General features: G+C 63.1%; 43 protein-coding genes (2 of these 43 running past the window's edge). 22 read left to right on the top strand and 21 right to left on the bottom strand.

What is annotated here, in order from left to right; genetic code table 11:
- The 5 genes in view from PQQ86_RS32010 to PQQ86_RS31990 are tightly spaced (at most 16 nt apart) and all read left to right on the top strand, a layout consistent with a single transcriptional unit that may run on beyond the window.
- Nucleotides 1-1,223 carry the 3' portion of an efflux transporter outer membrane subunit gene (locus PQQ86_RS32010; RefSeq protein ID WP_408276275.1) on the top strand. The gene continues 346 nt to the left of window position 1, outside the view, so only the last 1,223 of its 1,569 coding nucleotides appear in the window; its start codon lies off the left edge, out of view; its stop codon occupies nt 1,221-1,223.
- A 4-nt stretch (nt 1,224-1,227) separates the two neighbouring features.
- The gene (locus tag PQQ86_RS32005) at nt 1,228-2,367 is read left to right on the top strand and encodes an efflux RND transporter periplasmic adaptor subunit (RefSeq protein WP_408276272.1); all 1,140 of its coding nucleotides are present in this window, start codon (nt 1,228-1,230) and stop codon (nt 2,365-2,367) included.
- Nucleotides 2,364-5,495 carry an efflux RND transporter permease subunit gene (locus tag PQQ86_RS32000; RefSeq protein WP_408276270.1) on the top strand — a complete coding sequence of 1,044 codons (3,132 nt, stop codon included), beginning with the start codon at nt 2,364-2,366 and terminating at the stop codon, nt 5,493-5,495. Before PQQ86_RS32005 ends, PQQ86_RS32000 begins: the two co-directional genes overlap by 4 nt.
- Nucleotides 5,496-5,511: 16 nt before the next feature.
- A complete protein-coding gene (locus PQQ86_RS31995; RefSeq protein WP_408276267.1) occupies nt 5,512-6,225 on the top strand; it encodes a response regulator in 714 nt (237 codons plus the stop codon).
- Nucleotides 6,222-7,613 carry an ATP-binding protein gene (locus tag PQQ86_RS31990; protein ID WP_408276264.1) on the top strand — a complete coding sequence of 464 codons (1,392 nt, stop codon included), beginning with the start codon at nt 6,222-6,224 and terminating at the stop codon, nt 7,611-7,613. Before PQQ86_RS31995 ends, PQQ86_RS31990 begins: the two co-directional genes overlap by 4 nt.
- Here PQQ86_RS31990 and PQQ86_RS31985 read toward each other — a convergent pair.
- From PQQ86_RS31985 to bcsD, 12 genes are all read right to left on the bottom strand, one after another.
- The gene (locus PQQ86_RS31985) at nt 7,558-7,824 is read right to left on the bottom strand and encodes a hypothetical protein (protein ID WP_408276261.1); all 267 of its coding nucleotides are present in this window, start codon (nt 7,822-7,824) and stop codon (nt 7,558-7,560) included. The genes PQQ86_RS31990 and PQQ86_RS31985 overlap by 56 nt on opposite strands.
- Nucleotides 7,825-8,096: 272 nt before the next feature.
- Nucleotides 8,097-9,122 (bottom strand): SGNH/GDSL hydrolase family protein, encoded by a 1,026-nt coding sequence (locus tag PQQ86_RS31980; protein WP_408276258.1) that lies wholly within the window; start codon nt 9,120-9,122, stop codon nt 8,097-8,099.
- 364 nt (nt 9,123-9,486) lie between these two features.
- Nucleotides 9,487-9,798 (bottom strand): hypothetical protein, encoded by a 312-nt coding sequence (locus PQQ86_RS31975; RefSeq protein ID WP_408276253.1) that lies wholly within the window; start codon nt 9,796-9,798, stop codon nt 9,487-9,489.
- Between the two features lie 233 nt (nt 9,799-10,031).
- The gene (locus PQQ86_RS31970) at nt 10,032-10,961 is read right to left on the bottom strand and encodes a DUF72 domain-containing protein (protein ID WP_408276251.1); all 930 of its coding nucleotides are present in this window, start codon (nt 10,959-10,961) and stop codon (nt 10,032-10,034) included.
- Between the two features lie 27 nt (nt 10,962-10,988).
- The gene (locus PQQ86_RS31965; RefSeq protein WP_408276249.1) at nt 10,989-13,700 is read right to left on the bottom strand and encodes a hybrid sensor histidine kinase/response regulator; all 2,712 of its coding nucleotides are present in this window, start codon (nt 13,698-13,700) and stop codon (nt 10,989-10,991) included.
- A gap of 1,132 nt (nt 13,701-14,832) precedes the next feature.
- Nucleotides 14,833-19,596, bottom strand: a complete 4,764-nt coding sequence (locus PQQ86_RS31960; protein WP_408276246.1) for a cellulose synthase subunit BcsC-related outer membrane protein — start codon at nt 19,594-19,596, stop codon at nt 14,833-14,835.
- A complete protein-coding gene (gene bcsZ, locus PQQ86_RS31955; RefSeq protein ID WP_408276243.1) occupies nt 19,587-20,795 on the bottom strand; it encodes a cellulose synthase complex periplasmic endoglucanase BcsZ in 1,209 nt (402 codons plus the stop codon). The genes PQQ86_RS31960 and bcsZ overlap by 10 nt, the downstream gene beginning before the upstream one ends.
- Before the next feature lie 10 nt (nt 20,796-20,805).
- Complete coding sequence (gene bcsB, locus PQQ86_RS31950; RefSeq protein ID WP_408276240.1) at nt 20,806-23,367, bottom strand: cellulose biosynthesis cyclic di-GMP-binding regulatory protein BcsB; 2,562 nt, start codon at nt 23,365-23,367, stop codon at nt 20,806-20,808.
- Nucleotides 23,368-23,370: 3 nt separating this feature from the next.
- Entirely contained in the window at nt 23,371-25,575 is a 2,205-nt protein-coding gene (bcsA, locus tag PQQ86_RS31945; protein ID WP_408276238.1) for a UDP-forming cellulose synthase catalytic subunit, read from the bottom strand.
- On the bottom strand, nt 25,572-26,360 hold the full coding sequence (gene bcsQ / locus PQQ86_RS31940; protein ID WP_408276235.1) for a cellulose biosynthesis protein BcsQ: 789 nt from the start codon (nt 26,358-26,360) through the stop codon (nt 25,572-25,574). The genes bcsA and bcsQ overlap by 4 nt, the downstream gene beginning before the upstream one ends.
- On the bottom strand, nt 26,357-27,253 hold the full coding sequence (bcsP, locus tag PQQ86_RS31935) for a cellulose biosynthesis protein BcsP (RefSeq protein WP_408276232.1): 897 nt from the start codon (nt 27,251-27,253) through the stop codon (nt 26,357-26,359). The genes bcsQ and bcsP overlap by 4 nt, the downstream gene beginning before the upstream one ends.
- Nucleotides 27,254-27,326: 73 nt before the next feature.
- Nucleotides 27,327-27,782 (bottom strand): cellulose biosynthesis protein BcsD, encoded by a 456-nt coding sequence (bcsD, locus tag PQQ86_RS31930; RefSeq protein WP_408276230.1) that lies wholly within the window; start codon nt 27,780-27,782, stop codon nt 27,327-27,329.
- Nucleotides 27,783-28,378: 596 nt separating this feature from the next.
- On the opposite strand from bcsD, the gene PQQ86_RS31925 reads away from it, so the two are divergent.
- Nucleotides 28,379-29,524 carry a GGDEF domain-containing protein gene (locus PQQ86_RS31925; RefSeq protein ID WP_408276227.1) on the top strand — a complete coding sequence of 382 codons (1,146 nt, stop codon included), beginning with the start codon at nt 28,379-28,381 and terminating at the stop codon, nt 29,522-29,524.
- Nucleotides 29,525-29,634: 110 nt separating this feature from the next.
- Nucleotides 29,635-31,968, top strand: coding sequence for an EAL domain-containing protein (locus PQQ86_RS31920; protein WP_408276224.1), 2,334 nt, complete (start codon nt 29,635-29,637; stop codon nt 31,966-31,968).
- Nucleotides 31,969-32,282: 314 nt separating this feature from the next.
- On the opposite strand, the gene hpaI is transcribed toward PQQ86_RS31920, so the two are convergent.
- The 7 genes from hpaI to PQQ86_RS31885 form a co-directional block, all read right to left on the bottom strand.
- Nucleotides 32,283-33,086 (bottom strand): 4-hydroxy-2-oxoheptanedioate aldolase, encoded by an 804-nt coding sequence (gene hpaI / locus PQQ86_RS31915; RefSeq protein ID WP_408276221.1) that lies wholly within the window; start codon nt 33,084-33,086, stop codon nt 32,283-32,285.
- Nucleotides 33,087-33,096: 10 nt separating this feature from the next.
- Nucleotides 33,097-33,900 (bottom strand): 2-oxo-hept-4-ene-1,7-dioate hydratase, encoded by an 804-nt coding sequence (gene hpaH / locus PQQ86_RS31910; RefSeq protein WP_408276218.1) that lies wholly within the window; start codon nt 33,898-33,900, stop codon nt 33,097-33,099.
- 87 nt (nt 33,901-33,987) lie between these two features.
- Nucleotides 33,988-34,386 (bottom strand): 5-carboxymethyl-2-hydroxymuconate Delta-isomerase, encoded by a 399-nt coding sequence (locus PQQ86_RS31905; protein ID WP_408276215.1) that lies wholly within the window; start codon nt 34,384-34,386, stop codon nt 33,988-33,990.
- Between the two features lie 21 nt (nt 34,387-34,407).
- Nucleotides 34,408-35,271, bottom strand: coding sequence for a 3,4-dihydroxyphenylacetate 2,3-dioxygenase (hpaD, locus tag PQQ86_RS31900; protein ID WP_408276213.1), 864 nt, complete (start codon nt 35,269-35,271; stop codon nt 34,408-34,410).
- Between the two features lie 60 nt (nt 35,272-35,331).
- Nucleotides 35,332-36,789, bottom strand: coding sequence for a 5-carboxymethyl-2-hydroxymuconate semialdehyde dehydrogenase (gene hpaE / locus PQQ86_RS31895; RefSeq protein WP_408276210.1), 1,458 nt, complete (start codon nt 36,787-36,789; stop codon nt 35,332-35,334).
- 78 nt (nt 36,790-36,867) lie between these two features.
- The gene (locus tag PQQ86_RS31890) at nt 36,868-37,626 is read right to left on the bottom strand and encodes a fumarylacetoacetate hydrolase family protein (RefSeq protein ID WP_408276207.1); all 759 of its coding nucleotides are present in this window, start codon (nt 37,624-37,626) and stop codon (nt 36,868-36,870) included.
- A complete protein-coding gene (locus PQQ86_RS31885) occupies nt 37,623-38,396 on the bottom strand; it encodes a fumarylacetoacetate hydrolase family protein (RefSeq protein ID WP_408276204.1) in 774 nt (257 codons plus the stop codon). The genes PQQ86_RS31890 and PQQ86_RS31885 overlap by 4 nt, the downstream gene beginning before the upstream one ends.
- A gap of 177 nt (nt 38,397-38,573) precedes the next feature.
- Between PQQ86_RS31885 and hpaR the strand changes: the two genes are divergently transcribed.
- The gene (hpaR, locus tag PQQ86_RS31880) at nt 38,574-38,981 is read left to right on the top strand and encodes a homoprotocatechuate degradation operon regulator HpaR (RefSeq protein ID WP_408276200.1); all 408 of its coding nucleotides are present in this window, start codon (nt 38,574-38,576) and stop codon (nt 38,979-38,981) included.
- A 9-nt stretch (nt 38,982-38,990) separates the two neighbouring features.
- Here the strand turns inward: hpaR and PQQ86_RS31875 are convergent, their stop codons facing one another.
- A complete protein-coding gene (locus PQQ86_RS31875) occupies nt 38,991-40,130 on the bottom strand; it encodes a response regulator transcription factor (protein WP_408276197.1) in 1,140 nt (379 codons plus the stop codon).
- Nucleotides 40,131-40,484: 354 nt separating this feature from the next.
- Here PQQ86_RS31875 and PQQ86_RS31870 point away from each other — a divergent pair, with 354 nt between their 5' ends.
- From PQQ86_RS31870 to PQQ86_RS31850, 5 genes are all read left to right on the top strand, one after another.
- Complete coding sequence (locus PQQ86_RS31870) at nt 40,485-41,546, top strand: porin (protein ID WP_408276194.1); 1,062 nt, start codon at nt 40,485-40,487, stop codon at nt 41,544-41,546.
- Nucleotides 41,547-41,658: 112 nt separating this feature from the next.
- Nucleotides 41,659-42,912: an MFS transporter gene (locus PQQ86_RS31865; protein WP_408276191.1), complete on the top strand. Its 1,254-nt coding sequence runs from the start codon at nt 41,659-41,661 to the stop codon at nt 42,910-42,912.
- Between the two features lie 58 nt (nt 42,913-42,970).
- Nucleotides 42,971-44,080, top strand: a complete 1,110-nt coding sequence (locus tag PQQ86_RS31860) for a histone deacetylase-like amidohydrolase (RefSeq protein WP_408276188.1) — start codon at nt 42,971-42,973, stop codon at nt 44,078-44,080.
- Nucleotides 44,081-44,286: 206 nt separating this feature from the next.
- Complete coding sequence (locus tag PQQ86_RS31855; RefSeq protein ID WP_408276185.1) at nt 44,287-45,102, top strand: MoaF C-terminal domain-containing protein; 816 nt, start codon at nt 44,287-44,289, stop codon at nt 45,100-45,102.
- Entirely contained in the window at nt 45,099-45,902 is an 804-nt protein-coding gene (locus tag PQQ86_RS31850) for an SDR family oxidoreductase (RefSeq protein WP_408276182.1), read from the top strand. Before PQQ86_RS31855 ends, PQQ86_RS31850 begins: the two co-directional genes overlap by 4 nt.
- A gap of 8 nt (nt 45,903-45,910) precedes the next feature.
- Here PQQ86_RS31850 and PQQ86_RS31845 read toward each other — a convergent pair whose 3' ends face one another.
- Nucleotides 45,911-46,696, bottom strand: coding sequence for an SDR family NAD(P)-dependent oxidoreductase (locus PQQ86_RS31845; protein WP_408276180.1), 786 nt, complete (start codon nt 46,694-46,696; stop codon nt 45,911-45,913).
- 239 nt (nt 46,697-46,935) lie between these two features.
- On the opposite strand from PQQ86_RS31845, the gene PQQ86_RS31840 reads away from it, so the two are divergent.
- The 9 genes from PQQ86_RS31840 to PQQ86_RS31800 all read left to right on the top strand — a co-directional run.
- A complete protein-coding gene (locus PQQ86_RS31840; protein ID WP_408276177.1) occupies nt 46,936-47,667 on the top strand; it encodes a response regulator transcription factor in 732 nt (243 codons plus the stop codon).
- A gap of 12 nt (nt 47,668-47,679) precedes the next feature.
- On the top strand, nt 47,680-48,120 hold the full coding sequence (locus PQQ86_RS31835) for a hypothetical protein (protein WP_408276174.1): 441 nt from the start codon (nt 47,680-47,682) through the stop codon (nt 48,118-48,120).
- Nucleotides 48,121-48,315: 195 nt separating this feature from the next.
- Nucleotides 48,316-49,815 carry an aldehyde dehydrogenase family protein gene (locus PQQ86_RS31830; RefSeq protein ID WP_408276171.1) on the top strand — a complete coding sequence of 500 codons (1,500 nt, stop codon included), beginning with the start codon at nt 48,316-48,318 and terminating at the stop codon, nt 49,813-49,815.
- A 66-nt stretch (nt 49,816-49,881) separates the two neighbouring features.
- Entirely contained in the window at nt 49,882-51,222 is a 1,341-nt protein-coding gene (locus tag PQQ86_RS31825; RefSeq protein WP_408276168.1) for an aspartate aminotransferase family protein, read from the top strand.
- Between the two features lie 264 nt (nt 51,223-51,486).
- Nucleotides 51,487-52,428: a helix-turn-helix domain-containing protein gene (locus PQQ86_RS31820; RefSeq protein WP_408276166.1), complete on the top strand. Its 942-nt coding sequence runs from the start codon at nt 51,487-51,489 to the stop codon at nt 52,426-52,428.
- A 341-nt stretch (nt 52,429-52,769) separates the two neighbouring features.
- Entirely contained in the window at nt 52,770-54,218 is a 1,449-nt protein-coding gene (locus PQQ86_RS31815) for an APC family permease (protein WP_408276163.1), read from the top strand.
- A 73-nt stretch (nt 54,219-54,291) separates the two neighbouring features.
- Nucleotides 54,292-56,016 carry an arylsulfatase gene (locus tag PQQ86_RS31810; RefSeq protein WP_408276160.1) on the top strand — a complete coding sequence of 575 codons (1,725 nt, stop codon included), beginning with the start codon at nt 54,292-54,294 and terminating at the stop codon, nt 56,014-56,016.
- 11 nt (nt 56,017-56,027) lie between these two features.
- A complete protein-coding gene (locus tag PQQ86_RS31805) occupies nt 56,028-57,104 on the top strand; it encodes a formylglycine-generating enzyme family protein (protein ID WP_408276158.1) in 1,077 nt (358 codons plus the stop codon).
- 57 nt (nt 57,105-57,161) lie between these two features.
- Nucleotides 57,162-57,671 carry the start of a porin gene (locus tag PQQ86_RS31800; RefSeq protein ID WP_408276155.1) on the top strand. The gene runs 660 nt beyond the window's last position, so 510 of the gene's 1,170 nt are visible here — the first part of the coding sequence; its start codon is at nt 57,162-57,164; its stop codon lies beyond the right edge, outside the window.

Raw genomic sequence — 57,671 nt, 5'->3', positions numbered from 1 at the left:
GCGCGGACCATATCAACACGAGCGGCGTCGGTCCGATTCCGCCAACGCATCTGTGGGCCGAGCATCTGCGTGTGAACGTGGGCTGGGAGATCGATTTTTGGGGCAAGTATCGCCGGCAGATCGAATCGGATCGCGCGCAATTACGCGTGTCCGAAGCCGCGTACGACAATGCGCTCGTGTCGCTGTTCGCCGATGTCGCCAATGCGTACATCGATCTGCGCGCGCTCGAGCAGCGTATCGCGGTCGCGCAGCAAAACCTGAAAGCGGTGCAGCAGAGTCTCACGCTCACTCAGGCGCGCTACAAACGCGGCGCGTCGAGCCAGCTCGACGTCGAACAGGCCGCCACGCTGGTGGCCGAAACCGAGGCGCAGATTCCGCCGCTCATCAAGGCGCACGCGCAAGACCGCGACACGCTCGCCGTGCTGCTCGCCGCCCCCCCTGACGCAGTCGACGCGCAACTCAAAGGCAGCAGCGCGATTCCGGTGCCGCCGACGCAGATCGATGTCGGTATTCCCGCCGATCTGCTGCGCCGCCGTCCCGACGTGCGCCAGGCCGCGCTCAACGCGGCGGCGCAATCGGCGCTGATCGGCGCAGCCAAGGCGAAGCTGTATCCGTCGCTATCGTTGACGGGACTGTTCGGGCTTTCGTCGGGCGAGCAGCATGGCATCGGACTATCGCAGTGGGGCAGCAAGACCATCGGTCTCTTCTCCGCGGGCATCACGCTGCCGATCCTCGATCGAGGCCAGTTGAAGAACGCCGTGCGGATTCAGGACGCGGTCTTCCAGGAGGCTGTGCTCGACTATCAGAACACGGTGCTGCAAGCGCAGAAAGAAGTGGAGGACGCGATTGCGGCATTGCGTACCTCACTTGATGCGCTGGCGGCGTCGTCGCGTGCGTCCGATGCGTCGCAGCGCGCCTTGAAGCTCGCCAATATCCAGTACCGCGCCGGATCGGTCACGTACGACACGGTGCTCGACGCATCGCGTTCGATGTTGCGCGATGGTGATTCGCTTGCGCAGAACCAGGGGATCGCCGCGCTTGCGGCGGTGTCGTTGTATCGCGCGTTGGGTGGTGGCTGGGAAGTGGCGCAGGGGCAGCAGGTGGTGAGCGAACAGATCGCCGAACAGATGGCACAGCGCACGGACTGGGGCCTCTTGCTGAACCCGCCGGCGAATTCCGCCCTGGCGCGCGCCAGTGGAGGCGCGCTCGAGAATGGGAAATAAGAACATGACAAACAGGAGCGGGGCGCAGCGTAGCGTGGCAAACACGCACCTGGGAGCGAAGCTTTGCATCGTGCTGGCGGCCGCAATTGCGCTGGCAGCGTGCCGCGACGGCAGCGCGCCCGCCGCACAATCGGCGCAATCGGCACAAGCCGTGTCTCTGCCGCAAGTCAGCGTGACGCGGCCGGTGCCGCGCGAGGTGCGCGAGCAACTCGATCTGAGCGGCACCGTCGCGCCTTCGGCGACTGTCACGCTAATCGCGCGCGTGCAGGGTGTGCTAAAGGAAATCGGTTTTGCCGATGGTGCTTACGTCAAGCAAGGGCAGGTACTGTTTCGCATCGAGCCGGATACGTATCGCGCGCAACTGACCTACGACCAGGCCGCGCTCGACAATGCCAACCAGGAGTTGCTCCGGCAAAAGCAACTCACCTCCGATAACGCGACCTCCGAGTCGACGCTGCAAAAGGCCCAGACCACACGCGACCAGGCGCTGGCCAAACGCGACATGTCGCGTATCAATCTCGCTTACACGGAAATACGTGCGCCGTTTGCGGGCCGCATCGGTGCACGCGCATTCGACGTCGGCAATCTGGTGGGCGCTTCCGACTCCACCAAGCTCGCCACGTTGGACCGCATCCAGCCGGTGTACGTGAATTTCACGCTCAACGAGCGCGACGCGAACCGCATCGGACTCTTCACGCAGCCACCCCGCACGGTGCGCGTCAATGTGCTCGGCGCGGCCGCCGGGCAGGGGCAAGGTGAGGACGCCGCGCTTGAATTTGTCGACACACGTGTCGATCCGAGCAGCGGGGCGCTCAAGCTGCGCGCCGATATCGCCAATCGGGATGCGCATCTGATTCCCGGCATGTCGGTCGAAGTGCACATTCCGGCCGGCGCGCCGCAAAACGTGCTGCTGGTGCCGGACACCGCATTGCTGCGTGATCAGGCGGGTGCATCGGTATTGCTCGTGAACAGTGCGGGCATGATCGAAAAACGCGCGGTGCTCACAGGTGGCTTGTACGGTTCGCAGCGGGCGGTCACCTCGGGTCTCACTGCGAACGATCAGGTCGTGACTGGCGGTGCGCTGGCTGTCGCGCCCGGCGCCAAGGTGCAGGTGGTCGCCGCTGCGGCGCAGGGTCAGTCATGATCCGCTTCTTCGTTGAGCGCCCGGTCCTCGCCAATGTGATCGCGTTGATCGTGATGCTGCTCGGCGCTGTTGCGTTGATCAACCTGCCGATTGCGCAATATCCGCCAATCACGCCACCGACCGTGCAGGTTGTCGCACGCTTTCCGGGTGCGAGCGCCGCGACGGTGATCGACCGTGTAGCGCTGCCGATCGAAACGCAGGTCAATGGCGTGGAAAACGCGCTGTACATGCAATCGACCAGCACCAATGACGGCACCTACACGCTCACCGTCACCTTCGCCGTCGGCACGGATGTCGATAAAGCGCAGGTGCTGGTGCAAAACCGCGTGTCGGCCGCCACCGCGCAATTGCCGCAAGCGGTGCAGCAGCAGGGCGTGACCGTGCGTAAACGCTCCACGGCGATCCTGCAGTTGTACACGCTGCAGTCGCCTGATCCGAAATACGATTCGCTGTTTCTGAGCAACTACGCGGTGATCTATCTGCGCGACACGCTGGCGCGTTTGCCGGGTGTCGGCGACGTCACCGTGTTCGGGACCGGCCAGTACAGCATGCGCGTGTGGCTCGATCCGCAAAAGCTGAGCGAGCGCGGTCTGACCGCCGCCGATGTGATGCAGGCGATCCAGAGCCAAAGCAAGGACGTGAGCGCCGGCCAGCTCGGTTCGGAGCCGAATGCGGGCGGCCAGGCGTTCCAGCTCACGGTGACGATGCAGGGCGCGCTGTCCGATCCGCACGAGTTCGACGACATCATCGTCAAAGCCGATCCGAACGACGGTGGCCACTTCGTGCGTATTCGCGATGTGGGTCACACTGAACTCGGTTCGTCGAGCTATGGGCAGTTCTTCAATCTCGACGGCAAACCGGCTGCGGGCATTGCCATCTATCAACTGCCGGAAGCCAACGCACTGGAGGTCGGCAATGCCGTGAAAGCGACCATGGCGCGGCTCGCCAAAGACATGCCGAAGGGCGTCAGCTATCAATTGCCGTTCGACACGACGACCTTCGTGCGGCAATCCGTGATCGACGTCTACAAGACGCTGTTCGAGGCCGCGTTGCTGGTGCTCGCGGTGATCCTGCTGTTTCTGCAGAACTGGCGCGCGATGCTCGTGCCCGCCACGACGATTCCGGTGACGATCATCGGCACGTTCGGCGCGATCTACATGCTCGGCTTCTCGATCAATCTGCTGACGCTGTTCGCGATCGTGCTGGCAATCGGCATCGTGGTGGACGACGCAATCGTGGTGGTCGAAGGGATCACGCAGCATATCGAGCAGGGCAAGACGCCGAAGCAGGCTGCCATCGACGCGATGCACGAGTTGCTCGGGCCGATCGTCGGCATTACGCTGGTGCTGATCTCAGTGTTCCTGCCATCGGCGTTTCTCGGCGGCGTCACGGGCCAGATGTACCGGCAGTTCGCGCTGGTTGTCGTCGCAACGACCATCATCAGCGCGATCAACGCGGTGACGCTCAAGCCGGTGCAAAGCGTGCGCTGGCTGCGGCACGCGCGGCCCGGCAAGCCGAACATCGTGTATCGCGTGTTCGACAAGGGGTACGCCCGTGTCGAAAAGGGCTATGTGCGCATCGTTTCGTGGTTCGTACAGCGCTGTGGCCTGGCGCTTGTCATTGCGCTGGTGCTCGGCGCAGCATCTGCGTTTCTGCTGACGCGTGTGCCCACCAGCTTCATTCCGCTCGAAGATCAGGGCTATATCCTGATCGCCGCGCAACTGGCGGACGCTGCTTCGCTCGGACGCACGCGCGAGGCGAGCACGCAGATAGAAAAGCGCATCGGCGCGATTCCTGGCGTGAGCCACGTGGTGTCGATCGGCGGCATCTCACCGCTCGATAACAACGCGTCGCTGCCGAATTCCGCGCTGATCTACGTCACGCTCGATGACTGGAGCAAGCGCGGCAAAGGCGAGGACCTGCGCTCGCTGTACTTGCGCATGAATAGCGAACTCGCGAAACTGCCCGACGTGCGCTCCGTGGTGATCGTGCCGCCGCCGATCCAGGGTCTCGGCAATAGCGGCGGCGTGCAGATGCAGGTGATGCTCACGGACGGTTCGCAAAACTATCAGCGCTTACAGGATGCGACCGATGCGCTGATCGCCAGCGTCTCGAAGCGGCCCGAACTGCAGCGCGTGTTCAGCCCGTTTCGCGCGTCGGTGCCGACCGTCGAACTCACGCTCGATCGCGCCAAGGCCGAGTCGCTGCAGGTGCCGGTCGGCAATGTGTTCGACCTGCTGCAGGATTACGTCGGCTCGAGCTATGTGAACCAGTTCACGACGTTCAATCATACGTTCCCCGTGTTCGTGCAGGCCGACGGCGCGTTTCGCCGCGAAACCGACGACATCCGCCGTTTGCAGATTCGCAGCAATAGCGGCCATATGGTCGAACTGGGCACCTTCATCGATGCGCATACGAGCGTCGGCCCCGCCGTGGCGACGCTGTATAACCTCGCGCCGGCCGCCGCCATCAACGGCAATCCGGCGAACGGCTATAGCACCGGGCAGGCGATCTCCGCGTTCGAGCAGGAAGCCGCGCGCGTGCTGCCCGCGGGGATCGGTTACGAATGGACGGCGATGTCGTATCAGGAGAAACTGGTCGGCAATTCGGCCTATTGGGTGTTTGCCGTGGGCGTGTTGCTGGTGTTCTGCGTGCTGGCCGCGCAATACGAAAGCTGGTTGCTGCCGGTAGCGGTGGTGCTCGCCGTGCCGCTGGCGTTGCTTGGTACAGCTGGTACGCTTGCCATACTGGGGGCAGCCAACAACCTCTACACGCAGATCGGCCTTGTACTGCTGATCGCGCTGTCGGCGAAGAACGCGATTCTGATCGTCGAGTTCGCACGGCATCTGCGCGCGCAGGGCGTGGGCATTGCCGAGGCCGCGGTGGAAGCGGCGCGCTTGCGGTTCCGGCCGATCATGATGACCTCGTTCGCGTTCATTCTCGGCGTGGTGCCGCTCGTGATCGCCACCGGCGCGAGCGCGAGCGCGCGCCGTTCGCTTGGGATTGCGGTATTTTCGGGGATGCTCGCTTCAACGTGCATTGCCGTGTTGTTCATTCCGTCGTTCTACGTGCTGTTGCAGCGCCAGGGCGAACGGCACGCGGCGCGGCATGCGCCGCCCGACGGCTGAACTGAGGAGCTTTCGTATGGAACGCCCCGCCAAAATCATCGTGCTCGACGACGAAGCCGAACTGCGCAACATGCTGCAGCGTTTTCTGCGCGGCCACGGCTTCGACGTCCGGATCGCGGAGGACGGCAAGCGGCTCGACCGCTATCTGGAACGTGAGCCGTTCGATCTGCTGGTGCTCGATCTGATGATCGGCGAAGAGGACGGTCTCGCCATCTGCGCCCGTTTGCGCGCGCAGGGGCAAACGCTGCCGATCCTGATGCTGACCGCGAAGGGCGATCCACTCGACAGGGTGCTCGGCCTCGAAACCGGCGCCGACGATTACCTCGCCAAACCCTTCCTGCCGCGTGAACTGGTGGCGCGGATCAATGCACTGCTGCGCCGCCAGAAGATCGCCTCGGGCGAGGTCACCGTGACCTCGCAGAGCGTGCGTTTCGGCGATTTCAGTCTCGATGTCGGCAAGCAACAACTGTCACGTGCAGGCGAACTGCTCGAGCTTCATTCGGCGCAGATGCTGCTGCTGGTCGCGTTGGCCTCGTCGCCGAACCGGCCCGTGAGCCGTGACAATCTGCTGGCACGTGCCCGTGGGCGTGATCATGATGCGCTCGATCGCAGCATCGACGTGCAGGTGCTGCGGCTCAGGCAGATTATCGAGGACGACCCGTCGAAGCCGCGCTTCATCAAGACCGTGTGGGGCGTCGGCTATATGCTGGTCGCGGACGTCGACTCATGACGCGCGCGTGGCTGCAGAGGGCGCTGCCGAAAACGCTGCTGGCGCGCAATATCGTCTTGCTGATCGTGCTGGTGATGCTGAGCCAGCTTTGCGCGCTTGCGGTGTTGCTGCACTATGTGCAGCGGCCCCGCGTTGAACGGGCGGCCACGGTGTTCGCCACTTACGTGACGACGCTCGATAGCCTGCTTCAAGCCACGCCGCCGGGCGCGCGCGCCGAATTGACGGCACGTCTCGACGCTCGCACGCAACTACCCGCCGAGGCCGCCGTTGAACCGCCGCCCAGTCTGATGCGCGCTTACCGCACGTATCAGCGCAACGTGTTTCTCGACAGCTTGCGCGAGCATCTGCCCGCCGACATGCCCGCGCTCTGGCAGTCGGAAGGCGGTCAACGGTTGTGGATTCGCATGCATGCGCCGGCCGATGCGCCGCACCTGCCGTACTGGATCGCGCTGTCGATTCCCGAGGACGCGCAAGGTAAGGAACTCGATGCGGCGATCCTGTTATCGCTCGGTTTGGGCGCACTGGCGGCGCTGACCGGCTACGTGATCCAGCGCCACCTCAACCAGCCGCTCCAGGCATTGACGCGGGCGGCGCGCCGCGTGAGTGCCGGCGAAACGCCCGCGCCGTTGTCGACCGACGGTCCTATCGAGATCGCTACGGTGAGCAGCGCATTCAATCAGATGACGCACGCGTTGCAGCAGGCCGAGGCGACGCGCGCGCTGATGCTGGCGGGCATCTCGCACGACATTCGCACGCCGCTCACCAAACTGCGGCTCGCGATGGCCATGGCGATGCCGGACGGCAGCGACAGCAGCTTCGTGGTCGCGGCCGAGGGATATCTGGACCAGATCGAGACGATCTTGCAGCAGTTCATGGATTACGCCGGCAGCGGCGAGCGTGAAACGGCGGAGCCCGGCGATCTCAACGCGTTGGTCGAGCGGCTTGCCGGCGATTTCGCCGGGCTGGGCCATGAGTTCGAGCTGTCGCTCGCGGTTCTGCCTGCGATTCTCTACCGGCCGATCAGCATGATGCGGCTCCTGATGAACCTGATGCAGAACGCGATCGTCTATGGTGGCAGTGGACTCGCCGTGCGCAGTTGGGCCACCGGTGAAGCCGTGTATGTCGCGGTTGGCGATCGCGGTAAAGGTCTTTCGGCAGAAGAGTTGGAGCAACTGAAAGCGCCGTTTCAGCGTGGCCGCAATGCTCGCGCGCATAGCGGCGGCACCGGGCTGGGGCTGGCGATTGTCGAGCGGATTGCACGGCTGCACGGCGGCAGCCTGCAATTTCATTCGCGCGAGGGAGGGGGACTGGAGGTGTGGGTGGTGTTGCCGCTCATTCCCGGTCCAGCCACGCATCCAGTCCCACCCGGAAGGCCACGCCCGCGATGACCGGCACGGTCAGCATGAGGATGATGCCGAAGTTGGGAATCTCGTCGCCGTAAGTGATCGGACCGTAGAGCACGACGGTTGCAACGACCGCGAAGACGATGACGCCGATCGCAACCATCATAAGATTGCGCGCCACGATGGACAGATCCTTGCGCTTTGCCTTGCCCGGCGTGGTGCTGGTAGTGGGGACTTCGTCGTGTTGGGCGGGCATGATGGTTCTCGTGGCTGGAAATGCAATGGCAGACGCTGCGACACAACGTGGCGATGAATCGAACGCCGACCTGGGCGCGATTGGCATCATACCAGGGGTCGTTCGTGCCGCGCACATATACAAACACCCCTAACACTAACGTACCACACGCCAGACGAAGCGCAAGTCGCCGGAATTGATCGGGAAAGCAGGACATCGGCGCGTCGTCGCCCGCGCGCCTCGTTTCAGCGAACCTGACGATTCTGTCGGCGAGTCGTCATCGTTCTGAAGGATCAGTGACCAAGACCGCTGCTGGCGATCTGCTGCTCGACGAATTGGGCGAACAGCGCATGCAGATGCGTCGTCGGATGAAGGTCGTCGGCGAACATGTACGTCTGATCGGCATTGGCCGTCACATAGGTCGCCGGCGAGCACAGCAATGCCGTGTCATCCGGCGTTTTCTTGGGGTCGCAGGCCTGGCCGGTGTTTGCCACGACGAAACCATTAGCCTGAAAGTTCGCGATGATCTGGTCTATCCATGTATAGGAATCGATCTGAATGACCTTGCCTTGCAGGCCATCGGCCTGCAAGGCAGCGTTAAGGTCCTGGTTGAAGAGTTGCGATAGCTGGGTCAGATTGGCGCCGCCGTCGGTCGAGGCGAGGCCTTTGGGCGACAGACCGACATTCGGAACGTTGATGACCACCACATGCGTGGCGCCGTTCTGAACGATCTGCCCGACAACCTGAGCGAGGGTGGTTGCCGCCGTTTGCACCGTCGGCGCCGCGGCCGGCAGCGAACCGGCGCGAAGCACGTCGTTCGCGCCGGCCCAAACCAGAACCAGTTGACTGGAATTGAAACTCCCGTGCGTGGCCAGATAGCTCGAAACCTGCTGATTGACCGGCATTTCGACATTGCCGATCACGTCGGTAAGAAAGTCGTTCTGGTTTGCCGGCGTCGCTACCGTGGCGCCGCCCTCGGCATAGCCGAGACCGCTTTGCGCGCTCAACTTATGCGTGATGTCGATCGTAAACGCGGCGCTTAGCGAGCCACCGTAGTATTGCGCGACGTTCTGAGTCCAAACCTGGCCCGGATTGGTCGTGAAGCGCCCCCCACCCACCGCGCTCGCGAGCGGCGCATAGGTCCCGACGTCGGACAGGCTGTCGCCGAATGAGACAACTTGCAGATTGACGCCGCCCGGCGTCGTGGCTGCGCCACTGCCGTTGCTCGAGCCGCCTCCACCCCCGCCGCCGCATGCTGCCAACAGCGATATCACCGTGGCAAGAATTACAGCACGCACCTTGTCATTGCTTCCTTGCATAGCGCCTCCCCACAGATTGAACGGGCGGTTGCCCCATGTGGCGGACGTATCGCCAGCCTGCATATCGTTCTATCGACAGTGTTTCTTGGGGAGCAAAAAGGATGCCTCATCGGCCTGATCTTCGAAGCGGCTGGTCCAATTGGGCCAATTGGGCCATATACCGCGGGCCGTTACCAGGAAGAGGTCTGGGAGAAACAAAAGACCGTTGTCCGTGAGGGCAGCGGTCTTTCTTAAGATGCGTGGCGAATGACGGACTCGCACTCCCGATTTGCGGATTTCGTGGGGATAGTCCGTTACGACACACGCGAGTCGTGTCGATGTCCCGCTCTGCCGGGGCTTGAACTGCTCACGCCCCTGTCAGCCTTTATTGGCCGGCGGCCGGCGACGCTACGCTCGGGGTCGCCAGCGTGTTGTGACTCCCGGGAAGGTTGGTTAGGGACGTCGAGCTATTGTTCGTGCTATTCGGCAGGCCCGAGTTCGGCGACCCGGCGCTCATCCCGCTATCCGAGTTGGTGGCGCCAGGCGTGCCGTAGCCACTCGTTGCATTGGCCGGCGATACGGCGGCCGGCGACATTACACTCGGTGTCGCCAGCGTGTTGTTGCTCTGTGCATAAGCGCCGCCCGACAGCGTAAGTGCGGCGACGGCCGCGATTAATGTGCTGGTTGTCTTGATCATGACCCGTTCCTCCTTAATTGGACTGGAACATAGAAGGTGGTACCAAGTTTAGGAAAACGGTCGCTGATAATTAAGTGCATTGTTCGCAAGGGTGAATTTCGATTTTTGGGGTTGCCACTAATATGGGTCCTGGTCCCCAATCTCAGCCCGGCGTGGTGCGGCACTGCGCGGTGCATGCTACGTGACGCGCGAGGAAACTGATTGGGCGGCGTGGATAGCGAACAGCCGGCGGATCATGACGGGTTCGCGCTCACCCCCAGGATGCTCATTAACGTCGTCGCGTTGCGCTGCCCCTGGTCCTCGAAGCAGTTATTGAAGATGACGTGAGTACGGCCGGCCCGCGTCGCGATTGCGCGGATCGAGGGGGCCAGTCCGGTCAGCTCGTCGTCGCTGTAGTCGTAGTCGAAGCGATCGGCCGCACTCGCCGCGCCCGTTGCGCTCCATGTCTGCGTATTGCGGCCGTGCAGACGCACCATCGCGAGTTGAGGATGGGTTGCTTCCCATATGGTGTGCACGCGGTTCGTCACATCCGGCGGTGCGTCGACGATCACGTGGACGAGGCTGCGTTCGCGCAGAAAGTCGAGCGTCGATGGCGCGTGCTGATCGTCGAACCACGACTGATTGCGAAACTCGGCGGCCATCATGTAGCCCGCCATGCGCGCCCGGCATTCTTCCACGAGCGCGAGACCGTCCGGCGCGCGGGTGATCCACGGCGCGAACTGGAACAGCACCGCGCCGAGCCGGCCGCTCGCGCGCAGCGGTTCCAGTGCTTCCAGATAGCGCCGCCACAGTTCGTCGAGGATCTCGGCGGGCATGTCGCGGTAGTAGACGTTTTTCTTGCGCGGACCCGTGATGCCTTCCGGCAGCGCCATTGCAATGTCTTTGGGCAGGACGTCGGGCGAAGTCTGATGCCCGGTAAAAAGCCGAAACGCCTTGAAGTTGAACGTGAAGCCTTCCGGCGTGCGTTCGGTCCACAACTGCGCGTTGCTTGCCGACGGTATCGCGTAGTAGGCCGAATCGACTTCGACCAATGGAAACCGCGATGCGTAAAAGCGCAGCCGGGCTTCAGCGCTGCTGCTGCCGGGCGGGTAAAACCGCTTGCAGGCGATCAGCGTTTTGTCGGTCCAGCCTGCAGTGCCGTAGCGAATGTCCGTCGGAGTCAAGGTGCTTGTTGCCGCGCATAGGCAAGCCTAGGAGGCCGCCTCCGTGTGATCGAGCCACTCCGCGAGTTCGCGCCGCAGCCGCGAGATATCGAGCGGCTTGCCAAGCAACCGCGCGCCGGGAATAGTGTCGCCGATCTCGGCGTTTTCGCCATAACCCGACACCAGCAAGACGCGGATGTCCGGCTGCTGACTTAGCACCGCGCGCGCCAGGTTGTCGCCGGACATGCCGGGCAAGGTCAGGTCTGTGAACAGGACATCGAAACGTTGCGCGGACACGAGCGGCAGCGCTTCTTCGGCGCTCGCGACCGCGGTGCAGTCGAGCCCCAGCGCGCCGAGCAGGTCGCAGAGTGCGTCGCGCGAATCGGCGTCGTCTTCGACCAGCAGCACGCGAGCCGGCGTGCCGGGTTGGTGCGACGGCAGGCTTGCCATGGAATCCGCCAGCGAACCTGCCGGAGAGTTGGCGAGCGAACTTTTTCCAAAAGCGATTGGCTCGTGCAGGCTTCTGCGCGGATCGGACGTTACGCATGCCTCGGATGCTTCTGACGCTTCGGCTGCACTGGCCGGATCGTAGACCGTGCGCGGCACGCAGCTGGAAATCTGCCCGTCGCTCACGCTGGCGACGCCGGCGCCGCGCAGTACGCTGCGCACCTTGCGCGCCAGATCGTCGCGCCGGTAAGGCTTGGACAGCAGCGTGATGCCGGTGTCGAGCTTGCCGTGATGGACGATTTCGTCGCGCGTATAGCCGGAGGTGAAGAGCGTCGGCACTGTGGGCGAGCGCGCCGCCGCACGCTGCGCCAGTTCGACGCTTTTCACCTGGCCGGGCATCACGACATCGGTAAACAGCAGATCGATCGGCACGTCGCTGTCGATGAATTCGAGCGCCGCGTCGCCACTCGATGCAGTCAGGACTTTATAGCCGAGTTGCGCGAGCATTTCGACGGCGGTCAGGCGCACATCCGCATCGTCTTCGACCACCAGAATCGTTTCGCCGCCGCCCACCGGCGCCGAGGTCCGATCGACGGTTTCGACTGTTTCCGGCTCGCAGCAGCGCGGGAAAAACAGCGAGACGGTCGTGCCGCGGCCCACTTCGCTGTCGATCACCGTATGGCCGCCGCTTTGCCTGACGAAGCCGAATACCATGCTTAAGCCCAAGCCGGTGCCGTGGCCGTCGGGCTTGGTCGTGAAGAACGGTTCGAACACGCGCTCCAGGATTTCGGGTTTCATGCCCGTGCCAGTGTCGTGTACCGAGAACACCACGTACTCGCCTGGCGAGAGTTCCGGCTTGCCGCGGCAAAACGCATGGTCTAGCACGCGGTTCGTCGCGCGAACGGTGAGCGTGCCGTCGGCCTGCATCGCGTCGCGCGCATTGATTGCAAGATTGAGCAGGGCGTTTTCGAGTTGATTACGATCGGCCTGCACATTCCACAGGTCGTCGCTCAACACCGTTTCGATCTTGACGGTCTCGCCTAGCGCGCGGTGCAGCATCTCGCTCATGCCGGCAAGCAGGCGGCACGGATTCAGCACGGTAGGCGAGAGCGGCTGGCGGCGCGCGAAGGCGAGCAGATGCGCGGCCAGTTTCGCGCCGCGCTTGACGGCATCCGTCGCGGCGGACAAACGCCGCAGCGTGGTCGGACTCTCACCGGCATCGGCGGCGAGCATCTGCAGATTGCCGTTGATCACCTGCAGCACATTGTTGAAGTCGTGCGCGACCCCGCCTGTGAGGCTGCCAATCGCTTCCATCTTCTGGGCCTGGCGCAACTGCTCTTCGGCGAGCGCCCGTGCCGCGACCTCATCGGCGACGCGTTGCTCGAGTGTTTCGGTCAACTGGCGCAGCGATTGTTCGGCGATCTTGCGTTCGTGGATGTCGATCAGCACGCCGGGAAAGCGCGTCGGTTCCCCCTGTTCGTCGAACTCACACTGGCCGTTTGCCTGCACCCACATGTAGTCGCCATCGGGGCGGCGAATCCGGTATTCGGCGCGAAACGGCTGACCGGTGCGCATCGCTTCGACCGTCAGGCGGTCGTTGAGCGGCTGGTCGTCAGGATGGATCACCTGCGTCGCGGCATTGCGCTCGAGCCCTTTCGCGGCCTCTTCCAGCGGAAACGAAAAGGTGCGAGCGAAACGTTCGTCGCCGGTGACGGTGCCGGTGCGCGCGTCGAGCACCCATGTACCGAGCACGGCGCCGGTATTGAGCGCGAGTTGCAGCCGTTCGTTGGTCTCGCGCAGCTCCGCCTCGGCATGTTGCCGCCAGCGTTCGGTCAGCACGCGTGCAGTGGTTTCGACGACCATCGCGAGGACGCCCGCGGGTGCGCCGCTGTCGTCGGCGACCGGGCTGTAGTAGAGGTCCATCCAGACGTCTTCGGGCTTGCCGTCGCGCAGCAGCATCAGTTCCTTGTCGCGATACGACAGGGTGCCGCCGGCAAGACATGTTGTCATCACATGGCGGTTGAAATCGGCGACCTCCGGCCAGCCGTGTTCGACCGGACAGCCGAGCAGATACGGATGCCGTCCGCCCGCGAATATCGCGTAGGCGTCGTTGTAGATCATGTAGCCGGGTTTCCCCCATAGAAGCACGAGGGGCACGGGTGAGGCGAGCAGCATCTGGACGGTGGCGGTCAGACTGCGCTGCCAGTTTTCTATTGCGCCGAGGTCGGTGGCCGCCCAGTCGAATTCGCTGATGCGTCGGGCCATTTCCCCGTTCCAGCCGGGGCAACCATGGTCTTGTGCCGGGAATGGCATTGCTGCGCTCCACAGAGGTCACGTCAATGAGTGTGTCCCCACTCTGCCGGCGCGCATGGCGCGCGCGAATGTTCAGCAGGAGGCGGGATGAATCTTCTGCCGTGCACAGCGGGCGCGAAGCGGCCACGCGGCAGGAATAATTGTAGGCTACAACGGTTGGGTGGGGACTTGATAGAAGGGGCTTTACGGGTTTAGCCGAACCGATGCATGCGCAGGGGTTGGAAAGTTTTACCTGGCTTGTTCAGGTGGGGGGGAATAGCGGAAAGAAGGGCGGTCTTTTGTCTGTCTTTTGGTTTGTGTTTTTTTTATGGGGGGCCTGTTCTTGAGATGTTTGCCTGCGCGGCGCTTGTTTGTCAGTGTTCTTGGGGCTTTGGACTTTCCTTCATCTTGGTTTTGGTGCCTCTCCTTGCATTGTTAGTGGTCTATTAGCGTTGCCCCTGTGCGGGGCGGCACCTACTTTTCTTTGCATGCCGCAAAGAAAAGTAGGCAAAAGAAAGCGGCTTAAACCGCTAATACTAAGTGGGTCCCGTGGTCTGCAACGGGTAGTGGTGCATCTGGAATCCGTGTTCTCGCACATTCGGCGTTAGTGACAAAGGAGTCATCAACTCCCACTCCGCACTGCGTGCGTCGCGGACGGGTATGCATGGGAAACCAGGGGCTTCGGTTGGCGTAGCAGGGGCCGTCGGCTTCGCCTCGGCGACGCGCTCCTGCATTAACCCCGGGAACCCTCACTTCAAATGATTTGTCGGTGCCCCGCAATCACGGTCGCGGCTGGGGCGGTGCAAGGACGAGCCACAGTCCGGCGACGAGGCGTGGGCGTCAAAACGCAGCGGGTGGCTTTAAGAACTACGCTTCGGCGCGCGCAGCGCCGCCGGAAGTATGACACCCTTGTCACGAGCGCATGCCGATGCACGGACCCGGATTCCAGATGCACCACTACCCTGTGCAAGCCACGGGCCCCGCTTGGCAGGAGTGGTTTGAGCCGCTTTCTTTTGCCTACTTTTCTTTGCGGCAAGCAAAGAAAAGTAGGTGCTGCCCCGCACAGGGGCAACACTAATAGACCACTAACAAAACAAGTAAAGGCCAAAGCCCCAGGAACACTGACAAACAAGCGCCACGCAAGAAAAGAAAGTCAATTCGACAACGACAAATAAGGCGAACTCACCGGCGTAGGCGGGAACGGCTGCAACCCCGTCTGTTTGCTGAAGCTATACCTCAAATAAACAGCCGCGAGCCACTCGCGATACTCGTAAGCATTGCCGAGCGACGCGGTCGCCCCAAACGCCAACTGCGGAGCCAGTTGATACTCCCCCACCGCGCTAAGCGAATAAGAAACCCCAGTCTTACTCTGCCCAGGATACTGCGCACCACTATCCAGATTCGAACCGAGGGTCTTGGCTTCCGCCGCCGCATTGGCCTGAAGCTGACCGTCGAGCGGGAAGTAATCCGACGCATCCTGCCGGTAATGCTGCACGCCAATCGACCCCTTCACGTCATAAGTAAACTGGCCATTGCGCCCAGTCCACTCCACCGGCAAATTCAGAATCATGTACTGCTGCGGGCTGAAGTACCCGCCCTGACCATAAGTGAAGTACGAGAGGTTCCTGTTATAGGTCATCAGCGTCGTGTTCACACCGACAGTGAGCGTCTGATCGGCATCCTTGTAAACGCGCGTGTAGACACCGCCGCCGCCTTTGTATGCGTTGTTGCTCGCGACGTGATAGCCCATGTAGTGCTGGTACGCGGCATTCACATAAAGGCCGTTCGTGCCGTCATCCCATGCAAGGCTGGCGAGGCCGCCGTTGGAAGTGACGCCGCCCCATTCGAGGCCGGAGCCCGAATCGCGTGCGCCAGCATACGACAGCAAGCTGTCCGTCACCGCGCGGCGAGCGATGGCCAGCGAATACGACACTTTGTCCGTAATGGCGCCGTTGTATTGCGCGCCACCCACAATGGTCTTCTCGGGGAAACCGAGCGGCGTTACGCCGATATCACCGTTAAGGCTGCGGCCTTCATAGCCGAGTGACAAGCCCACACCGCTGGCAGTCTGGCTGCCATAAGTGTTGGTACCCGCCACCGCCGCCGCAGCGGACGTGCTATTGGAGAGCCCCGAGCCGAATCGCGCGAGCGTCGATAGACTGCCCGCGGCCGTGCCGGCATCCAGCGTAACCGGAGTCGCCGTCACGACGATGTGGCCGTTGCCCGCCTTGATGCGCCCCTGAATCGGCGCTTCGATATCGGTCAGCGTCGACAGACCGTCCTCGCCCGTGCGGTCGCGGAACACGATCCCGCCCGACACGGTGCTCGACTGCTCGCGATTGACCTGTGCCAGTTCTTCGGCCACGCCGAGCGTCTGCGTGTTCGCGACGTTCGGTTGCGGGTAGTTGCCGCCATTGCCGTTCGCGCCAGGTTGTTGCGGGTAATACGCCTGCGCGTAACCGGTCGGCGGTTGCGGAATATACGGCTGCTGTTGCTGCGCGTAATAACCCGAGCCCTGATTCGGATACGGCTGATAAGGCTGCTGACCGTAGGCCTGTTGCGGCGGAACCGGTTGGTAAGGCTGCTGCGCGTAACCCTGCTGCGGGTATCCCTGTTGTTGCTGCGGATAAGGCTGCTGGCCGTAATAGGGCTGTTGCTGCTGCGGATAAGCTTGTTGCTGCCCATACGGCGCCTGTGCATAGGCTTGCGCGTTGCGGTTGCTCTTCGATGCGCTTTGCTTCTTGCTGGTCGAGCGTTTCGTGCTCGTGGCCGAATTCGTGTAACGCGGCTGTTGCATCGAACCGGCATTGGCCTGCGCTTCGCGCGCCGCAGGCGACATCGGCCACGGCGTGGTCGCATAGCCGTCCGGCTGTTGCGGATAGGGCGCCTGCTGCTGATATTGCGCCTGTTGAGGATAGCCGCCTTGCTGCGGATACGCCGGGTTGTACTGCTGTTGCGGCGCCTGCTGCATCTGCGCCTGGCCTTGCCCCGGATACGGCTGCAACGGCGCGCCCGACTGGCTCGACCCGTTGGTCTCCTGGCCGTAGCCATCCGCGTTGGTGCCGGGACGTGGCGCGTTATAGGGAACGGCGGTGGGCGCTGCATTGGGCACATACGGCTGAGCAGGCGCCGTATAGGGCGCCACGTACGGCGCGGGCTGCGAGGGCGGCGGATAGTTCGGCACGGTCTGGGACGGCAAGGAGGACTGCGAGTACGGGAGCGATGCACGCGCGGCATTGGAGCCGCCACCTGCGAGCGCGGCGTTGTCGGCGTCGGTCGGCGAGATCGTTGCGGTTTTACCTTCGAACGGATTGGTGCCCGGCAGCGGCGTCGCGCCAATCCGGCGCATTGCGACTTCCCAGCCACGCGGCACGTTGCTCGGCGCATTGGCGCGCGGCCCGTTGGCCATCAGCGGCGTATTGGCCGCGATCAGTGAGCGTTGCAGATAAGTCGACGCGAGCGACAGCTTGCCTTCGGCGCGATACATGCGGCCGACCGTCGCCAGCACGCCTGGGTCGCTCGGCGCGGCGGCAAGCGCCTGCCTGGCAAGCGATTCGGCATAGCCGAACTGCTTCGCGCCGGCCGCAGCAGAGATCGTCGCCTGCAGCAGGTTCAGGTCGTCGGGCTTGCGCTGCAGCGCGACGCGGTAACTGGCGAGCGCATTGCGGTCGTCGCCGGCACTCGAATAGAGGCGGCCGAGGGCGGCTTGCAGATCGGGATTGTCGGGCATCGCCGCCAGCCATGGCGCGATCACGTCGTAGGCGCTGGCGAGATCGCCGCGCTGACGCACCGCGTCGCATTGCTTGATGACGATTCCCAGATTCAGATTGCCAAAATCCGTGCGCTGCTGCGGCGTCAGTTGCATCGATGCGAGCCGCCGCATCACCATGCCGAGTTCGGCTTCCTGTTGCGTGGCAGAGAGAATACCCGCGTATTGCAGCAGCAAATCGGTGTTGCCGGGCGCCGCGTTCATCGCGCTACGCACAAGGCCCAACGCGCGATTCGGGTCGCCCGCCTGTTGATACGCTGCAGCGATCACGCCGATCAGTTCGGGGTTGTTGCCGGCGACCGGTTCGGCGGCGTGCAACGTCGCCAGCGCTTGTTGCGACTGACCGTTGCGCGCCATCCGCGTCGCGAGATCGGCCTGCTGATGCACCCACAAGCGATGCTGCAAGGTCGTCATTGCGTCGGTGCGTTGCGCGGCCGGAATCCGTTCGAGTTGCGCGAGACCGGCCGTCCAGTCCTGCGTTTCCGCCGACAGCAGCGCGCTCGCGTAGAGCGCGTCGGTCATGTCGGGATGCGCGGCGAGGAGACCGTCCATCATGCTGCGGGCATTCGCAACCGCGCCCTGGCGAACGTAAATACGTGCGAGGTCGAGGCGCAGCCAGGGATCGTCAGGATCGTTCAGCAGGGCGTCTTCGAACAGGCTGCGCGCGCTGCCGAGATCGCCGCGCGCTTCGGCCGCGCGCGCCTGCGCGGCCTGCGCTTCGCCACGCAGACGGTTGATGCCGCCAGCCTTCGATTGTTGTTCGCTGTTCAGCTGATTGGCGAATTGCAGCGCTTCGTCGCCACGGCCTTGTGCGGCGAGCGAACCGACGAGACCGCGAATCGCATCGGGATTGTCGGCCTGGCGGCGCAGCGCCATCCGGTAGGCCTGTTCGGCGCCGACCGGGTCGCCGTTCGTGAGCAGCATCTCCCCGAGCAGCACCTGCGCGGTGACATCGGACGGATTCAGCGCGATCGCGCGTTCGAACAGCGACTTCGCTTTCGCGAACTCGCCATTGCTGCGCGCGCCGATGGCGTCGCTGGTATAGGTCCAGTAGGTCGCGCTATCGAGCGCGGTTTTCCAGCGCGCCGGATTGCCGTTGCGCGACGCGCGTTCCAGATAGTTGCGGGCTTCGGCGAATTTTTCCTGCTTCAACGCGGCGATACCCATGCCGCCGAGCGCGTCGGTGTCGTTCGGACTATTCGCCAGTACTGACGAAAACTTCGCGCGCGCCGTGACGAGGTCGCCACGATCGAGCGCGGCGAAACCGTCGGCGATGGTACGGCCGCGGGCGTCGACGGCGGCATTTTCCTGGGAACGATCGCGAGCCGCCTTGTCCTGCTGAACCATCGACTCGAAGCGCGCCTTGACCGCGGCGTCGTCGGTTGCACCTTGCAGATACGCTTCGTACAGCGCGGCGTCCGACGGCCGTGCGTCGAGCCACAACAGCGCCTGCCGCCAGCTCTTTTTCGCCGACGCGCCGACGGTGCTGTCGCCGGCAAGCTTCTGCAGTCGCGCGATACCGTCGCGGCGCGTCGTATCGCGATACGTCAGATGCTGTGCGTAGGCGAGGGCGTAGCGCGGGTCGTCGGGGTTGTCGCGTGCGAGCTGTTCGAGGCCGCGGCGCGCCTGGTCCCAGCCTTGCGGCGTGGCGGAGAGCGCCTGGTAATACTCGAGTTGCAGTGCGGGTGTGGCCGGCTTGCCGTTCAACGCGCGCTGATATTCCTCTACCGCGCTCGCGCTTTGACCGCTTTGCGCGAGCCGCCGCGCGTCGTTGACAGTCTGGTCACGCAGACTCGATTCGCCGAGGCGCCGGCCCAGTTCGTCCAGGTTCGGATAGTTCGGCGCGACCGCTTTCAGACGCGCCAGATATTGCTGCGCGCCGGCGCCGTCCTTGCGGTCGGCGAGCACCATGCCCATGCCGTAGAGCGCATCGGGTTGCTTCGGGTCGATGCGCAACACTTTCTGCCATGCCTGCTCGGCGAGGTCGCCGCGATGATGCGATTGCCAGTACTTGCCCTGATCGATCAGCACGTTCAAGGGATCTTTCGACGCCTGCGCCAATGCGTCAGGCGAAGCCATCGCCACGCAGCAGACGGCCGTGAGGCTCAGCGCGAACCGCAATGAAAACGCGAGGGCGCTCAATCGCATGCATTTCTCCAACTCGGCACGAGACGGCCGGCTTCGTCGAAACGATAGCGGCCGTCGATGAATCCGGTGCCGAACAAGCCCAGCACACGATCGTAATAAACAGGTTCGCGGCCCGGCACATTGGTGTCGAGCACGGCGAGATGGGTGCGCGCGAGACCGAGGCCGCGCTCGTCGTCAAGCGCCTTGAAGTACGGCGCGAGCGCGCCCCAGTAGCTCAACGGTCCTTCGCCGCTCGCCGTACCGGTGGTCGACGAAACCTTCTCGGGCGGAATGCCGCTTTGCGCCACCTTCGCGCGCATGCCGCCGAGCGCCGCGAGCCAGGGTCTGGCGAGCGGATCGGCGGGCGAGGTGAGCCCGGCCCACAGATAGACACGGATCGCGTCATAGCTGCCGGTGTCGCCTTCTTTCGGATCGACCACGAACTGGCCGTTCTGCCACGCCGCCCAGTCGGGCGCGAAGCCTTGCGGCGCCGTGGTCTTGATCAGCTTGTAGGCGCTGTCGGCGAGCTTGGCCCACGGGCCGTTCGGCATGTCTTTGGCAAGCGCGCGCAGCACCGGCAGGGGCAGATAGCTCGGATTCAGACGCGTCACGCCACCATTTTTGAAGCCCTGCGGACCGGGCAGCAGCATCGGGCCGACGCCCTGCAGCGTGGTCATTTCCTGGCGCACAATCTGGGCGGCGAGTGCCTGGCCGAGTTGCGTATAACTTGCCTCATGCCACAGGCGGCCGGCTTGCAGCAGATCGTAGGCGATCCACAGGTCGGAGTCGGATGCGGAATTCGGATCGAGCACGCCGAACGAGCCGTCCGGCTTCTTGCCCCAGAGCCAAGACGGCAGCCGCACGTTTTGCACATCGAACTGATTGCCCGCGAGATTGGTGCGGGTCCAGTTCAGGAGCCGGTCGAAGGTTGCGCGGTCGTTCGCGACCAGCGCGAAGAACAGGCCGTATGACTGGCCTTCGGAGGTGGTCTTCAGCTGTGGCGAGGAGTAGTCGATCACGCGGCCATCGGCCTGCACGAAGTGTTCGACGAAGATGCGGTACGCCGGCCAGTCGGTGTTGCACGGCCCCACCTGGCCGGGCGTCGAAGTGGTCTGCGCCACCTTGGTGATATTGGCAAAACACGTGGCCGCCGCAAGGGCAAGGCCGAAGCCAAGCCCGAGCGTCAGCGCCACGTGTGTCTTGATGTTTCGAACCCGCATATCAGTCCTATCAGTCCTTTAAGCGGCGCGCGGCGATCGAGCGCAGCGTCCGGTAGAACAGGCCGGCGATGATCAGCGCGGCGAGCACGCCACCCAGCATCAACAACAGCGGATGCGATGACAGCGCCCAGCGCAGATACTCCTGCGGCGACAAATGGCCGACATAGTAGGCTTCGCCGTTCGACGTGATGGTGACGGTGCGGCCGTGGACCACGGCCATCGCGCCTTGAATTTCCTGCAGCACGTCGGCGTCGAGCAGCGCGGCTGACAGATCGGCGTCCGACTGGCCGGCCGCGCTCACCAGCGCGACGGCGCTGCGGTTCTTCTGCAGCGGCGATTCGAAACCGGTCAGGAGCGCATCGCCGTTCGAACTCACGAGCGTCAGGTCGGCGCGCGCCGGCGAGCGTTCGACTCCGCGCTCGCCATGCCACCAGTCCTCGAGCTTGAAGACCACGTCCGAGAGCGCGAAGGTTCGCGAATCGCCGTCGCTGGAGAACGGCATCGACTTGGCCCAGCGTTGCAGCAGCGGTTGCTTGCCCGGCGCGCCGAAAATCAGCAGGTCCTTGTTGGCGTACTTGTCGACGTCGTCGGCCGTGCCGACGGTGACGCCATTCACCGGATAACCCGTCGATGCGCCCATGCGGCCCATGGTCAGCAGAAACAGGCTGTAGTCGCTTGAATCAGCCTCGCTCGGCAGAACCACCGCGGTCTCGGAGAGATCGGCCATTCGCGTGAACGGGAAGCCGCTATTGGCGAATGCCGCCAGGTCGGGCAGCGCCATGTAATGCGGGAACGACGAGAGGTCGATGGTCGAGTTCGGATCGATGGCGCCGACCACGTTTTCCAGCAGACGGCCGTGGCATTCGCCGGTGTTCGGAATGTCGTAGAAGAAATGCAGACGCACCTGCGCGCGCGGCGTCAGCAGCAACGGCGGAATATGCACGGTACGACGCGCTTCGGCGGTCTTGTCCGGCAACACGCGCTCGAAGTAATGGCCCAACTCGAACACCGAGGCCGACTCGGCCGGAATCGGCAGGGCCTGCACGAAGCCGTCATTGACGCTGACGTTCAGCGACGAACGGTCCCGCAGCGGGCGCACCGTATAGCGATAGCGCAGATCGATCGGGGCGCCCAAGGTGTGCCACATAAACAGATCGGGCGGCACGCGCAGATTGACGCGCACGGCGTCGGCGTCATAGCCGGACACCGTCAGGTCGCGTGGGTCGGCGAGTTCGCCGAAACGCACCGGACGGTTAGTTGGCAGCCAGTTTGGCGCGTCGTACGGCGCACGCGGCATGAGTTCGTTCAATTGCGTGATCGTCGCGCTCGGGCCGGTGAGCGTGTTCTGACCGATGCCGAGCGCTTTGGCGGCGGTTTTCAGTTCGGCATCGGTGCGGCCGAGCACGAGCAGCAGCTTGCCGCGCGCCGGCGCTTCGCGATCCACCACCGCGATAGTCGGGCCGGAAATCGCCGGAATCGTCACGCCGGCCGGGCGCTGGTCGTCGGTCGCGAACACGACGGCGTTACCCGACAGCGGCGCGTTATCCAGTTGCGCCGGAAACACCGCGCCGCGATAGCCGGCGAGCGCGCCGAACCAGGATGCGACGATGCCGCCTGCTTCGAGCGTCGCGGCGCCGGGTTTTTGCGGGAACACGAATGGCAGTTCGAGACGGCGCACGTCGCGGCGGTCGAAGAACGGCTGCGGCAGGGCGGCGAGATCCGGCTTGCTGGCGAGCGACGCGTAGGTCAGATCGAGCGAACTCGCATTGCTGACGGTGGCCCACAGCGACGAATTCGCCGGGTCTTCGCAACTCGTCGTGTAGTGACCGACCAACTGCACGTTCAGGTGGTTGAATTCGGTGATGAAACGCGGATCGATCGAGACGTCGCGCGCCACCAGCATGCCGGCCTGTTCGTGCGGCACCGGCAGCGTCGCGGCGACTTCGCCGTTCACCAGCACTTTCAGCTGGGAAATATTCGCGAGCAGCGCGGGGGAGTAGCTGTAGACGAGATGCAGGATCGCGCCGGTCACCACTTCGTCGCCGCGCACGGAGAACGCGACGCCGTTCTGGCCGTCGGTGCCACGCAACTGCAGCGGATCACGCGCGCCGAGGTCGGCGAACGTGAGCGTTTGACGGCGGCCGCCTGGCACCAGCGTGCCCGGTTCTGCGGTGGTCGGCGTTTTGATACCCAAGGCCTTCACCGACGACGCGGCGAGCGCCGGCGTGGGCGTGGCCAGTTGCGCTTGCGCGAGCGCGTTCGGATCGTAGAGGACGGCCGCGCTCGGCGCGGGCACGCTGCCCACGCCGGTGGCGACGCGCGCAGCCGGCGCGCCAGAGGCGCCTGCCGCTGGCGACGCTTGCGACGCACTCGCGCCGCTCATGGCCGCTGCAGCCACTTCAGCCGCCGAAGCCAGCGGCGCCGCCAACGCGGTTTGCAACGCGAGCCAGCAGGCAAGTCCGCGTATCAGCCGTTGCGAGCGGGGGTGTCCAAATAGGCGTGCCTCCGCTTCCATTCCATTGCGCTCGTGATTCGAGCGTTCGACGTGTCCCTTCGCCATCCTGTTGCCCATAGATCAGTCTTTGGTTTTTAGCTTCTTGACGTCCACCGGACGGCTTTTCATCGAGCTTCGAAGGTCGGCATAAAGATGCTCGAAGAGCCCCACAATGCCGCGCGCGCCGACCGTCAGCACATGCGACAGACCGCGCAACGGCGTGTCCTGCTGACGCCCTTCGGCCCAGCCGGTCCAGGCGTCGGCGCGCGCGAACGTGGTCTTGACGAACTCGTATTCCTGTTCGCGCGTCATCGCCGAGAAGCGCAGGCCCACGCGGCCCGGTTCCGTGAAACCGACGGTGGCGGGGAAGGCGTATTCCTCGTCGCCGCGGAACAGCGATACGGTCACGCTTTCGTGCATCGGCACTTCGATCTTCGCGGGTAGCGCCACGCCGACGCCGCCTTCCGAGTAGTCGATGGTCTCGCAGGCGAGCGTGCGGCCGGTCGAGAACTTCAGCATCACCGGCATGGTCATCGCCACGCGATGCACCGCGCGAATCTGCCGGCGCTCGCTGGCCGCGGCCACGCTCGCGCCGAGAATCAACATGTTGTAGGTGGTCCAGCCGAGGTTCAGGATGGTCGTCTGCACGACGCTGCGAATGTGCCAGTTCAAATAGATATGCACGATGCCGACCACGAAGCCGATCAGGTTCAGCAACAGCAGGAACAGATACGGCCGCGAGATCGCCCAGTCGAAGTAGTTCTTCTCGATCTGACCGCCCTTGGCCGTCACGTTGAACTTGCCGAGCTTCGGGTTGATCAGCGCGAGCAACGTTGGCGCGGTAATGTACGACGCCAGCACCGATTCGTAAACTTCGGCCCAGAACGAATGGCGGAACGAGCGCTGCATCCGCGAGTTGGTGATGCTCGCATGCATCATGTGCGGCAGTGCGTAGATCGCGATCGTGCTGGCGGCGGCTTCGATCACATGCGCGCCGAAGAACAGATACGACAGCGGCGCGGTCAGGAACACCAGACGCGGGATGCCGTAGAAGAAGTGCATCATCGCGTTCAGATAGCACAGCCGCTGGCCGATTTTCAGGCCCTTGCCGGTCAGTGGATTGTCGATCCGGAAAATCTGCGTCATGCCGCGCGCCCAGCGAATCCGCTGGCCGATGTGGCCGGAGAGACTTTCGGTGGCGAGACCCGCCGCCTGCGGGATCGCCAGATAGGCGGTGGTATAGCCGAGGCGGTGCAGCTTCAACGCGGTGTGCGCGTCTTCGGTGACCGTTTCTACCGCGATGCCGCCGATCTCTTCGACCATGGTCCGGCGCAGCAACGCGCACGAGCCGCAGAAGAAGGTCGCGTTCCACAGATCGTTGCCGTCCTGCACGAGGCCGTAAAACAGTTCGCCTTCGTTCGGCACCTTGCGGAAGGTGCCGAGATTGCGTTCGAACGGATCGGCGGAGAAGAAGTGGTGCGGCGTTTGCAGCATTGACAGCAGCTTGTCGCGCAGGAACCAGCCGAGGCCGATCTGCAGGAACGAGCGGGTCGGAATGTGATCGCAGTCGAAGATCGCGAGGTACTCGCCCTGGGTGATCTTCAGGGCTTCATTGATGTTGCCGGCCTTCGCGTGGCGGTTGTGCGTGCGGATCGTCCAGTTGACGCCGACTTCCTCGCAGAACGCCTTGAACTCGGGACGGCGGCCGTCGTCGAGCACGTGGATCGCGATCTTGTCGGCCGGATAGTCGAGCGCGAGCGCGGCGTAGATGGTCGGCTTCACCACCGAGAGCGGCTCGTTGTAGGTCGGGATGAAGACGTCGACGGTCGGCCACAGGTCGCGTGAGGCGGGCAGCGGCATCGGCGTGCGCTTGAGCGGCCAGGCGGTCTGGAAGTAGCCGAGCAGCAGCACGATGGTCGAATAGACTTCGGCCGACACCAGCAGCAGGCCCCAGGCGGCGTCGAGCGGATGTTCCCAGTAAGTCGTCGAAGTGAGCCGCCAGTACATATAGCGGCCCGACGTGACCACCGAGAGCATGATCATCACCATCGTCGCGTAACGGCCTTGCAGGCGGCGGAACAGCAGCGCCGTGACGAAGCAGCAGGTCGCGAACGTCAGTTGCTCGTAGAATGCGAGCGGCACCGTGAAGACGAAGTACAGCATCATCAGCGCGAACAGCGTGACCAGACCCGTCACGATCCGGCTGTTCCAGAAGCGCGCGTCGACGATGCGTTCGAGCCGCGACGGTTCGCCGGCCTCGATGTCCTGCGACTGCGGCGTACTCATGCGACGTTCCTCGGCGAGATGGCGATCGCATCGACCGCCGCCATCAGCCAGTTGCCGCACGAGCGAAAATCGGCGGCCGCCTGGCAGAGTGGATCGTAGTGAATCAGCGTGGTGTCGCAGGCGAGCGCTTCGCTCACCCCTTCATCAAGATGGATCACGCCCGGGAAGAGCTTGTCGCCAAGCATCTGGCGCAAGACCTTGAGGACGTCTTTGGTCAACTGGCGCGACTGGTCGATCTGGTTGACCACGTAACCTTCGCCCCCGAACTCGTGGCGCGGCGCCGCGTACGTTTCAATCAGCCGTTCCATTAACGGAATGGCCGCGTAGGAAGCCGCGTCGGAGAGCACCACGTTCAGTGTGAAGGTGGCCGCGCACAACGCAGCGCGTACATACACGGACGAACCTGGCGGTGTATCGATGATGACGATGTCGGACGCGTCGAGCCGCAGCGTCTGCAGCGACTGCGCGAGCCACCTTGGGTCCTGGTCGATATACGCTTCAAAGCGGCGGCGATCGTCTTCGAGCACGGCGCCATAGGGCAGCACGGTCACACCGTCTACGCCGTCGAACATGACCGATTGCCACGGATCGCCCGTCAACGTCGCACGCGACAAACCGTCGATGCTGTCGAGCGGTACGCCGAAATGCAGACGCAGCGCGTTTTGCGGATCGAGGTCGAGCGCGATCACGCGCCGGCCGCTCGCGGCCAGCACGGAAGCGAGATTGGCGGCGAGGGTGGTTTTACCGACCCCGCCTTTGGCGGACACGACCGCAATGACTTTCATGAGCGACGAGGGCCGTTGACCAGCCACGAGTTGGAGGTGGCGGGCGCGGCGACGCTAGCAGCGCGGGCCGGCGCGGCGACTGTTTGTGCGGGTGTGCCGCGCAGACGGTCGAAGACCGATTGCAGGGGTGCGGATTCGCCGGTGGGCGCGGCGGGTTGCAGCGGCGCGGGTTCGGATGCCGGGGCGAACAGTTTGCCGAGGATCGACGCGGATGGCTTTGGCGCAGCGGGCGTAGTCGTGTAGGTAGGGGCGGGCGCCTGTGCCCATGCTGGGGTGTGCGCCTGGGCGGGTGCTTGCGTCCATGCCGGGACCGGAGCCGGCGCTTGCGCCCACGTCGGCGTGGATGCGGAGACGGGCGCCGGTGCAGTGGCGCGCGGTGTGAGGGCAGGGATTTCGGCGCGTGGAATCACCTGCGCTGGGGCGACGGCAGCCGCAGCCTGTGCGGCCACTGGCGTTACCGCGTCGATCCGCGCCGTGGCCGGCGTGGTTTGTACGGCTGGCGCCGCAGCGTCACCCTTCGTTTCGAACGCGCCGAAACGCGAGGCGCCGCGCAGCGAGGCAGGCTGAGCGGCGGCAAAGACGACCGGTGGAATGTCCCGCCGATGCGAGCGGGTAAACAGCGGTGCCTTCGCCCGCGTCACCGAGGCGGCATCTTTGGGCGTCGTGTCCTGACGATCGACAGCGGGCGCTACGTCTTGCGCCGATGCCTCGTGAGCAACCTCGCGACGTTGCCCGATCGCGGGAATCGCCGGCTGTGTCAGATCCAGCGTCACCAGTAGCGGCCAACGTGTGCGCGCCGAACGCGCTTCGTTTTCGCGGCCGATTTCCTGGTACGCGCTGGCGTCGCCGCCAAAATGATCGAATAGTTTTTCGATGTCGCTCGATGAACTCATAGTGCCGCCGTCTTTTGAATGACTTGCCTTGCCCCGATCGGTCCGCTTACTTGATCTGCTTAACCCGGACCGCTCAAACAGGGTGCCGCCCCAACCGAAACTCGATCGCGGTGTCTGTGCCGTACGCGCTCGTTTGCGCCACCGACAGGCCCTGTGCGCCCAACGCGCTCAACCACGTCTGATAAACGCCTTCGAGAAACGCCGGGGTCCATGCGAGCGCTGCATTGCCGAATGCCTGCAGCGGCGCACAGTAATGAACGATGCGCAGAGACTCCGGCTCGTCGGACAGTTCGACGTAGCCCCAATCCATGTCATGCCAGTACAGATTCAACACCTGAGCGAGCTCGGCCGTCGACCCGCACGCAGGCAATTGATGCGCCGCGGCAAACCGGCAGCCGACGCGGTACATCAGTTGACGCAGTTCGTCCGGACCGATCTGCGCTTCGAACTCTGTCGCGAGTGCAGTCAGCATGCCGCGCCATTGTGGCGAGATTTGGCGTTCCAGCAGGTAATCGAGAATTGGGACCATGTTTTCCGGGAAATAGCCGCTGCCTCAAACCGTGTACAAAAACGGGCGCCGACGGCTGAACAATTGAAAGTGTTACGGGAAGGCGCGCATTGCACGCGTCCTAGGTTACTTTTACCGAGTTGGTCTGCTCTATCCGCCACACTTCGGAGGAAGTCTACTTAAGACATTAACTTTTAGCCACTTTACATTCGTCTGCGTTATACGCGCAAACGGTTGCGGCGATCCACATTCGCTACGTAATATTTGCTGCGTGAATTGCCTTGCTCGCTTCTCAACCGTGGATGCCAGCCGCGAATGTGTTTTCGATAGATTGATTAACGGTAAATTGCGCCGATGTTTTAGCTTTCTGGTTTCATGCTAAATGCAACGGTTTGAGTCGGGTTGCGCGGGATGCGTCAGGTATTTGCCGCCGCCGGAAGTGCTTGTTGAATCTTTCAGGCTCGCTGCGCCCCCAACTTTTGCCCGGACCAGTAAGCTTACGGACTGGCACCGCCTGGCTTTGCGCACACCGGCGCAAACGGCGCAGAAGACAAGCGCGCACAGGCACACGCAGGGGCGTGGCGCGCTATGACGATGCCGTTCGACTCAAAACAACAATGCTCAATCCACTCACTATTCTGGCTGTCACGGTTTTGTCAGGCGCCATGGGGATCGCCGTGCTCGGCTCGCTCTGGCGGGCGGCGATACCCGGCGTCGGCTACTGGATCTCGGCCAATGTCGTCGCGATCGTGGCGCTCCTTGCCTTTGCGTCACAAGGACACGCGTCGCGCTGGCTGACTTTCGTGGCGGCCAACGAACTCCTGGCCATTTCGCTGCTGTTGGTGGTCGAGGGCTGCTACCGCTTTCTGGGGCGTCGCACGCGACCTTGGGCAGCCTATGCCGGCGCGCTTCTTGTGCTGATCGGCATTATCTACTGGACCTTTGTCACGCCGGACTTCAACGCGCGGGTGACGGTGACATCGGCGTTTCACGCGGGCCTCTACGCTATGCTCGCCGTGACAATGCTGCGCGATCGTCCCTCGAGCCGGCCACGCTATAGCTATTACTTTCTCGCGGGAGCGGCTGTGCTGTTATGCGTGGGGCATGCCTCGCGTGGCGTCATGTACGGTTTCGGCATGCTGTTGCAGTCCGGTTTGATGCAAGTGACGCCGGGCAATGTCGCCTTTCTCGCCCTCGGTATCCTCGCACCGCCTTGCCTTTCGATCGGCGTGGTGATGCTGGCGCACGATCGCCTCGCCGAGCGGCTCGAGCGGCTGGCCAATGTCGACGATCTGACGGGCGCGTTGTCGCGCCGGGCGTTTCTTTCGATCGGCGACGCGCTGTTAAAGGCGTCGTTGCGCACCGCCTCGCCGATGGCGATGGCGATCATCGATATCGATTCGTTCAAGGTGGTCAACGACGGCTACGGCCACGCTACCGGCGACCAGGTGCTGAGCCACTTCGCGGCCTTTGTCACCCGCAATCTGCGGGTCGGCGACGTGTTCGGGCGGCTGGGCGGCGAGGAGTTCGGCGTGTTGTGCCCGGCGACGACCACGACCGAAGCGGTGCGCCTGATGGACCGTCTGCGGGTCCGGCTCGCGGCGGCCGCGCCCGCCGAGTTGCCGCGTGAACTGAAGTACACCTTCAGCGTCGGCGTAGACCAGCATCGGCGCGATGAATCGCTCGCCCAATTGATGGCGCGTGCCGACGGTGCGCTGTACGCCGCCAAGGCCTCAGGCCGCGATCGTGTGATGGCGGCGTAGCCCTGCTTGAGCGGGGTGCAATTCTATTTGCGGGCAGGGCATAAATATTTGTCAGACGGTTGCCGTTATACATCGGTGGAGTAACCGGAGCCAGCCTGATATCTATCACTATGCTTTCCACTTCAACGAAGCCATTGTCCGATTCCGGTTTGCGCGATCGCTTTCATCGGCGATCGCTGGAGCACCAGCGTCCCCTTTCGACGGTGACGATGGCGTTTACGGTTGTCGCGTTCCTGTGTTTCGTGGGGGCGCGCAACATGGTCGACGGCCCGGCGACGCCGCTTGGCTACCGGCTCGCCTGTGCGCTGGTGCTCGCCTTGCTGGTGATGGCGATTCCACGCACCGGCTCGACCTGGACCTTCGGTGCAATCGGTGTCGCGTACTCGCTCGTGCTGGTGGTGGGTCTTGCGCTAAATGTCTCGGGCGTTGAGCAGCCGTTGTTGTGGGTACTGCCGGCCATGGTGGTGATCCCGGTCTGCGCAGCGCCGCTGTGGCTCACGCCGCTGCATTTCTTCGTCGGCAGCGCGCTCTTCTATGCGGCGGCGTTTGCCTTGCTGTTCGACGGGCCGCGCACGCATGACGTCGACATCGTGGTGTGGATGTGGATCATGGCGATCGGCGTGCCGACTTCCGTTGTGTTTCACTTCGGCTTCTACCGGTTCCGCCGTAACCACTTTCTGCTCGAGAGCCAACTGGCGCAGCTCGCCGCGACCGATCCGCTGACCGGCCTGCAAAACCGCCGCGCGTTCGTGAAGCAGGCCGAGCGCCGCCTCGAAACGATGACGTCCGAGGCGCGGGTCAGCGCAATTTTTCTCGACATCGACAGTTTCAAGTCGCTCAACGACCGCTTTGGCCATGCAGTCGGCGACCATGCGTTGTACCAGGTCGCCCAGGTGCTGATGGAAGAGACCTCCGCGGACGACAGCGTGAGCCGGATCGGCGGCGAGGAGTTCGCCGTGCTGCTGCGTGACGGCCTGACCGGCGCACTGGCGCTGGCCGAGCGCCTGCGCACCGCGATTGCCGCGATCGAGCGCCCTGATGGCCATCTGACCGCGAGCTTCGGCGTGGCTGAACACCGGAGCGGCGAAAACATCATGGTGTTGCTCGATCGCGCCGACGAAGCCTTGCTGCGCGCCAAGCATTCGGGCAGAAACCGCGTGTGCGCCGAACGTGCGTTGCCGATCGAGCCGCTGCACATGCTCGCCGGCGATGTGTTCGCAGAGGACGGGACGCTGGTGCCGCAGCATCGGTGGGACGAGTATTTCCTGACCTCGCACTTCCAGCCGCTCTACAGTTTGTCGCATCAGAAGCAGGTGGGATTCGAGGCCTTGCTGCGAGGCAAGCAGGACGACGGCACGCTGGTGCCGCCCGTGGTGCTGTTTGCGCCGAAGCCCTCCAGCGACGAAGGCGCGCTCGATCGCGCGAGCCATGCCGTGCATCTGGCCAATGCGCACAAGTTGCTGCCCGGCGATGCCTGGCTGTTCCTCAACATTCTGCCCGCCACGTTTGTCGCCGAAGGCTATGCGGACCAGCTCGCCATGATCGTGCGAGCGGTCGGGCTCGAACCTGAGCGGGTGATTCTCGAGATTCTCGAATCGCATGGCGGCAGCGTCGACGACATGTCGCGGGCGGCGGCTTTGTACCGCGAGCATGGCTTTCTGATCGCCGTCGACGATTTCGGTGCGGGTCAATCGAATCTCGACCGGTTGCTCCGGATCCGGCCGGATCTTGTGAAGCTCGATGGAGAGCTGATTCGCGCGACCGGTCATGGGACCGACCAGCCGATCTTGCCGAAGCTCGTTTCGCTGTTACACCAGGCGGGCATGCTGGTTGTTGTTGAAGGCGTGGAGACCACGGAGGAATTGATTCTTGCTGTGGAGTCGAATGTGGATTTTGCGCAGGGCTTTTTGCTCGGGCGGCCGGCGGCCGAGATTGCGCCGCCTGACTCGGTGCATCGGCGGATCGATGATGCTTTCGATGTGATTGCCCAGGGGAGGGCGCATCAGTATGCGTTGTTTGAGTCGGAGGTTGAGCCTTATCGGGCTGCTTTGAGGCGGGCTGCCGATGCTTTGCTGGCGGGTGGTTTGGTAGGGGAGGCGTTTGCTTTTCTGGCTACGTTTGAGCGCTGTATCAGTTGCTTTGTTCTTGATGATTCGGGGCGGCAGATCGGGTATGAGGTGCGGGGGCCCGCGTGGAGTGGGGTTGGGGCTTCGTTGCAGCCTGTGGCTAATCCGCGGGATGCGAGGTGGGATCATCGGCCTTATTTTCGTAATGCTGTTTTGTTGCCTGGGGTGGCTGTGGCTAGTAATCCCTATCTTTCTTTGGCCAGTGGGCGGCCTTGTGTTGCGGTTACTTTGGCTGTGCAGGTTGCTGCTGAACGGTCTGTTATTGGGGTGGAGTTGGATTGGTCGGTGGTGGGGTTGCCTTGGCCTGCTGGTGAGTAATTTTTTTTTTTGCCTTTGGCGGCGGCATTGGCTGTGTTCTTATGGCTTTGGCCTTTCCTTGATTTGTTAGTGGTCTATTAGCGTTGCCCCTGTGCGGGGCGGCACCTACTTTTCTTTGCTTGCCGCAAAGAAAAGTAGGCAAAAGAAAGCGGCTCAAACCACTCCTGCTAAGCGGGGCCCGTGGTTTGCAGCGGGTAGTGGTGCATCTGGAATCTGGGTTCGTGCATCTGCATACGCTTGTGACAAGGGTGTCATTCTTCCGGCGGCGCTGCGCGCGCCGAAGAGTATTTCTAAAACCAGTTGCTGCGGTTTTGTTAGTACCCGCCCTTCGTCGGTGTGGCCGTTGGCGCAGTCTTTTTGTACGAGGCTGCCAGATCTGCTGCGGCCTTGCTTAATAGCCCCGTGTCTGTTCCCACCGCCACAAACGTTGCGCCGGCTGCTAGATATTCGGCAGCTATCCCCGGGTCCGGCGCCAGCACCCCAGCCGCTTTGCCGGCGTCCCGTACCTTTCTGATGCCATCGCAAATCGCTTCGCGTACGCTCGCGTCACCTGGTTTGCCCAGCAAGCCCATTGATGCGCTCAGGTCCGCAGGGCCGAAGAAGACGCCATCAACGCCTTCTACCTTTGCGATTGCGGATAGGTTTTCCATCCCCTGCACGGTTTCTACCTGGACCAGTACGCACAACTCCTGCGACGCCGTGGTCAGGTAGTCCGGTATCCGGTTCCAACGCGATGCCCGCGCCAACGCGCTCCCCACGCCGCGAATGCCATGTGGTGGGTAGCGCGTTGCCGCGACGGCTTCCGTGGCCTGATCCGGTGTGTCGATCATTGGGAGCAGCAAGGTTTGGGCGCCTATGTCGAGTAATTGCTTGATCAACGCGCTGTCGCTTCGTACGGGACGCACCACCGGATGCGATGCGTAGGCAGCCACCGCCTGTAATTGCGCCAGCGTGCTGCGGATATCGTTCGGTGCGTGCTCGTTGTCGATCAACAACCAATCGAAGCCGGCGGTGGCCAGCAATTCGGTCACGTAGGCATCGGCAAGCGCTGCCCATAAGCCGAATTGCAGCTTTCCCTCTGCTAGCGCGCGCTTGAATGTGTTTTGCGGTAGAGACATGTCGGCACACTCAAATGAAATTCAAACCAATGCCACCCAGCGGACCGTAGTCGACGTGGAAGGTGTCGCCCGCTCTTGCCGGGATCGGGCTCGTGAAGGAGCCGCTCAGAATGACGTCGTTCGCGTTCAGGACTTCGTCGTATGGAGCGATCTTGTTCGCGAGCCATGCAACGCCTGTCGCGGGGTGGTTCAGCACGGCGGCGGCCAGGCCGCTTTCTTCTACGGCGCCGTTCTTGTAAAGCAATGCGCCAACCCAGCGAAGGTCGACGTCCAGCGGACGTACCGGACGGCCGCCCAATACGATGCCGGCATTCGCCGCGAAGTCGGAGATGGTGTCGTAGACCTTACGCGGCGCCCTCGTTTCGCGGTCGAATTGTTCGATGCGTGCGTCGATAATCTCCACGGCCGGGGTTACGTAGGCTGTGGCGTCCAGAACATCGAAGAGCGTGACGCCAGGGCCCTTCAAGGGCTTGCTCAATATGAAGGCCAGTTCGACTTCCACGCGCGGCGCTATGAAGCGGTCGGCGCGGATGTCCTGGCCGTTTTCGATGAACATGCTGTCGAGCAACGGCGCGTAGTCGGGTTCGTCGATCTGTGACGAACGCTGCATCGCGCGCGAAGTCAGGCCGATTTTGCGGCCCTTGATCACATGGCCTTCGGCAAGCTTCAGCTTTACCCACTCGCGTTGGATCGCGTAACCGTCCTGTACGGTCATCTCGGGATACTTCGCCGAGAAGTGGCGCAGCTGCGTGCGCGTCTTCTCGGCGTTGTCGAGTTGTGCCGCAAGGTCGCGGATTGTCTGTTCATCTAGCATGATGGTTCTCTATGAGCGGCTGACAAGCCCAGTTACCGGCTCGGGATATTGGGCCGGTGCGTCAAGCCCGGGTCTCAGGCCCATGTATCAGGCTTGAAGCCGCGCGTGCAAATTGTTGTGTTTCCATGTGCCGCCTTCGCTGAATTCATTGATCTCCAGCGACAACGCCAGGCCGTGTTTTTCAAACTCTGCGGCGAAGTGCCGTTTGATCGCTTCAAACAGTGCGTCGCCGGTCGTTTTTTTTGTGGCCTCCGAGCGGCCTGCGGCGATCTTCAGGTTCGCATGCAGGAAGGCGGCGTCGGGCCGGCCGTCGGCTATGCAGTACTGCTCGCAACGCAAGGCGCGCACGCGGATGCCGCCGAGCGGATAGACGCGTTGGTCGTTGTCGCGCTGCGCATCGAGGCAAGCCGCGAGCGAGGTGCAAAGCTGCCCGATGCTCGCTTCATCAGCAAGATTGGCGCTGTATTCGAGTGTCAAATGTGGCACGGTAAGCTCCTTTCTCAGGACTCAAACGGGCAGGGGCGTCACGGGGAAGATCGCATTGATCTGGCCGGTGCCCGAACTGCCGAAATACGGGGTGACGACTTCAACCTTGCCGTCGTAACGATCCCAGCCGAGTGCACCGAGCAGCATCGCGGTGTCGTGCATGCCGCCTTCACCCCAGCATTTCTCGTTATAGAGCGGCAGCATTTCGCAGAAGGTTTTCCAGTCGCCGGCTTCCCATAACTCGACTACCCGGCGGTCCATCTGTTCGAGAAACGGGCTCCACACCTTGTGCATGAACTGCTCGGCAGTGCCGTTGTCGGCGAAGTGGTGGCTCAACGACCCGCTCGCCAGAATCGCCACGGTGCCGTCGTAACGTTCCTCGATGGCCTTGCGTACCGCGAGGCCGAAGCGCGCGCTGGTTTCGAGGTCGTGCCACATGCACCAGCCGGCTATCGATACGGTCTTGAAGTGCTGGTCGCTGTTCATATAGCGCATCGGCACCAGCGTGCCGTACTCGAGTTCGAGTGTGGTCTCGCTGTGCGCGCGGCTCTTCACGCCCATTTCGTTGGCGACTTCCGCGATCAGATCGCCGAGCCCGACATTGCCGGGATACGCGTACGGCATGTTCTTGATGAAGTGCGGCAGTTCGTTGCTCGTATAGATGCCTTCGAACTTCGGCGCGCAATTGATGTGGTATTCGCTATTCACGAGCCAATGGACGTCGAAGACGACGATCGTATCCACACCCAATTCGCGGCAGCGGCGGCCGATTTCATGGTGGCCGTCGATTGCCGGTTGACGGCAGCCCTTATGCGGGCCGTCGAGTTCGGATAGATATAACGACGGGACATGGGTGACTTTTGCTGCTAACGCGAGTTTGCCCATCGCGGTCTCCTGTTCTGTGTGGCGCGAGGCGTGATGCCTCGCGTGCAAATGACCCGCGTTTCAGACGCCCCAGCGCGGAATGTGATGCGAGCCGAGCGATACGCACACGTTCTTCGGCTCGAGGAATACTTCGTAGCTCCACGTACCGCCTTCGCGGCCCACGCCCGATGCCTTGGTGCCGCCGAACGGCTGGCGCAGATCGCGCACGTTCTGGCTGTTGACGAAGCACATGCCGGCTTGGACGGCAGCGGCGACGCGAAGCGCGCGGCCGGTGCTCTCGGTCCAGATGTAGCTCGACAGGCCGTAGGAGATGTCGTTGGCGAGTTTGATCGCGTCGGCTTCGTCGTCGAACGGAATCAGGCAGGCGACCGGGCCGAAGATCTCTTCCTGCGCGATCCGCATGCGATTGTCGACGTCGACGAATACCGTCGGCTGAACGAAGTTGCCTTTGCGCATGGCTTCGGGCAAGTCGGGTGCGTCGAGTCCGCCGCACGCGAGCGTGGCGCCTTCCTTCGGACCCAGTTCGATGTAGCTGCGCACCTTGGCCAGATGCCCCTGACTGATCATCGGGCCGACGATCGTGCCGTCGGCGAGCGGATCACCCACCGTCAAACGTTTCGCGCGTTCGATGAAACGCTCGGCAAAGCGCGCATAAATCGAGCGCTGCACCAGAATGCGCGAACCTGCCGTGCAGCGTTCGCCGTTGTTGGAGAAGATCATGAACACGGCGGCATCGAGCGCGCGTTCGAAATCGGCGTCGTCGAAAATCACGAATGGCGATTTGCCGCCCAGTTCCATCGAAAACTTTTTCAAGCCCGCCGTCTGCACGATGCGGTTGCCGGTTGCGGTCGATCCGGTGAACGACACCGCGTGCACATCCGGGTGCGCCACCAGCGGCTCGCCGGTGTCCTTGCCGAAGCCGTGCACGACGTTCAGCACGCCGGCAGGAATGCCGGCTTCGAGCGCGAGATTGCCGAGCATCGAGGCGGTTAGCGGTGATAGTTCGCTCATCTTCAACACGGCGGTATTGCCGAACGCGAGGCAGGGTGCGACTTTCCACGTTGCCGTCATGAACGGTACGTTCCACGGCGAGATCAGCGCGCAGACGCCGACCGGATGGAACAGCGTGTAGTTCAGATGCGTATCGGTGGGATACGTGTGGCCATCGACGCGCGTGCACATCTCCGCGAAATAACTGAAGTTGTCGGCGGCGCGCGGCACGAGTTGCTTACGGGTCTGCGAGATCGTCTGGCCGGTGTCCTTCGTCTCGGTCTCGGAGATGTCCGGCACGTTCTTCGCGATCAACTCGCCGAGCTTGCGGATGATCTTTGCGCGTTCCGCTGCGGGCTTGCCGGCCCACGCCGGAAATGCCTCTTTGGCCGCGCGCACGGCGGCGTCGACTTCTTCCGCACCGCCACGGGCCACTTCGGCGAGCACGTCTTGCGTTGCCGGATTGACGGTCTCGAAGTAGTCTTTCGCAGCGCTCGATTTGCCGTTGATCAGATGTTCGATTCGCATTGTGTTGTCCTTTCTCTTTAGCTGTCGATCGGAGTTAGTCCTTCAGCACTTACTCCGATCCCATGCAAAGCCGTCGTATCAGCCGCGGCCAAAATCCGCGTCGGATGCAATCGTATTGACGAGACGGCCAAGGCCGTCGATTTCGCAGACCACTTCGTCGCCCGCATTGACGTTGACGATGCCTTCCGGTGTGCCGGTCAGGATCACGTCGCCGGGTGCGAGGGTCATAAAGCTGCTCAGATATTCGATCAACGCCGGGATATCGGTGACGAGATCGCGCGTGTTGCCGTGTTGCTGCCGCGTGCCGTTCACAAACGTGCGCAATTCGAGTTGCGTGACGTCTTCGACATCGGCGGCATCGACGAACCAGGGGCCGAGCACCGTGCCGCCGTCGCGATTTTTCACGCGCAGGTTGGGACGGTAATAGTTCTCCAGGTAGTCGCGGATCGCGTAGTCGTTGGCGATCATGTAGCCTGCCACATGCTGCATGGCGTTGTCGCGCTTGACGTTCTGCGCGGTTTGGCCGATCACGACAGCCAGCTCGCACTCGTAGTGCATGAAAGTGACGTCGGCGGGGCGGCGTGTGAAGCCGCGGTGACCGATGACCGCGCCCGGGCCTTTGAGAAAGACCAAAGGCTCTTCCTGCTTGTTGAACTGCAATTCCTTCGCGTGCTCCGCGTAGTTCAAGCCAAGCGCGAAGATTGTGCCGACCTCGATCGGCGCGAGCCAGACCACTTCATCCTCACGACGCACGCGGCCGTCGGCGAGGCGCACGCCGTTGGCGTCCGGATAGGCTTCGTGAATCGCCCCTGCATACGCAACACGACCGCGCATCATTGCTGTTCTCCAACTTGTTCTGCTGCACCGACAAACGACACCTCGAGCGGCGGCAATCCGCCAATCGATAGCGTGGCCGTGTCGCCGATATGGGCAACTGGCGAACCATGAGGCACGCCGAGCGTAATGACGTCGCCGGCACTCAGTGTCATGAAATCGGTTACGTCCGCAAGCAATTGCGCCACGTTGCGTACCGCCGACGCAGTACCCGCAGTGAAGACCTCGCGTCCTGGAAGCGAAACCTTGATCGCAAGATTGTCCGGCGCCGCGATATGACGCGCCGCAACCACCGCCGGTCCGATCACGCAAAAACCGTCGCGCGCCCGGAACCGTACCGAAGGCCGGTACACGCTCGCATGCGGCACGCTCAGATCGGCGACCAGCGTATAGCCGGCGATGTAGTCGAACGCCTGATCCGCGCTAACGCGTGTTGCAGTGCGGCCGATCACGATACCCAGCGAAGCGCCGACTTCCACGCCCAGTGCATCGTCAGGCACGACGACACGGGCGCGATGACCGGCGAACGTATTGCGCGGCTTCAGATAGAGAATCGGCGCTTTGGGCGGGGCTTTATAGGGTGCGGCATGTACCGCTTCGCCCAACGCCGCCAAAGCGGCCCGGTCGTTCAGCAAGGTTCCATAAACGGCGCCGGAAACCGGCGCACGGCAGGCAATGCCGCGTGCGAGCAGCGCGGCAACGGTGCGCGCATCCACGTCGCGAGGCAGCGCGTCGCCTTCGGGATGCAGCAGGTGATCGGCAAGTGCAAACATAAATTAGCTGTCTCTCGGCAAAAACACTAACATGTTAGTAGTATTGCGCTTGATATCATCCACGGTCAATAGCCTGTCGGCCGATCGCGGGTTTTCCCTTAAGCTTCGACAGCTGCTTTTAACTTATTCGCCATGTCCGCTTCCGCTTCTACCCGAGTTTTGCACCGCAACCTGCCGATGTTGTTGCTGCGCGCCAGAGAAAAAATGATGGAGCGTTTCCGGCCATTGATTACCGCGCACGGATTGACCGAGCAGCAATGGCGCGTGATTCGTGCGCTCAATGAGCACGGGCCGATGGAGCCGCGCCACATCTCCGATATCTGCACGATTTCGAGCCCGAGCATGGCCGGCGTGCTCGCGCGCATGGAGAGTATGGAACTGGTGACCAAGGAGCGTTTCGCGGAAGACCAGCGCCGTGTGCTGGTGTCACTCACCGATACGAGCGTGGACCTGGTGCGCGTGATCTCGAAGGATCTCGAAGCGCACTATCGCGAGCTGGAGCGCAAGGTCGGGCCGGAAATCGTCGAGCGCGTGTATCGCGCGGTCGACGATCTGCTTGCCGGGCTTGAAGAAGAGGACGGGTGAAGCAGCCGCTCAGTCGCCCTGGTCGGGCGCTGAGGCCTGTGTAGCAGCATTCTCGCGCAGCCCGAGCAGCCACGGAATCTGGCTTTTGTCGTGCATGCCGAGCTTCTTGTACGCGCAGCGCAGATAGTGGCGCACGGTGGTGGGCGAAATCGCCATGCGTTGCGCGACTTCCTTGTGCGAGAGGCCGTCGCCGTACAGCTTGATCGCACTCAGCTCGCGCGGACTCAAACGGTCGAGCGGCGAGCGTTGGCGCGCTTCCAGCTGAAACAGGCCGACCACCGGCGAGCAGCTCACCGTCACCGTTTCGCCAACATACGGCTGCCCCGTGTCCGCATGCATATGCGCGATCAGCGGCGCCGGCAGATGCTGGTTCTGATAGCCCGGCCATTCGCTGCGCAGAATGGTTTCGAACGCTTTATCCGCCTGGTGCACTGCGCCGAAGCCATCGCAGATCGCACGTGCCGGCGTGGAGACGCCTTCGCCGCGTTCACGCGTCAATTGAAACGAACGGCTGATCGTCAGCGCCGCGCTTAAGTGCGGAATCACATCCTCCAGCGTTTGCGCGTCCGCCGCGGAGAATGGCTTGTCGAGCGCGCGGCGATACACCGAGAGGAAAGTCGCGAGCCCGAAGCGATGATCCAGCGCCGACACCACCATCAGTTGTGCGAGTCCATATTTGATCGCCCAGTTGCGAAAACGCGGATCGATGCCGGGCGCCACGATCGACACGTTCAGCGCGCGGCCGTAGCGGTTCATCGAGCCGATCGCGAGCGGATCGCAGTCGCGCACGCGCTGCCAGTCGGTAAAGAACTCGCCCGGCAGGCCATAGACGAAGCTGTTGTGCATCACCGGACCGTTGGCCGTGTGTGTGGTCACGCCGGTCCAGCCGGCGTCGAACGGCAGGTGCTGCGATAGAAGGCGGAAGAAGCCGTGCTCGAATTCACCGATGCCGGTGCGGTTGGCAAGCGCATAGAGGTCGAGCAGGAACAGGCTGAGGCCGCGCGCCGCGGTGCCGTTGCCGGCAAGCGTGCCTTCGAAGTCGGCGCTGCGCTGTTCGAGCGGCGCGCCTGCGTAGTCGTCGAGCGGAATGGCGTGGGGCATTTCGCCCAACTGATCGATAACCCGCTTCGTGTCTGCGGTGACTGTCACGCTGGCTCCTTCGGCTGTCGATACGGCGCGTGCGGCCGCTTGTGCGGCGAGCGAACCGATTATACGTGGCGCTTTTTTGAAAAACGCTGCACTAGAAATGGCGCTATGCCCCCCTCATTTGAACGGCCCCGAGCTGCGGATGCCGTGCCGCGTCATTGCACCGGGCCGTTCGACACAACCACGCCTATCAATCGCACCGGGCTCCGCGCAATCACGTGCGGGTTTTCCATACCGTTCATCTGGACGTCTGTTCAGCGCAATTGCCGCTACCGACACTGCCGTTGCACTCGATAAGGAATGCAGCCCGCAGCAACGGACACATTACAAAAACATCAGACGGTTTGGAGCTTCTCGATGAAACGAAACGAATCACGGCAGCGCAGCGGTCGACGAAAGACGTTAGCGGCATTGAGCATGGCGGCGGGTTTCTGCACCGCGACCGCCCACGCGCAATCGAGTGTCACGCTGTACGGCTTGATCGATGCCGGCATTCAATACCGCACGAACGCGGACGGCCAGCACAGTGCGGTCAATTTGCAGAACTACGGCGTGTTGCCCTCGCAGATCGGATTGACCGGCACGGAAGATCTGGGGGGCGGCCTGCAGGCAATCTTCCGCCTTGAGCAGGGCATCAACGTGAATGACGGCACGGCCACGGTGCCGGGTTATGCGTTCTTTCGCGGGGCTTACGTTGGGTTGAGCGGCAAGTTCGGCACCATCACGCTCGGGCGGCAGTTCAGCGTACTGTTCGATCGCACGGTTTTCTATGACCCGTTGCTGTATGCGGCATACAGCGGGCAGGGCGTGCTGGTGCCGCTGTCGGCCAACTTTATCGATAACTCGGTGAAGTTCAAGACGGCCGACTATGGCGGCTTCAGTGCCGAAGCCCTGGCGGCGACCGGTGGCGTGGCGGGCAATTCGCGCTCAGGCCGGGTGCTGGAAATCGGCGCGCAATACGGCGGCAACGGCTACGGCATTAGCGCGGCGCTGCATCGGGCGCAAGGCACGGCATCCGCCGATGGGGATACCTCGGGATTGCAGCAGACCATCGGCACGCTGGCCGCGCATTGGGACATCGCGACGCTTTCGCTGTATGGCGGCGCGGAGCGGCAAACCGGACCGCTCGCGCCGTCGAAAACGGTGGCGTGGGGCGGGGCGCGCTACCAGCTCAACAATTTCGTCGGCCTCGCGGGCGGCGTCTATCAGACCTGGTCGAACACGCCGAGCGTCGGCCATCCGACGCTGTTCATCGCGAGCGGCACCTACGCGCTGTCAAAGCGCACGGTGGCGTATATGAATCTGGGCTATTCGCGCAACAGCAGTCAAAGCTCGCAACCGGTCTATGAATACGACGCAACGCCGCTCGATGGCGCCTCGCAATTCGGCGCGATGCTCGGCATGTATCACACGTTCTGATTGCCCATGCGCCGGCGTGCCGCTTCAGTTTCGACAGCGTCGACCTGTATTCGCCTCCCGTAGGCCGCTTGTCGGCCTTCGTTGCAACCGCAACCGTTAACTCACGAGCCCCATGAAAACTCCTTCGACCTCTTCATTTGCCACGGCCACTGCGCCTGGGACGTCCGCGGTCGCGCCGCGCGAATTCGCGACGTCGACGCTGCTGTCTCTGGTGGTGTTCGCCGCCATCACGCCGTTGTTGCTGCTGGTCGCGCCGGCCGTCGCTGCGCAACTCGGCGGACAGCTCGGTTTGAGCGCCTCGCAGATCGGCACGTATTTCTTCGTCGAACTCGGCGCGTTCAGCTGCGCGACCTTGCCATCGCTCTTATGGTTGGGACGTGTCGACGCACGCCGTGTCGCGGCGATCGCCACGGTGGTGTTTTGCCTCGGCAATTTCGCCACGGCTGTGCTGATGCCGGGCTTCGTTGCGTTGCTGGTGCTGCGCGCGTTGACCGGGCTCGGCGGCGGCACGCTGATGGTGCTGTGCATGACGAGCGCGGCGACAAGCGGCAATCGCGACCGCGTGTATGGCTTGTGGGTGGTCGGTCAACTGGTGGCCGGTGCGCTCGGCCTGTTCGTGCTGCCGCATCTGTTTGACGCGTTCGGCTTGCGCGCGCTGTATGTCGTGCTGGCCGTGCTCGCGCTGATTGCATCGCCGCTCACGCGCGGCTTCGATCCCGCATTGGGCGACACCGGCGGCAAGCACGCGCACCAGGCTGGGGCCGGCGTGAACGGCGCAAGCACCATGAGCACTACAAACAGCACATGGTTTCTCGCGACGCTGGTGATCGGCGGCGTGCTTGCTTTCTATGTGGCGATCGGCGGCGTCTGGACGTTTGCGAGCAAGGCGGCGTCGCTTGCTGGACTCGACGCGGGACATACCGGCGAGCTGCTGGCGGTCGCAAGCGTGATGGGGATCGTCGGCGCGGCGTGCGCGTCGTTCATCGGCAACCGTATCGCACGGGCCGCGATGCTGCTGACGGGTTACGCGATTCTCGTTGCGGCCTTGCTCGGTCTGTCGGCGCATCCCGGTTCGACGGGCTATGCCGCCGCGATCTTCGCCTTCAAATTCGCGTGGACCTTCGTGCTGCCGTTCATCCTCGCCGCAGCCGCAAAAACCGATACGTCGGGGCGTTTGATCGCCACGCTGAACTTTGTGATCGGTGCGGGACTTGCGGTCGGCCCACTGATCGCCGGCTTTCTCCTCGACGCCGGCGCGGGTCTCAATACGCTGTTTCAGGGTGCGGCAGTGATCTGCGCCTTGTCTTTTGTTTGCCTGCTGCGTGTCGAGCGTAATGGGCGTGAAGTGCCGGGCGCGCGTCGGTGAGCGTGCAGTCGAACCCGGTCGATTTGAATCCGCAAGTGAACTACAGGTAAGAGCAATCATGAGCAAAACAGCATTTTTCACGGACGAACGCACCTTCTGGCATACGGGTGGCACGCATGCGCTGTTCTTTCCGGTCGGTGGCTGGGTGCAACCGCCATCGAGTAGCGGCTACGCGGAATCTCCCGATTCGAAACGCAGGCTGCTGGCGCTGATCCAGACCTCGGGGCTGGCGGCGTCGCTCGACATGCAGGGGGCGGAGCTTGCCACTGAAGACGATTTGCTGCGCGTCCATCCGCGCGATTATCTGACCCGTTTCAAGGCGCTCAGCGACACGACCGGCGGCGATCTGGGCGACCTCGCACCGTTCGGCAAGGGCAGCTATGAGATCGCTGCGCTGTCCGCAGGGCTTGCCATCAGCGCGCTCGACACCGTGCTCGACAAGCGGGCAAGCAACGCATTCTCGTTGTCCCGTCCGCCCGGTCATCACTGTCTGCGCGACAAGCCGATGGGCTTCTGCCTGCTCGCCAATATTCCCATTGCGATCGAGGCGGCGCGTGCCAAGCATGGTGTCGAACGCGTCGCGGTGATCGACTGGGACGTGCATCACGGCAACGGCACGCAGTCGATCTATTACGACGATCCCAACACGCTGACCATTTCGCTGCATCAGGATCGCTGCTTTCCGCCGGGCTACAGCGGAGCGGACGAGCGCGGCATGGGCGCGGGCGTGGGGGCCAACGTGAACATTCCGCTATTGCCGGGTGGCGGGCACGACGCCTATCTTTATGCGTTCGAGCGCATCGTGTTGCCCGCGCTCGACGCGTTCGGGCCGGATCTGATCGTCGTGGCGAGCGGGCTCGACGCGAGCGCGGTCGATCCGCTCGCGCGCATGCTGCTGCACAGCGAGAGCTATCGCACGATGACGCAACTGATGCGCGATGCCGCCGAACGTTATTGCAGCGGACGTCTGGTGATCGTGCACGAAGGCGGGTATTCGGAAGCGTATGTGCCGTTCTGCGGGCATGCCATTGTCGAAACGTTGGCGGACGTGCGTACGCAAGTTACCGATCCGATGCTAGACCTGGCGATCGCGCAGCAACCGAATGAACGCTTCAAGGCGTTTCAGCGCGGGTTGATCGACGAACTGGCCGGTGAGTTCGGGCTGTAATCCCTTTGGCGGCTCTGAAACCACCAAGACCCTCGGGCGCCAGGTTTCTTAGGCGCTCCGGGCCGCTTAAAACCGCGGGCTTTGTCATCCTTATGGTCGATGCCGCCGCGCTCGCGGCCTCCGTACAGTAGTCACAGGCGCCGCGGCCTGGCGCTCGAAGCGGGTCAAGCCGCGGCAAATCATCGAACTACTGGAGCCATACAGACATGACATCTCAACCCGTTTTCATCCAGGTCGGCGCGCTGGCCGAAGGTTTCGCCCCCGACAGCCACATCCTGCCGCCCGTCGACGATCTGACCGGGCGCACGTTGCGGCTTGAATTCGCCGAGGGTCCCGCTGAGACGCTGACGTTCGTCTCCTCCGGTGTGCTGCGTGCGGCGAACGGTCAATTCGAATGCCGGATCACGTCGGTGCGCGACGGCATCTACTTCGTCGACTACATCGGCGGCGGAGACGGGTCGCTGCCGGCCGCAACGAGCTACGTGCTCGATGTGAAGCAGGGTTTGTGCACCTCGGTGGTCGGCACGTTGCCGAACGAAAGCGAAGCCCGTACCGATGCGTTCACGCGAGTCGAGCGGGGCATGGAGTTGACCGGCGTACGGGCGCGGTTCCGTCACGGCAGGATCGCCCCGCAGGGCGCTCAGGCAGGGACGGAAGCGACGTTGCATCATCCGACTCGCGAACTGATCGGCATGCGCAACCTGTACACGTATAGCGCCACGGAACAGTACGAACACGTCTATCTGAACGACAACTTCTATGCGTGGCAATGCCTCTCAGGCGTGGAAGCAGGTCTCGCCGATGTGGACCGTTGCCACTACATTGCCATCGCCAACGATCTGTACCTGTTTGTGTGGCGCGAAAAGATCATTCCGACGCTCGGCGTGGTGATGATCGATCTCGAACGCAAGAAGACCGACGGCAAAATTTTTGGTTATCAGGGCAACCAGTTCGACACGCTGTCGAATTTCCCGGTCGGTGCACTCGCACAAGTGCTCAACGTGACCCGGCATCCGCAATGAGCGGCGCCGCACAGCATACGACTAGCGTGCGTGATTTCGCCGGCAAGACGGTGCTGGTGACCGGCGGCGCGCAAGGCATCGGGCGCGGCATCGCCGAAGCGTTTGCCGCGCGTGGCGCTTCGGTGGCGATTGCGGATCTGCGCATCGCCGGCGCTTCGGAAGCGGCGCAACGTCTTACGCAACAGGGCGGTGTGGCCCGCGCGTACGAAGCCGATATGGCCGAGTACGCGCAGATCGAGCGCCTCGTCGCCGATGTGGAAGCAGACCTCGGCAGGCTCGACGTGGTCGTGCACAACGCCGCGTATTTCCCGCTCACCGCCTTCGATGCGATTACGCCCGCAATCCTGCAGCGCACCTTCGCCGTGAATCTCGCCGCGCTGTTCTGGCTTGCGCAGGCAGCGACGCCCGCGTTTATCCGACAAGGCGGCGGGCGGATGCTGGCGACCTCATCGGTGACGGGCCCGCGCGTGGCGTATCCGGGGCTCGCGCACTATGCGGCGTCGAAGGCCGGTGTGAACGGCTTCATTCGCGCCGCGGCGTTGGAGCTGGCGAAGCACCGGATCACGGTCAACGGTGTCGAGCCCGGCATGATTCGCACGCCCGCGATGGGCAATCTGGGCGACGACGCGCACAACCGCCGTATCGAACAGGCGATACCGCTCGGGCGATTAGGCGAACCGTCGGATATCGCGGCGGCCATGCTGTTTCTGGCTTCCGACGCGGCCTCGTACATCACCGGCCAAACCATTGTGGTCGACGGCGGTGCGACCTTGCCTGAGTCGACCGCCGTGATGAGCTAAGACCTCGCTTACATATGGTCGAACGCCAGCGTCGGCACATCGACGATCGAGGAGCCGCCGTCGGCAACGAGGGTGGCGCCCGTCACGATCGACGCAGCGGGCGACACCAGAAACTCGCATACGGCGGCAATTTCTTCGGCGTGCGCGGGGCGGCGCAACGGCACGTCGGCGCAGACACGCTGATAGGCCGCGTCGAGTGTTTCGTCGTAGTGCTGCATCAGCGGTTGCATTTCCGCGTCGGCCATCGGCGTGCGGACCCAGCCGGGACAGACCGCGTTGACGCGCACGCCGTGCGGGCCATAGTCGCGCGCGAGCGAGCGTGTCAGGCCGATCAGCGCGTGCTTCGACGTGGTGTAGCCGCATACGGCGGGGCCCGCTGCGAGCGATGCGATCGAGGCGACCAGCACGATCGCGCCGCGTCGTTCGATCAGTTCGGGCAGGCAGGCGCGGGCGGCGACGAAGGCCGTGTCGAGATTCGCGCGCATCGCGGCGGACCAGGCGGCGTCGTCGGTTTCGGTGGCGGTGCCCATGCCGAAACCGCCGGCGCAGGCGATCAAGGCATCGACAGCGCCGCCGTCGGCCTTGATCGCGGTGATGAAGCGCTGCCAGTCGGCGGCGCTGGCGGCGTCGCCATCGAGTGCCAGGCCGCCGGTTTCGCGCGCTACCCGTTCGAGCGGCTCGCGGCGCCGGCCGATCAGTGCCACGCGTGCGCCGCGCGAAGCAAACAGCCGCGCGCAGGCTTCACCGATACCGGTGCCCGCGCCTGTGATGACAACCGTGCGTTGTTGGGACATGGCGTTCCTTACGAATGTGAATGGACGTGACTGGACGTGATTTAGCGTGACGGAAGGAATGAAGCGTGAATCCAGTGTCTGGAGTCTAGACACGCGAGACGTACCGCGGAATCAGGCAAAAGGATGACAACGCTACCGTCGAGTGAGTGCACGGGGTGCGTCGATTTGCCAATTCGTGCTCACGCTATGGAATCGCACGTTCGTACGATGGTCTTGAGCTGGTGAACCCGGAGAGCGCCATGTTGAACACAATCCGCGACGAAGCCGCGTCCCAAAGCGCCTTCATGCCCGCACTGGGCGCCGCAGTGAGTGCGCTCGCGCAACTGGTGCGGCCCTCGGCGACGGTCTTCTACTGGGTCGGCGCGGACAACGAACCGTCGGGTTTCGAGCTGTTCGGCATGGCCGAGACGATGCACCGCACCTATTTGCAGCGCTACTGCACGCTCGATCCGATGCATCCGTCGCGCTTCTCGACGCAGACGGGCAGCGTGCTCACGCTCGCGGGCGAGCTGCCCGAGACGGTGCGCGGCGGCTCGGTGTATTGGCGGCGCTTCCTGAATCCGCATCAGGTGGTCGATGTGATGGAGATCCTCCTGCGGGATGGTACCCGTCCTGCAGCGGCGTTTTCACTGCTGCGCATGGCACCCGCTGAAGCTTTCTCCGAGGGCGACCAGCAACACGCAAGGGCGGTGCAACCACTGCTGGAAGCCGCGCTGGTGCCGGCGCTGCGTGACCAGCGGCCGATGCGCACGCATGTGCGCCACGGCGGAGACGTCGATGCCGATTTCCGTTCGAACCTGACCCATCGCGAACAACAGATCGCACGCCTCGTGCGCAACGGCTTATCGAACAAGGAGATTGCGCGCGATCTCGCGCTCGCGCAGCCCACCGTCAAAACGCACCTGTTGCGTATGTTCCGCAAGCTTGGCGTGTCGAGCCGCACGGAAATGATCGGCGCGCTGTTTCTATAGAGGACCGACGCCATGATCGACACCTCGCCGATGGATGACACGCGCGTCGAACCGGTCGAGGCCGATGAGCCGATGCTGCTCTATGCCGTCGCCGCCGTAGCGATAGAGCGCGCCGACAGCATGCATGGCGCTCGCTGGTTCCAACGCCGGCAGACCGCTCTGGCCGCAGTGATCTCACGCGAAGAAGACGTGTCCGACATTCTGCTGCGTCTGCCCGATAGCTGGAACATCGTCGACGGCGCGCGCTGCGTCGGCCTGCATGACGACATCGACATTCTGAGCGGCGATCCGCGCTTCAACCGCGGCTTCGTCGAAGCGAATTGTGCAATTGCCGGCCATAGCGACGGCGTGCGTTTTGCGCTGTTCATGCAGATCAATGCGGCAGAAGCGGTGTTGTTGCCCGAACGGCTGTTCGTGCAGCGCGACGCGTTCGAGCGTTGCCTGTACGGGTAACGACGAGCAATCAGCCACGAGCAAGTAAGCCCGTGCGCCTGCCCGCAAGCGACTGCTAGATGTTTTCCCTTAACCAGTGGCGCGCCTGCCGATTAGCGCTAACGGCGGACAAACCACCGTGACACCATGCCTCAACACGATGGCCCTGCGGCCATGGATCAGGTAGCAACGAGACATCAACGAGAGACCCAGAATATGAGTAACGATGCAACGGTTGTCGTCAGCGATGCGGTTCGCGCGTTCGTGCAACGCGATTTCGGCCTCTTTATCGGCGGCGCGCAGCAACGCGCGCATTCGGAGCGTCGTCTCGACGTATTCAATCCGGCGAGCGGCGAACGCCTCGCGACGGTGGTGGATGCGGACGCAACCGACGTCGACCGTGCGGTGAGCGACGCGCGCGCCGCGTTCGATGCGCGCGTGTGGAGCGGCCTGCGTCCCGCCGATCGCGAGCGTATTCTGTTGCGCTTCGCCGATCTGCTTGAAGCCAACGCCGAAGACCTCGCGCAACTCGAAACCTTGAATCAGGGCAAGTCGATCAACATCGCCCGCGCGGTGGAAGTGGGGGCGACGATCGAGTACGTGCGCTATATGGCGGGCTGGGCGACCAAGATTACCGGCGAAACGCTGGACGTGTCGATTCCGTTTCCGCCCGGCACACGCTATACGGCATTCACACGTAAGGAGCCGATCGGCGTAGTGGCAGGCATCGTGCCGTGGAATTTCCCGTTGATGATCGCCGTGTGGAAGCTGGTGCCGGCGCTCGCGGCGGGTTGCACCATCGTGATCAAGCCGTCGCCGGAAACGCCGTTGACGGCGCTGCGTCTGGCCGAATTGGCGCTCGAGGCCGGTGTTCCTGCGGGCGTGTTCAACGTCGTCACCGGTGGCCGCGAATGCGGAGCCGCGCTCGCGGCGCATCCTGGCATCAGCAAGATTTCGTTCACCGGTTCGACGCCGACGGGCAAGCTGGTCGGCACGGCCGCCGTGCAGAACATGACGCGTTTTTCGCTGGAGCTCAGCGGCAAGAATCCGGCGGTGATGCTCGCCGATATCGACGTCGAGCAGGCGGTTCAAGGCGCGCTGGCAGGCGGCTTCTTCAACCAGGGGCAGGTATGCGCGGCGGCCTCGCGCATTTACGTGCATCGCAGCAAGTACCGGCAGGTGGCGGAAGGTCTCGCCGATGTCGCCAACGCCATGACGCTGGGACCTGGCCTCGCCCCGACGGCGCAGATCAATCCGCTCGTGTCCGCGCAGCACCGCGACCGCGTCAATCAGCACATCGCGCGTGCCCAGGCAGCCGGTCTGAAGTTTCTTGCCGGTGGTAAGCCGGTCGATCTGCCGGGCTACTACGTTCGCCCCACCGTCATCGCTGACGTGCCGCACGACGCGGCAATCGTGCGCGACGAAGTGTTCGGACCCGTGCTCGCCATCGTGCCGTTCGACGATCCGCTCGAAGCGCTGCGCCTCGCCAACGATTCGCCGTACGGCCTCGCCGCGAGCCTGTGGAGCAATGACCTCAAGACCGTGATGAACCTCGTGCCGCAAATCGAGGCGGGCACCGTGTGGGTCAACTGCCACGTACCGCTCGATCCGGGTATGCCGTTCGGCGGCTTCAAACAATCGGGCGTCGGCCGTGAATTCGGCAAGTATGCCATCGAAGGTTTTACGGAAACCAAGTCCGTGTGCATCGCGCATTGAACCGAACGCCGGCACATGCCAGCCACACGAACCTGCCAACATACTGGACTTAACGGAGTGAGCACTATGGGAACGAACGATTCCGCCTTCTGGCATCCGATGCAGCACCCGGCCGAAATGCAGCAGCGCGAGCCGATCCGTATCGTGCGCGGCGACGGCTGCTATGTGTTCGACGATCGCGGCAACAAGCTCGTCGACGGCGTGGCCGGTCTCTGGAACGTCAACGTCGGCCACAACCGGCGTGAAGTGAAGGACGCGATTGTGCGTCAGCTCGACGAACTCGAATACTTCCAGCTCTTCGATGGTATTTCGCATCCGCGCGCCGAGGAGTTGTCGAAGGTGCTGATCGAGATGCTTGAGCCGGAAGGCATGCGCCGCGTGATCTACAGTTCGGGCGGCTCGGATGCGGTCGAATCCGCGTTGAAGCTCGCACGTCAATACTGGAAGCTGAAAGGCGAAGCGGATCGCACCAAGTTCATTTCGCTGAAGCAGGGCTATCACGGTACGCATTTCGGCGGCGCTTCGGTGAACGGCAATACTGCGTTCCGGCGCAATTACGAGCCGAATCTGCCGGGCTGTTTTCATGTGGAAACGCCGTGGCTCTATCGCAATCCGTTCACGCAGGATCCTGCAGAGCTCGGCCGGATCTGTGCCGAGATGCTGGAGCGCGAGATCATTTTCCAAAGCCCCGACACGATTGCCGCGTTCATCGCTGAACCGGTGCAAGGCGCGGGCGGCGTGATCGTGCCGCCGGAAAACTACTGGCCGCTGATTCGTGAAGTGTGCGACAAGTACGGCATTCTGCTGATCGCCGACGAAATCGTCACGGGCTTTGGCCGGACCGGCAGCATGTTCGGCAGTCGAGGCTGGGGTGTGAAGCCCGACATCATGTGCTTTGCGAAGGGCATTTCTTCCGGCTACATTCCGCTTGGCGCGACCGCGTTCAACGAGCGTATCGAGCAGGCCTTCATGAGCAACGCGAATTTTACCGGCGCGTTGATGCACGGTTACACCTATGCGGGGCATCCGGTTGCGTGCGCGGCGGCACTCGCCAACCTGAAGATCGTCAAGGACGAGAACCTGCCTGCCAACGCCGCTCAGCAGGGTGCCCATCTGCTCGAAGCGCTGCGGCCGTTCGCCGAACGCTATGCAGCGGTAGGCGACGTGCGGGGCAAAGGCCTGATGGTTGCGCTCGATCTGGTGAAGTCGAAGCAGACCCGCGAGCCGATCGACCCGACCTCGGGCTATGCCAACGCCGTGGCCGAAGTGGCGCGTGCACACGGCGCGCTGGTGCGGCCGGTCGGCACGAAAATCATCCTGTCGCCGCCGCTGGTGGTCGAATCGGCGCAGCTCGACGCATTGGTCGCCGCATTGGCTGCGGGCTTCGATGAAGTGAAATTTGCATAATTGACTTGGTCAAGTGTTGAGGCGCGCTGCAGAATGCACAGGTGCATTCCGGGTTGGGGCAGCGCGCGATGAAACTGAATCCGTGGAAATGTCGCGGTTCTTTATATCGAACCGTATCCGCCAGCCTGGAATAACATTGCTTCTTCATTTGCCGCGGAGGCGCTGCGAGTTGCGGCCCTTTTCTGCGCCCAGGTTGGCGTCCGCTACGACAGGCCGGACCGTCATCGCATGAATGTAGCCTGTTCAGAGTAGGCGGGAGGGGACATGGACTTCCGGATCAGCACGCTTGCCGACGTGCACGATCATTCGCTGGCGGTGAGCGGCTGGGAACAGGTTTATCGTCAGATGACGCCGGGCCGCTTCCAGAGCACGCTCGTGCAGGCGAGTTCGGCCGACTTTCATTTCTTTCGCGAAACCACCAATCGCCGTGTGGCGCAGCATGGCGTGTCGCCGTCCGGTCTGGCTTCGATCGCGGTGCCGCTGTATGCGCCGCTCGTCGGCACGTTTCAGGGGCGGCGGGTGGATGGGTACGCACTGCTGCTGCTCGGTGCGGGCGAGGAGTTTCGCTTCTACACGCCGGAGTCGATGCACTACGCAGGCATCAGCGTGTCCGCCGACATGATGGACGACCTGCTGGGCGTGGTGGTGGGGGAGCATGCCGGCCGTCAGGTCAAAAGCGGCGTGCTGACGCTTGCCGATGAGCAGGGCGTGATGCTGCGTGAACGGCTCGCGCCCTTTCTCGACGCAGCCGAGCGCAATGCTGCTGCGTTTGCGCATCCCGCCGCGACCAAAGTCTTCCGCGACGAAATGATCAGCGTGCTGCTCGGCCTGATCGAAAGCGCGTCGCAGACGGCGCCGCGAGACCTCACGCACACCACGTATAGCGACATCGTGCGGCGCTGCGAACGTATTCTGCAAGACAACGCCGAACAACCGATCACCGTGCTCGATCTGTGCCGCGCGCTGCGGTGCAGTCGCCGAACCTTGCAAACCAGCTTTCAGCGCGTCGCCAATGTGACGCCTGTCGAATACCTGCGTTCGATCCGGCTCAACGCCGTGCATCGGCTGCTACGCATGACGAGTGTGGAAGAACTATTGATCGGCGACGCTGCTTGCCGCTGGGGCTTCACGCACCTCGGCTATTTCGCCCGCGAATATCGCGACCTGTTCGGCGAATTGCCTTCGCAGACGCCGCGTTTGAGCTGACGGCCGGCACGCGTTTTCAGGGCCGTGCGGGCGTGCGGTCCTGCTTGCGCGAGATTTTGCGCGATGCGCTGCCGACGCTCAGCCCGATTCTCAGCCCAATCCTGAATCATGAACGGTCCCCGTTTGCGGGCGTGCTTGCGCGCGTCCCGCCCGATCTTTCACGTCTGGATTAGATGCCTTGGTTGGCCACCTGAACCGACACCTAGGCGTAAACCCAAGTTCGCGCTGCGTTGCCGATTTGTGCTCCCGCTCGGCATTTTTGGTTTTCTACAGTGCATCAACACTTGCACTGCGCCCGACCTCGTCGTGATGCAGACGAAGCAAAATCCAGGAGCAAAACTATGAGCGTCGTCGCTGAACCGTCACCGTCCACCGAGTTGCGCAAGGGGGCGTTGGGACTGGGCTTCATCATCTTCTTCGTGATCTCGGCGGCCGGGCCGCTGGTCGCGATCGCAGGTGGCTTTCCAATCGGCATTATGCTCGGCAACGGCGCAGGCACACCGGCCCTGCTGGTCGCGACGGTAGTGATCCTGTTGATGTTTTCCGCCGGCTATACGGCCATGTCGCGGCACGTGACCAACGCGGGTGGCTTCTATGCGTTCACGGCTCGCGGTCTTGGCGGCACGGCGGGCGGCGCGGCCGCCCTGATCGCACTGCTCGGCTACAACACGATGCAGATCGGTTTGTACGGCATGTTCGGCGCGGTGGCCTCGGGCTTCCTGAACGCGCACTTCAACCTCAATACGCCATGGTGGATCTGCTCGCTCGCTGCGATGGCCAGCATCGGCGTGTTCGGCTACCGGCAGATCGATCTGTCCGCGAAGGTTCTCTCGCTGCTGGTATTGGGCGAATACATCGTTGTATTGATCCTCGATCTGGCCATTCTGAAAAGCGGCGGCGATAGCGGCATCAACGCGGCTTCGTTCACGCCGCATACCGTCATGAGCGGCACGCCGGCAATTGGCTTTCTGTTCTGCTTCGCGAGCTTCATTGGTTTCGAAGCGACCACGATCTACAGCGAAGAGGCGAAAGACCCGCAACGCACGGTGCCATTGGCGACTTACATTTCAGTGCTGCTGATCGGCGTGTTCTATGCGTTCTCCGCGTGGTGCATGGTGATCGGCGCGGGCAGCGACAAGATCGTCAAGACGCTCACCGCATTGAGCGATCCGACCACGTTCCTCTACACGCTCTCCGATCACTACGCCAACAAGACGCTGACCGCGGCGATGAGCGTGCTGTTCATCACGAGCGTGTATGCGGGTCTGCTGGCGTTTCACAATTCGGCGTCGCGCTATTTCTTTGCAACCGGTCGTGAGGGTTTACTGCCGCAAGCGCTCGGCCGTACGCATCGGGTGCATCGCAGCCCGCATATCGGCTCGCTTTTGCAAACGGCGGTAGCCGCGATCGTGGTGCTGGTCTTCATTGTCGCGCACGCCGATCCGGTTCTGACACTGTTCTCGTGGCTCACGAATGTCGCGACGCTTTGCATCATCGCGTTGATGGCCCTGTCGTCAGCGGCGGTGTTCGTGTTCTTCAGGCGCATCGGCCGTGACGACATGGGCGCGATGCGCGTGGGCGTGTTGCCGGTGCTGTCGGGTCTCGCTCTCGTGGTTGTGCTGGTGCTCGCGATCGTGAATTTTCCGCTCCTGACCGGTGCGGATGTGGGCGTGTCGTACGCGTTGACCGCCTTGCTGCCGATTTTCGCGGTGGCCGGCGTGCTCGCGGCGAAGAAGCTCAAGCAGCGTGACCGACAGGCGTTCGACCGGCTCGGGCGGTCGAGGTTGTAAAGCCTGTCGTTAAAGCGTTGCGACAACAAGATTTGAATGGCGGTTAGGAGGACATCGTGGAAATGGAGATCAAATGAGCTTTCGTACCATTCTCGCAGCAAGCTTCGTAGGCGGCGCGTGTACCGTCATGATGCCGGTCGTGCAAGCGGCGCAAGCGGCTGCCGCGGCATCCGCTCCGGCTGTGCCAGCTGCGGCACCCGGCGCGCGTCCCAACGTGCTGCTGATCGTCGCCGACGACGTCGGGCGCTCGGATATCGGCGCATTCGGCAGCGAAATCGCCACGCCGAATCTCGATGCACTGGTCGCGCGCGGCCGCCTGCTCGACACGATGTATGTCGCGCCGACCTGTTCGCCGACCCGCTCGATGCTGCTCTCCGGCATGGACAATCACCTGGCCGGTGTCGGCAACATGGCGGAGATGATCACGCCGCATCTGACACCCGAGGAGGTCAACCATCCCGGCTACGAAGGCGGCTTGAATCAGCGGGTGGCGGCCTTGCCGGAAATCATGAAAGACGCCGGCTACTGGACCGTAATGGCCGGCAAATGGCATCTGGGCGGCAGCGACGGCATGCGTCCCGACCAGCGTGGCTTCGAACGCTCTTATGCATTGATGAATGGCGGTGCGTCGCATTTCAGGCAGAAGGTGATGACGATCACGTCGGATGCGCCGGAGCCGACCTATCGCGAGAACGGCAAGAAGATCGACCTGCCTGCCGACTTCTATTCATCGCGGACGTACACCGACAAGCTGATTGCCTATCTGCAGGATGCGCAGCGCGGCGGCAAGCCGTTCTTCGCGTATGCGGCCTATACGGCGGCGCATTTGCCGCTGCAAGCGCCTGACGATGAATTGCAGAAGGTGCGCGGCAACTACGACGTCGGCTATGACGTGATCGCGCAGCGTCGCATCGACAAGATGAAGCGCCTCGGTCTCGTACCGAACGACGCGAAGCCTGCGCCGCTGCCGGCGGGGACGAAACCGTGGAGCGCCTTGAGCGCCGACGAGAAGGCGCGTTCGGCCCGCACGATGGAAGCATATGCGGGGCTGATGGACGATCTCGACCGCAACGTCGGCCGCCTGATCGATTACCTGAAGGCGAGCGGCCAGTACGACAACACGCTGATCGTGTTCCTGTCGGACAACGGCCCGGAAGGCAACAAATGGGACGAGGACAGCGGCAACGCCAGGTGGATTGCGCAGACCTTCGACAATTCGCTCGGCAACATCGGCCGAGCCAATTCCTTCGTGTTCGAGGGACCGGCGTGGGGGCAGGTGAGCGCACAACCATTCCGCCTCTTCAAGGCGTACACCAATGAAGGCGGGATCCGTTCGCCGGCCTTCGTGTCGTTCCCCGGACATGTGCAGGCGGGCAAGAGCGAACAGGTGCTCACCGTCAAGGATCTGACGCCGACCATTCTCGATTTCGCCAATATCGGGCAGCCGGGCATCGAATTCCACGGCCATACCGTGCTGCCGATGCAGGGCATGTCGATGAAACCGTATCTGACCGGCGAGCGCAAACGCGTGCATGTGGACGACTACGTGTACGGCATGGAGTTGATGGGGCGCAACGCGCTGCGCAAGGGCAACTGGAAGCTGGTCTATTCCTACGACAACGGCAAGGGTCACTGGCAACTGTACGACCTCGCGCATGACCGCGCCGAGCTGCACGATCTTTCCGCGAAGCGCCCTGAAGTACTCGAGCAGATGCTGACCGAGTGGGCGCAATACGTGCAGCAGAACAACGTCGTCGAGACGTGGCGCGATACGTCTTACCCGCGCATGGACTACTGAGGAGAGCCGGCATGAGCATGCACCTCCGGAGATCGATCGTGCGCTATGGGGTAACGGTTGCGTGCGTCGTGCTGACTCAGGCGACGCCGGCGGCCACGTTGACGGCCGGCGCCGCACCGCAAGCCGTGCCGCCAGGTAATCTGCAAGCTTGCAAGGCATTCAACGGTTTGCCGCCGGCATCGTCAGATAGCGATCAGGTGCGCGTGCCGGCGGGCAGCTTTGTGATGGGTTCTGATGGCGGCTATCCGGAAGAAGCACCCGCACGCAGCGTAAAAGTGGGCAGCTTCATGATCGATCGCTATGACGTGACGAACGCGGAATTTGCCCGCTTCGTTGCCGCGACCGGTTACAGGACGCTCGCCGAACGCGGACTCGATGCGAAGCGCTATCCGTCATTGCCGGCTGAGATGACGCGGCCCGGTTCGACGGTCTTTCTGCCGCCGAAGAACCTGCTGGTCGGCGCGATGCAGTGGTGGCATTTCGTGCCGGGCGCCGACTGGCGTCATCCCACCGGACCCGGCAGTTCGATCGACGGGCTCGGCAACCATCCGGTCGTCCATATCGCGTATGAAGATGCGCTGGCCTACGCGAAGTGGCGCGGCCGCGATCTGCCGACCGAAGCCGAGTACGAGTATGCGGCGCACGGCGGTACGTCGACCGCTTATCCGTGGGGCGACACCTTCGCGATCCGCTCGAAGATGATGGCCAACACCTGGCAGGGCGCCTTTCCGTTTCAGAACACCGCGAAAGACGGCTTTGTGTCGACTTCTCCGGTCGGCTGCTTTCCGGCCAACGGCTATGGGCTATACGACATGGTCGGCAATGTCTGGCAATGGGTGAAGGACCCGTGGCAGCAGAACCACGCGCAACAGGCAAGCGAGCCGCCGCCGAACCCGAACGTCGATCTCGAAGACGCGCTGGTGGCGAAGGCGCGCAGCACCGATCTCGGCACCATCAAGGGCGGCTCGTTTCTGTGTTCGCCGATCTATTGCAAACGCTACCGGCCGAGCGCACGGCATGCGCAGGACGTGACGATGGGCACCAACCACATCGGTTTTCGCACGGTGTTGAGGTTGCCTGGGTCATAGGCGCGCCGGCTTGAGCGCCGCTAGCAAAAAACTAATCATCTGGATTTGGAGAGTACTTTGAAATCACGAGAAAACGCCGTGAGGATGACGCTCGTCGCTGCGTCCTGCGTCTGGTTGTTCGGTACGCCGTTTGCCGCCCATGCGCAAAGCCGTGTGACGCTAAGCGGGATTATCGATGCGGGCATTCTGTACGCGAACAATAGCGGCGGCCATTCCGACTGGTCGACGACCAGCGGGCAGTTGACGGCGTCGCGCTGGATCATGACCGGCAGCGAAGACCTGGGTGGCGGATCGCGTGCGATCTTCCGTTTGATGAGTCCGTTCAATGTGCAGAACGGCCACGGCACCGGTCGCGCGTTCAACGTCGCGTACGTGGGTCTCGCCGACGACCGCTTCGGCACGGTGACGGTGGGCCGGCAATGGGACACGACGATCGACACGGTCTCCGGTTTCGCGACCAACGAAACATGGGCGGGTTACATCGGTGCGCATGTCGGCGATGCGGATAACACCAATGCGAGCTTCAAGGTCAGCAACACCGTTAAATACGCGAGTCCGCAATTTGCC

The organism is Paraburkholderia sediminicola, from assembly GCF_046026675.1.
GTDB classification, from domain to species: Bacteria; Pseudomonadota; Gammaproteobacteria; order Burkholderiales; family Burkholderiaceae; genus Paraburkholderia; species Paraburkholderia sediminicola_F.
The sequence above is the reverse complement of the archived record's forward strand: the minus strand, read 5'-3'. Positions and strand labels throughout refer to the sequence as shown.

Bases quoted from the DNA above. Each gene is read 5' to 3' on its own strand.
- PQQ86_RS31850 (WP_408276182.1), top strand. From the start codon at position 45,099: ATGAGCGGCGCCGCACAGCATACGACTAGCGTGCGTGATTTCGCCGGC.
- PQQ86_RS32005 (WP_408276272.1), top strand. From the start codon at position 1,228: ATGACAAACAGGAGCGGGGCGCAGCGTAGCGTGGCAAACACGCACCTG.
- hpaD (WP_408276213.1), bottom strand. From the start codon at position 35,271: ATGGGCAAACTCGCGTTAGCAGCAAAAGTCACCCATGTCCCGTCGTTA.
- bcsQ (WP_408276235.1), bottom strand. From the start codon at position 26,360: ATGAAAGTCATTGCGGTCGTGTCCGCCAAAGGCGGGGTCGGTAAAACC.
- PQQ86_RS31855 (WP_408276185.1), top strand. From the start codon at position 44,287: ATGACATCTCAACCCGTTTTCATCCAGGTCGGCGCGCTGGCCGAAGGT.
- hpaH (WP_408276218.1), bottom strand. From the start codon at position 33,900: ATGCTAGATGAACAGACAATCCGCGACCTTGCGGCACAACTCGACAAC.
- PQQ86_RS31830 (WP_408276171.1), top strand. From the start codon at position 48,316: ATGAGTAACGATGCAACGGTTGTCGTCAGCGATGCGGTTCGCGCGTTC.
- hpaI (WP_408276221.1), bottom strand. From the start codon at position 33,086: ATGTCTCTACCGCAAAACACATTCAAGCGCGCGCTAGCAGAGGGAAAG.
- PQQ86_RS31815 (WP_408276163.1), top strand. From the start codon at position 52,770: ATGAGCGTCGTCGCTGAACCGTCACCGTCCACCGAGTTGCGCAAGGGG.
- hpaR (WP_408276200.1), top strand. From the start codon at position 38,574: ATGTTGTTGCTGCGCGCCAGAGAAAAAATGATGGAGCGTTTCCGGCCA.
- PQQ86_RS31860 (WP_408276188.1), top strand. From the start codon at position 42,971: ATGAGCAAAACAGCATTTTTCACGGACGAACGCACCTTCTGGCATACG.
- PQQ86_RS32000 (WP_408276270.1), top strand. From the start codon at position 2,364: ATGATCCGCTTCTTCGTTGAGCGCCCGGTCCTCGCCAATGTGATCGCG.
- PQQ86_RS31995 (WP_408276267.1), top strand. From the start codon at position 5,512: ATGGAACGCCCCGCCAAAATCATCGTGCTCGACGACGAAGCCGAACTG.
- PQQ86_RS31985 (WP_408276261.1), bottom strand. From the start codon at position 7,824: ATGCCCGCCCAACACGACGAAGTCCCCACTACCAGCACCACGCCGGGC.
- hpaE (WP_408276210.1), bottom strand. From the start codon at position 36,789: ATGCGAATCGAACATCTGATCAACGGCAAATCGAGCGCTGCGAAAGAC.
- PQQ86_RS31980 (WP_408276258.1), bottom strand. From the start codon at position 9,122: ATGCAAGGAAGCAATGACAAGGTGCGTGCTGTAATTCTTGCCACGGTG.
- PQQ86_RS31865 (WP_408276191.1), top strand. From the start codon at position 41,659: ATGAAAACTCCTTCGACCTCTTCATTTGCCACGGCCACTGCGCCTGGG.
- PQQ86_RS31845 (WP_408276180.1), bottom strand. From the start codon at position 46,696: ATGTCCCAACAACGCACGGTTGTCATCACAGGCGCGGGCACCGGTATC.
- PQQ86_RS31990 (WP_408276264.1), top strand. From the start codon at position 6,222: ATGACGCGCGCGTGGCTGCAGAGGGCGCTGCCGAAAACGCTGCTGGCG.
- PQQ86_RS31820 (WP_408276166.1), top strand. From the start codon at position 51,487: ATGGACTTCCGGATCAGCACGCTTGCCGACGTGCACGATCATTCGCTG.
- PQQ86_RS31870 (WP_408276194.1), top strand. From the start codon at position 40,485: ATGAAACGAAACGAATCACGGCAGCGCAGCGGTCGACGAAAGACGTTA.
- PQQ86_RS31960 (WP_408276246.1), bottom strand. From the start codon at position 19,596: ATGCGATTGAGCGCCCTCGCGTTTTCATTGCGGTTCGCGCTGAGCCTC.
- PQQ86_RS31805 (WP_408276158.1), top strand. From the start codon at position 56,028: ATGAGCATGCACCTCCGGAGATCGATCGTGCGCTATGGGGTAACGGTT.
- bcsZ (WP_408276243.1), bottom strand. From the start codon at position 20,795: ATGCGGGTTCGAAACATCAAGACACACGTGGCGCTGACGCTCGGGCTT.
- PQQ86_RS31920 (WP_408276224.1), top strand. From the start codon at position 29,635: ATGCTTTCCACTTCAACGAAGCCATTGTCCGATTCCGGTTTGCGCGAT.
- bcsA (WP_408276238.1), bottom strand. From the start codon at position 25,575: ATGAGTACGCCGCAGTCGCAGGACATCGAGGCCGGCGAACCGTCGCGG.
- PQQ86_RS31890 (WP_408276207.1), bottom strand. From the start codon at position 37,626: ATGATGCGCGGTCGTGTTGCGTATGCAGGGGCGATTCACGAAGCCTAT.
- PQQ86_RS31925 (WP_408276227.1), top strand. From the start codon at position 28,379: ATGCTCAATCCACTCACTATTCTGGCTGTCACGGTTTTGTCAGGCGCC.
- PQQ86_RS31825 (WP_408276168.1), top strand. From the start codon at position 49,882: ATGGGAACGAACGATTCCGCCTTCTGGCATCCGATGCAGCACCCGGCC.
- PQQ86_RS31835 (WP_408276174.1), top strand. From the start codon at position 47,680: ATGATCGACACCTCGCCGATGGATGACACGCGCGTCGAACCGGTCGAG.
- bcsB (WP_408276240.1), bottom strand. From the start codon at position 23,367: ATGGGCAACAGGATGGCGAAGGGACACGTCGAACGCTCGAATCACGAG.
- PQQ86_RS31965 (WP_408276249.1), bottom strand. From the start codon at position 13,700: ATGCCATTCCCGGCACAAGACCATGGTTGCCCCGGCTGGAACGGGGAA.
- PQQ86_RS31840 (WP_408276177.1), top strand. From the start codon at position 46,936: ATGTTGAACACAATCCGCGACGAAGCCGCGTCCCAAAGCGCCTTCATG.
- bcsP (WP_408276232.1), bottom strand. From the start codon at position 27,253: ATGAGTTCATCGAGCGACATCGAAAAACTATTCGATCATTTTGGCGGC.
- PQQ86_RS31810 (WP_408276160.1), top strand. From the start codon at position 54,292: ATGAGCTTTCGTACCATTCTCGCAGCAAGCTTCGTAGGCGGCGCGTGT.
- PQQ86_RS31885 (WP_408276204.1), bottom strand. From the start codon at position 38,396: ATGTTTGCACTTGCCGATCACCTGCTGCATCCCGAAGGCGACGCGCTG.
- bcsD (WP_408276230.1), bottom strand. From the start codon at position 27,782: ATGGTCCCAATTCTCGATTACCTGCTGGAACGCCAAATCTCGCCACAA.
- PQQ86_RS31975 (WP_408276253.1), bottom strand. From the start codon at position 9,798: ATGATCAAGACAACCAGCACATTAATCGCGGCCGTCGCCGCACTTACG.